This is a genomic window from Streptomyces mabaensis, from assembly GCF_053763515.1.
On record NZ_JBSOPZ010000026.1, the window covers coordinates 56,275 to 112,808 of the forward strand.

41 protein-coding genes (1 of these 41 running past the window's edge) are annotated in these 56,534 nt (G+C 70.9%); 6 read left to right on the forward strand and 35 right to left on the reverse strand.

Annotated features, from left to right (window positions below; genetic code table 11):
- From ACWV17_RS22790 to ACWV17_RS22810, 5 genes are all read right to left on the reverse strand, one after another.
- A protein-coding gene (locus tag ACWV17_RS22790; protein WP_455356428.1) for a histidine phosphatase family protein crosses the window boundary here: on the reverse strand, nucleotides 1-348 show its 5' portion. Its footprint begins 306 nt before the window's first position; only the first 348 of its 654 coding nucleotides appear in the window; its start codon is at nucleotides 346-348; its stop codon lies off the left edge, out of view.
- Nucleotides 345-779, reverse strand: coding sequence for a ribosome silencing factor (gene rsfS / locus ACWV17_RS22795; protein ID WP_455356416.1), 435 nt, complete (start codon nucleotides 777-779; stop codon nucleotides 345-347). The genes ACWV17_RS22790 and rsfS overlap by 4 nt, the downstream gene beginning before the upstream one ends.
- Before the next feature lie 112 nt (nucleotides 780-891).
- On the reverse strand, nucleotides 892-2,604 hold the full coding sequence (locus ACWV17_RS22800) for an LCP family protein (RefSeq protein ID WP_455361216.1): 1,713 nt from the start codon (nucleotides 2,602-2,604) through the stop codon (nucleotides 892-894).
- Nucleotides 2,605-2,660: 56 nt separating this feature from the next.
- A complete protein-coding gene (gene nadD / locus ACWV17_RS22805) occupies nucleotides 2,661-3,284 on the reverse strand; it encodes a nicotinate-nucleotide adenylyltransferase (RefSeq protein ID WP_455356418.1) in 624 nt (207 codons plus the stop codon).
- A gap of 38 nt (nucleotides 3,285-3,322) precedes the next feature.
- Nucleotides 3,323-3,487, reverse strand: a complete 165-nt coding sequence (locus ACWV17_RS22810) for a hypothetical protein (protein ID WP_455356419.1) — start codon at nucleotides 3,485-3,487, stop codon at nucleotides 3,323-3,325.
- 133 nt (nucleotides 3,488-3,620) lie between these two features.
- Between ACWV17_RS22810 and ACWV17_RS22815 the strand changes: the two genes are divergently transcribed.
- Nucleotides 3,621-4,757 carry a M48 family metallopeptidase gene (locus tag ACWV17_RS22815; protein ID WP_455361217.1) on the forward strand — a complete coding sequence of 379 codons (1,137 nt, stop codon included), beginning with the start codon at nucleotides 3,621-3,623 and terminating at the stop codon, nucleotides 4,755-4,757.
- Nucleotides 4,758-5,118: 361 nt separating this feature from the next.
- Here the strand turns inward: ACWV17_RS22815 and ACWV17_RS22820 are convergent, their stop codons facing one another.
- The 5 genes from ACWV17_RS22820 to proB form a co-directional block, all read right to left on the reverse strand.
- Complete coding sequence (locus ACWV17_RS22820; RefSeq protein ID WP_455361218.1) at nucleotides 5,119-6,201, reverse strand: SCO2583 family membrane protein; 1,083 nt, start codon at nucleotides 6,199-6,201, stop codon at nucleotides 5,119-5,121.
- A gap of 89 nt (nucleotides 6,202-6,290) precedes the next feature.
- A complete protein-coding gene (locus ACWV17_RS22825; protein WP_455361219.1) occupies nucleotides 6,291-6,881 on the reverse strand; it encodes an SCO2584 family spore wall biosynthesis protein in 591 nt (196 codons plus the stop codon).
- Between the two features lie 76 nt (nucleotides 6,882-6,957).
- Nucleotides 6,958-8,241, reverse strand: coding sequence for a glutamate-5-semialdehyde dehydrogenase (locus ACWV17_RS22830; protein ID WP_455356423.1), 1,284 nt, complete (start codon nucleotides 8,239-8,241; stop codon nucleotides 6,958-6,960).
- A gap of 130 nt (nucleotides 8,242-8,371) precedes the next feature.
- Entirely contained in the window at nucleotides 8,372-8,872 is a 501-nt protein-coding gene (locus ACWV17_RS22835; protein WP_455356424.1) for a hypothetical protein, read from the reverse strand.
- 157 nt (nucleotides 8,873-9,029) lie between these two features.
- Nucleotides 9,030-10,157 carry a glutamate 5-kinase gene (gene proB, locus ACWV17_RS22840; RefSeq protein WP_455356425.1) on the reverse strand — a complete coding sequence of 376 codons (1,128 nt, stop codon included), beginning with the start codon at nucleotides 10,155-10,157 and terminating at the stop codon, nucleotides 9,030-9,032.
- 325 nt (nucleotides 10,158-10,482) lie between these two features.
- On the opposite strand from proB, the gene ACWV17_RS22845 reads away from it, so the two are divergent.
- A complete protein-coding gene (locus ACWV17_RS22845; protein WP_455361220.1) occupies nucleotides 10,483-12,549 on the forward strand; it encodes a hypothetical protein in 2,067 nt (688 codons plus the stop codon).
- A gap of 60 nt (nucleotides 12,550-12,609) precedes the next feature.
- Here ACWV17_RS22845 and ACWV17_RS22850 read toward each other — a convergent pair whose 3' ends face one another.
- The 5 genes from ACWV17_RS22850 to rplU all read right to left on the reverse strand — a co-directional run bounded on the left by ACWV17_RS22850 (nucleotide 12,610) and on the right by rplU (nucleotide 18,756).
- Nucleotides 12,610-14,694 carry a hypothetical protein gene (locus ACWV17_RS22850; RefSeq protein ID WP_455361221.1) on the reverse strand — a complete coding sequence of 695 codons (2,085 nt, stop codon included), beginning with the start codon at nucleotides 14,692-14,694 and terminating at the stop codon, nucleotides 12,610-12,612.
- A 127-nt stretch (nucleotides 14,695-14,821) separates the two neighbouring features.
- Complete coding sequence (locus ACWV17_RS22855; protein ID WP_455361222.1) at nucleotides 14,822-16,321, reverse strand: SDR family NAD(P)-dependent oxidoreductase; 1,500 nt, start codon at nucleotides 16,319-16,321, stop codon at nucleotides 14,822-14,824.
- A 275-nt stretch (nucleotides 16,322-16,596) separates the two neighbouring features.
- Nucleotides 16,597-18,033, reverse strand: a complete 1,437-nt coding sequence (obgE, locus tag ACWV17_RS22860) for a GTPase ObgE (RefSeq protein WP_455357031.1) — start codon at nucleotides 18,031-18,033, stop codon at nucleotides 16,597-16,599.
- Between the two features lie 130 nt (nucleotides 18,034-18,163).
- Nucleotides 18,164-18,421: a 50S ribosomal protein L27 gene (gene rpmA, locus ACWV17_RS22865; protein ID WP_455357032.1), complete on the reverse strand. Its 258-nt coding sequence runs from the start codon at nucleotides 18,419-18,421 to the stop codon at nucleotides 18,164-18,166.
- A gap of 14 nt (nucleotides 18,422-18,435) precedes the next feature.
- Complete coding sequence (rplU, locus tag ACWV17_RS22870) at nucleotides 18,436-18,756, reverse strand: 50S ribosomal protein L21 (protein ID WP_455357033.1); 321 nt, start codon at nucleotides 18,754-18,756, stop codon at nucleotides 18,436-18,438.
- A 297-nt stretch (nucleotides 18,757-19,053) separates the two neighbouring features.
- Between rplU and ACWV17_RS22875 the strand changes: the two genes are divergently transcribed.
- A complete protein-coding gene (locus tag ACWV17_RS22875) occupies nucleotides 19,054-19,656 on the forward strand; it encodes an acyltransferase (RefSeq protein ID WP_455357034.1) in 603 nt (200 codons plus the stop codon).
- Nucleotides 19,657-19,728: 72 nt separating this feature from the next.
- Here the strand turns inward: ACWV17_RS22875 and ACWV17_RS22880 are convergent, their stop codons facing one another.
- Nucleotides 19,729-21,879: a glycosyltransferase gene (locus ACWV17_RS22880; RefSeq protein WP_455361223.1), complete on the reverse strand. Its 2,151-nt coding sequence runs from the start codon at nucleotides 21,877-21,879 to the stop codon at nucleotides 19,729-19,731.
- Nucleotides 21,876-23,171: a glycosyltransferase gene (locus ACWV17_RS22885; RefSeq protein ID WP_455361237.1), complete on the reverse strand. Its 1,296-nt coding sequence runs from the start codon at nucleotides 23,169-23,171 to the stop codon at nucleotides 21,876-21,878. The genes ACWV17_RS22880 and ACWV17_RS22885 overlap by 4 nt, the downstream gene beginning before the upstream one ends.
- Nucleotides 23,172-23,459: 288 nt before the next feature.
- Here ACWV17_RS22885 and ACWV17_RS22890 point away from each other — a divergent pair, with 288 nt between their 5' ends.
- Complete coding sequence (locus ACWV17_RS22890; protein WP_455361224.1) at nucleotides 23,460-26,033, forward strand: glycosyltransferase; 2,574 nt, start codon at nucleotides 23,460-23,462, stop codon at nucleotides 26,031-26,033.
- A gap of 107 nt (nucleotides 26,034-26,140) precedes the next feature.
- Here ACWV17_RS22890 and ACWV17_RS22895 read toward each other — a convergent pair whose 3' ends face one another.
- The 7 genes from ACWV17_RS22895 to ACWV17_RS22925 all read right to left on the reverse strand — a co-directional run bounded on the left by ACWV17_RS22895 (nucleotide 26,141) and on the right by ACWV17_RS22925 (nucleotide 38,216).
- Entirely contained in the window at nucleotides 26,141-27,424 is a 1,284-nt protein-coding gene (locus ACWV17_RS22895) for a nucleotide sugar dehydrogenase (RefSeq protein WP_455357037.1), read from the reverse strand.
- Nucleotides 27,421-29,034: a glycosyltransferase family 2 protein gene (locus ACWV17_RS22900; RefSeq protein WP_455361225.1), complete on the reverse strand. Its 1,614-nt coding sequence runs from the start codon at nucleotides 29,032-29,034 to the stop codon at nucleotides 27,421-27,423. Before ACWV17_RS22900 ends, ACWV17_RS22895 begins: the two co-directional genes overlap by 4 nt.
- Nucleotides 29,031-30,611 carry a glycosyltransferase gene (locus ACWV17_RS22905; protein WP_455361226.1) on the reverse strand — a complete coding sequence of 527 codons (1,581 nt, stop codon included), beginning with the start codon at nucleotides 30,609-30,611 and terminating at the stop codon, nucleotides 29,031-29,033. Before ACWV17_RS22905 ends, ACWV17_RS22900 begins: the two co-directional genes overlap by 4 nt.
- Complete coding sequence (locus ACWV17_RS22910; protein ID WP_455357040.1) at nucleotides 30,601-31,623, reverse strand: Gfo/Idh/MocA family oxidoreductase; 1,023 nt, start codon at nucleotides 31,621-31,623, stop codon at nucleotides 30,601-30,603. The genes ACWV17_RS22905 and ACWV17_RS22910 overlap by 11 nt, the downstream gene beginning before the upstream one ends.
- Nucleotides 31,620-32,738: a DegT/DnrJ/EryC1/StrS family aminotransferase gene (locus ACWV17_RS22915; RefSeq protein ID WP_455357041.1), complete on the reverse strand. Its 1,119-nt coding sequence runs from the start codon at nucleotides 32,736-32,738 to the stop codon at nucleotides 31,620-31,622. The genes ACWV17_RS22910 and ACWV17_RS22915 overlap by 4 nt, the downstream gene beginning before the upstream one ends.
- Nucleotides 32,739-33,050: 312 nt before the next feature.
- Nucleotides 33,051-37,208, reverse strand: coding sequence for an Rne/Rng family ribonuclease (locus tag ACWV17_RS22920; protein ID WP_455361227.1), 4,158 nt, complete (start codon nucleotides 37,206-37,208; stop codon nucleotides 33,051-33,053).
- Between the two features lie 231 nt (nucleotides 37,209-37,439).
- Nucleotides 37,440-38,216, reverse strand: coding sequence for a TIGR03936 family radical SAM-associated protein (locus ACWV17_RS22925; protein WP_455357043.1), 777 nt, complete (start codon nucleotides 38,214-38,216; stop codon nucleotides 37,440-37,442).
- Between the two features lie 445 nt (nucleotides 38,217-38,661).
- On the opposite strand from ACWV17_RS22925, the gene ACWV17_RS22930 reads away from it, so the two are divergent.
- Nucleotides 38,662-40,101 (forward strand): recombinase family protein, encoded by a 1,440-nt coding sequence (locus ACWV17_RS22930; RefSeq protein WP_455361228.1) that lies wholly within the window; start codon nucleotides 38,662-38,664, stop codon nucleotides 40,099-40,101.
- Nucleotides 40,102-40,148: 47 nt separating this feature from the next.
- Here the strand turns inward: ACWV17_RS22930 and ACWV17_RS22935 are convergent, their stop codons facing one another.
- The 11 genes from ACWV17_RS22935 to ACWV17_RS22985 form a co-directional block, all read right to left on the reverse strand.
- Nucleotides 40,149-42,080 carry a TIGR03960 family B12-binding radical SAM protein gene (locus ACWV17_RS22935; RefSeq protein ID WP_455361229.1) on the reverse strand — a complete coding sequence of 644 codons (1,932 nt, stop codon included), beginning with the start codon at nucleotides 42,078-42,080 and terminating at the stop codon, nucleotides 40,149-40,151.
- 79 nt (nucleotides 42,081-42,159) lie between these two features.
- Nucleotides 42,160-43,716: a CYTH and CHAD domain-containing protein gene (locus ACWV17_RS22940; protein WP_455361230.1), complete on the reverse strand. Its 1,557-nt coding sequence runs from the start codon at nucleotides 43,714-43,716 to the stop codon at nucleotides 42,160-42,162.
- Nucleotides 43,717-43,765: 49 nt separating this feature from the next.
- Nucleotides 43,766-44,965, reverse strand: a complete 1,200-nt coding sequence (rodA, locus tag ACWV17_RS22945) for a rod shape-determining protein RodA (protein ID WP_455357046.1) — start codon at nucleotides 44,963-44,965, stop codon at nucleotides 43,766-43,768.
- Nucleotides 44,965-47,124 (reverse strand): penicillin-binding protein 2, encoded by a 2,160-nt coding sequence (gene mrdA, locus ACWV17_RS22950; RefSeq protein ID WP_455357047.1) that lies wholly within the window; start codon nucleotides 47,122-47,124, stop codon nucleotides 44,965-44,967. The genes rodA and mrdA overlap by 1 nt, the downstream gene beginning before the upstream one ends.
- Nucleotides 47,121-47,798 (reverse strand): rod shape-determining protein MreD, encoded by a 678-nt coding sequence (gene mreD / locus ACWV17_RS22955; protein ID WP_455361231.1) that lies wholly within the window; start codon nucleotides 47,796-47,798, stop codon nucleotides 47,121-47,123. The genes mrdA and mreD overlap by 4 nt, the downstream gene beginning before the upstream one ends.
- 12 nt (nucleotides 47,799-47,810) lie before the next feature.
- The gene (mreC, locus tag ACWV17_RS22960) at nucleotides 47,811-48,752 is read right to left on the reverse strand and encodes a rod shape-determining protein MreC (RefSeq protein ID WP_455361232.1); all 942 of its coding nucleotides are present in this window, start codon (nucleotides 48,750-48,752) and stop codon (nucleotides 47,811-47,813) included.
- Between the two features lie 112 nt (nucleotides 48,753-48,864).
- Nucleotides 48,865-49,884 carry a rod shape-determining protein gene (locus ACWV17_RS22965; RefSeq protein WP_215065773.1) on the reverse strand — a complete coding sequence of 340 codons (1,020 nt, stop codon included), beginning with the start codon at nucleotides 49,882-49,884 and terminating at the stop codon, nucleotides 48,865-48,867.
- 275 nt (nucleotides 49,885-50,159) lie between these two features.
- On the reverse strand, nucleotides 50,160-50,573 hold the full coding sequence (ndk, locus tag ACWV17_RS22970) for a nucleoside-diphosphate kinase (protein WP_455357050.1): 414 nt from the start codon (nucleotides 50,571-50,573) through the stop codon (nucleotides 50,160-50,162).
- A gap of 110 nt (nucleotides 50,574-50,683) precedes the next feature.
- A complete protein-coding gene (locus ACWV17_RS22975) occupies nucleotides 50,684-51,046 on the reverse strand; it encodes a DUF4233 domain-containing protein (RefSeq protein WP_455357051.1) in 363 nt (120 codons plus the stop codon).
- 3 nt (nucleotides 51,047-51,049) lie between these two features.
- Entirely contained in the window at nucleotides 51,050-52,549 is a 1,500-nt protein-coding gene (folC, locus tag ACWV17_RS22980; RefSeq protein ID WP_455357052.1) for a bifunctional tetrahydrofolate synthase/dihydrofolate synthase, read from the reverse strand.
- Between the two features lie 143 nt (nucleotides 52,550-52,692).
- Entirely contained in the window at nucleotides 52,693-55,314 is a 2,622-nt protein-coding gene (locus tag ACWV17_RS22985; RefSeq protein ID WP_455361233.1) for a valine--tRNA ligase, read from the reverse strand.
- 136 nt (nucleotides 55,315-55,450) lie between these two features.
- On the opposite strand from ACWV17_RS22985, the gene ACWV17_RS22990 reads away from it, so the two are divergent.
- The gene (locus tag ACWV17_RS22990) at nucleotides 55,451-56,446 is read left to right on the forward strand and encodes a hypothetical protein (protein ID WP_455361234.1); all 996 of its coding nucleotides are present in this window, start codon (nucleotides 55,451-55,453) and stop codon (nucleotides 56,444-56,446) included.
- Nucleotides 56,447-56,534: the final 88 nt, after the last annotated feature.

Sequence of the window (56,534 nt, forward strand, 5' to 3'; positions counted from 1 at the left end):
CTTCCACGCCGTGTACTGCTCGCCGTACTGCCCGAGGATCTCGTCGTGGGTCAGGCCCTGCCAGGCGCCGGCGTACGTCTCGCGCAGGGCGGAGTCGTGCGCGACGCCGAGGCCGGTGACCGCCGCCAGCTCGGCCGCGGTGGCCGCCGCCCGCTTGAGGTCGGAGGCGACGATCGCGTCCGGCCTCAGCGAGGCGAGCAGCCGGGCAGCCCGGCGGGCCTGGGACAGCCCGGTGTCGGTCAGTTCGATGTCCGTGGACCCCTGGAAACGGCGCTCCAGATTCCAGGAGGTCTGGCCGTGCCGCCACAGGACAATGCGGCGGCCGGTGCCGCCCTTGGTGCCGTTCAGCTCAGCTCACCGTCCAGATCGCCCTGGTGCAGCTGGGCGTGCTCCTCGGCCTTGCCGCGGGTCTTGAGGGCGTCCTCGGGGAGCGCCAGCTCGGGGCAGTCCTTCCACAGGCGCTCGAGGGCGTAGAAGACACGCTCCTCGCTGTGCTGGACGTGCACGACGATGTCCACGTAGTCGAGCAGGATCCAGCGGGCGTCGCGGTCGCCCTCGCGGCGCACCGGCTTGGCGCCGAGCTCCTTCTGGAGCCGCTCCTCGATCTCGTCGACGATCGACTTGACCTGGCGGTCGTTGGGGGCCGAGGCGAGCAGGAATGCATCGGTGATCGACAGCACATCGCTGACGTCGTACGCGATGATGTCGTGCGCGAGCCGGTCGGCCGCCGCCTGGGCGGCGGCGGTGATGAGCTCGATGGAGCGGTCCGTGGCGGTCACAAGCCATGCTTTCGGGTCGGCGGTCAGATCACCTCAAGGGTCTCATGTACCGCCGACACCTCCCGCAGGCATGAACGGACCCTGATCACGCCGCCCGGATCACCCGCCCCGATCACCTGGCCGGATAGTCCCGGCCCAGCACGACCGTGACGTCCGCGTTCGTGGTGCCCTCGGCCTTCTTGACCGAGTCCAGCGGCAGCCCCAGCGTCTTGGCCACCTCCACGGCCTTCGCCTTCTGCGCCGCGTCACGGTAGGTGACCTGCGACGACGCCTGCGACGAGGCCTTGCCGCCGTCCACGAAGGTGTAGCCGCCATTGACCAGCACGACGCGGGCGTCACCGGCCGCTGAGTCGCTGCCGGTGGCGTCCTTGAGGCCGACGCGTACGGCGGAGCCGGGCTCGGGGCTCTTGACCGTGCCGCCGAGGACGTCCTTGACCACCCCGGCCGTCGCCTCCTCGCTCAGCGTGCCGTCGTCCTTGACCGGCAGGACGGCGGTCTTGTAGTCGCCGATCTTGGCGTGCTCGGCGAGCTTCGCCAGCGAGACGCCCAGGTCCTTCTCGGTCAGCGAGGGGTCCAGGATCTGCGCCAGCGTCTCCACCGTGATCGTCGCGGCGGCCGGGTCGTCCGGGATCTTCCGCAGGACGCCGTACATCACCTGCCCGAAGCGCTGCAGCTGCTCCGCCTCCGCCTCGCCCGGTGCGCGGTACGTGGCGTACGCGACCGCCATCGGGCCGCTCAGCGTCTGGGCCTCGCCCTTCTTGACCTCCGGTGTGCCGGCCTTCTTGTCGGCGGGCACCGCGGCGTCCGTGTCGATGTCGATGTTGCCGACCTGCTCGACGAGGTTCTCCAGGTACGGGGTGTCCAGCCGCCAGGTGCCGCCGATGCTGGTACCGAGCACGGTGTCCAGCGATTCCCGCGTACCGGCGAGGCCGTCGTCGTCGACCGACTTGCCGAGGGTGGTGGCCGTGCCGTCGTCGGAGGAGACGGCGAGCGAGTTGGGGAGCAGGACGGTGGTGCCCTGCTTGGTGGTGACGTTGTCGACGAGCAGCGCCGTGGAGGTGCCGCCCTTCTTGGTGTTGTGCAGGTGCACCACGATCACGTCCCGCTTCTGCGGCCCCGTCGCGGTGGTCTGCTTCTTGTCCTCGGACCCGCCGAGGCCGGGGAGCAGGCCCGCGTACCAGAGGTAGCCGACACCGCCCGCCACCACCAGCGCGAGGACGACGGCCAGCGCGACGACCCGGTTGCGGCCGCGGCGCTTGGCCTCTTCGCGCCGCTCGGTGCGGCTCTCGGTGAACTTCAGCCAGTCGATGACGTCTTCGGAGTCCTCGTCCGGCTCCTCGATGAACGAGAACTGCTCGGTCCGGTACTCCTCGTCCTGCGGGGAGCGGCGCGGCTCGGGCACGGAGGGGGCGGGTGCCGGCTCGGGCCGCGGCTGCGGCGGCGATTGCGGCTGCGGCTGCGGCTGCCGGACCTGCTCGGGCGCGGGGGCCTGCTGCGGGATCCACTGCTGGGCGGTGTCGACGGCCTGCTGCTGCCCGGTGGAGTAGTCGTACCCGTAGTCCTGCTGGGGGGCGTACTGCTGCCCGGCGTACGGGTCGTAGCCGCCCTGCTGGGGCTGCTGCGGCTGCTGCTGCTGGGCCTGCTGCGCGTACGGGTCGTAGCCGTACCCCTGCTGTTGTTGCTGGTTCTGCTGGTTCTGCTGGTTCTGCTGGGCGTACGGATCGTACTGCTGGTACACCGGCTGTCCGTACTCGTCGTACCCGACGAACTGCGGCTGCTGGGCGTACGGGTCCTGCGGCGCGTACGGGTCCTGTGGGTTGTTCACCGGTGCCCCTCTCCGTGCTTTCTCGTGCTCCCCGTACGGCCCGAACCGGCCCGGTCTCACTCGCCCCGGTACAGCTCGCGCTTGTCGATGTAGCGCACCACGCCGTCCGGCACCAGATACCAGACCGGATCGCCCTGCGCGACCCTCGCCCGGCAGTCCGTCGACGAGATGGCCAGCGCCGGCACCTCCACCAGGGAGACGCCGCCCTCCGGCAGCCCGTCGTCGGTCAGCAGATGCCCGGGGCGGGTCACGCCGATGAAGTGGGCGAGCGAGAACAGCTCCTCGGCGTTGCGCCAGGTAAGGATCTGGGACAGCGCGTCGGCACCGGTGATGAAGAAAAGATCGGCGTCGCTGTTGAGGGAGCGCAAGTCCCTGAGCGTATCGATCGTGTAGGTGGGCCCGGCACGGTCGATGTCGATGCGGCTCACCGAGAACTGCGGATTGGAGGCCGTGGCGATGACCGTCATGAGGTAGCGGTCCTCGGCCGGCGAGACCGCCTTGTGGGTCTTCTGCCACGGCTGGCCGGTCGGTACGAACACCACCTCGTCCAGGTGGAACAGCGCGGCCACCTCGCTGGCGGCCACCAGGTGTCCGTGGTGGATCGGGTCGAATGTCCCGCCCATCACACCGAGTCGGCGCTTGACCGGAACCGGACCGGTAGGCACTTCCTGCTCTCCCATGCGTGCAGAGCCTACTGGCCCGGTGGAGCGGCCCTGCCTCAGCGGTCGCGGTTGAAGCGGGTGGTGATCCACAGCAGGAGCAGCAGCACGAAGAGCGCGGCGCCGCCCGTGAGGTACGGGTTGAGGCTGGCGTGGTTGCCGCTGTGCTCGCCGCCCTCGGAGGCGAGGGTGACCAGGCTGTGAACGGTGCTCGTGAGGCTCATCTTCGGCAGGACCTATCGGGAGTCGGGAGTCGGAGCGGAGTCTTCGCGCACATCGTATGCGGGCCGCTCGGGCACGCTCACGCCGACTCAGTCGTTGTGGGGGGTATCCAGGCCGCAGACAGGGGGACATCCCATGACAGACAGCAGTCACGACAAGGTTCCGAGCCGCAATCGCCAGCGGTTCCCCGGCATCTCCTCACGGGCGTACGAACACCCCGCGGACCGTTCGGCCCTGGTGGCGCTGCGCAGGCTCACCGGGTTCGACACGGTCTTCAAGGCACTGAGCGGACTGCTGCCGGAGCGGAGCCTGCGACTGCTCTACCTCTCCGACTCGGTCCGGGTGGGCGACGCGCAGTTCAGCCACCTCAACACCATGCTGCGGGACGCGTGTTACATCCTGGACCTGGAGAAGGTCCCCCCGATGTACGTCACGCAGAACCCGCAGCCGAACGCCATGTGCATCGGGCTCGACGAGCCGATCATCGTGGTCACGACGGGCCTGGTGGAACTGCTCGACGAGGAGGAGATGCGCGCGGTCGTGGGCCACGAGGTGGGCCACGCGCTGTCCGGGCACTCCGTCTACCGCACGATTCTGCTGTTTCTCACCAGCCTCGCGCTCAAGGTCGCGTGGATCCCGCTGGGCAATGTCGCGATCATGGCGATCGTCACCGCGCTGCGTGAATGGTTCCGCAAGTCGGAGCTTTCGGCCGACCGGGCGGGACTGCTGGTCGGCCAGGACCTCCAGGCGTCGATGCGCGGCCTGATGAAGATGGCCGGCGGCAACCATCTGCACGAGATGAACGTGGACGCGTTCCTGGCGCAGGCGGAGGAGTACGAGGCGGGGGGCGACCTGCGCGACTCGGTACTGAAGATCCTCAACGTGCTGCCGCGGACGCACCCGTTCACCACCGTGCGGGCGGCCGAGCTGAAGAGGTGGGCGGAGAGCCGCGACTACCAGCGGATCATGGACGGCCACTACCCGCGCCGGGAGGAGGACGGGGAGACGTCCGTCTCCGACTCCTTCCGCCAGTCCGCCGCGCACTACGCGGACACGGTACGCACCAGCAAGGACCCGCTGATGAAGCTGGTGGGCGACATCGCCGGCGGCGCGGGCGACCTGGGCGGCAAGCTGCGTGACCGTTTCACCGGCACCGCCGGCCGCAACGGCACCCCCGGCAGCGCCGGCCCCGACGGCCCGGGAACGGCGGACGGCCCGGGAACGGCGGAGGGCCCGGGAGCGGCGGAGGGCCCCGGCCGGAGCGAGCGCTAGGGGGGCCGGGGGCGGCCGGAGGCTGGCCGGGGCCGGGGGCGGCCGGAGGCAGGCCGGGGCCAGGGGGCGGCCGAAGGCAGGCCGGGGCCAGGGGGCGGCCGGAGGCAGGCCGGGGCCAGGGGGCGGGAGCCGGACGGAGTCCGGGCGGACGCGGTGGGGCCGGGCCGACGCGGTGGAGCCGGGCGGACGCGGTGGAGCCGACACCGGAGCAGGGGCGGGCAGCGCTGGGGCGCGCCGACACCGGGGCGGGTCGACAGCAGGCCGGGGCCGGGTTCGGCGCTGGGGCGCCGACAGCAGGCCGGCCTGGGCGCCGAGGCAAACCCGGCGCCGCGGCGGGCCGACGCCGGCGCCCGGGGCGGGGTCAGCGTTGGTTGGCGGGTTGTGCTGTTGCTGCCAGGGCTCCGCACAGAGACGCCGTGGCGCGGGTGGTCGCGTAGGGGTCCGTGCCGGGCGGGCCCTCGGGCGTCGCCTTCTGGCCCGCCAGCAGCGGCTGGAAGCGACCGGCCGGGTCGGCCGCGCAGGCCTGCGGCCCGGCCTGTACGTACGACCGGTGCAGCTCGGCCCGGTGCGTCCGCAGGTCGTCCCGGTCGAAGCGCAGGTGCAGCTCGCGCCGGACGGTGAACAGGGACGCGCCGTCGGCCCGCCCCGGTGCGGCCGCGGCCTCCCGCACGGCGTAGACGAAGGTGTGGTCGGTGACCACTTCGATCGTGTCGGGGCCGGCCTCCGAGTAGCGCATGGTGCCCCGCACCCGCACCTCCGGATCGGCCGGCACGACCTTCGCCGGATCGAAGCGGACCAGCCAGCCGGTCGCCGCGTGCCGTCCGTCGTCGGCCGGGGTTTCGAGGCTGCGGTCGAACTGCGCCACCTGGTCCGGGTCCAGCAGCACCCGCACCGGCCGGTCCGTGCTGCCGCTGAGCACATCCGGGTCGAGCGAGGACTCGACGAGGTAGTCCTTCGCGGTCGACAGCGCGGTCACCACCTGGCTCTCCGAGAAATGCGAGGTGCGCCGTACGGCCGGCAGAGTGATGCCCGCGGCTCCGACCCGGAAATGCGCCGCCGGACTGCGCTCGAAGAGATCTGCCGGCGTGCCACCCGGCACGGGCCCCTCCGGCTCCAGGGGGATCACCGTCATGCCGAGCGGTTCGGGCCGGCCGGCGGGCAGCGGCGCGTAGGGATGCCGCAGGCCCATGTAGATCGCCGCGCCGAAGGCCAGCGCGATCACGAGGACGAGAGCCAGCGCCTGGCCGGGACCGCGCCGACCCGTCCAGGCCGGGCGGCTGCGGACAGCCGGGGAGTGGTCGGTGATGCGTTCCTGCGCGGAGTACTCCTGGAGCCGGGCAGCACGTACGAACGACTCGTCGAAGACAACGGATCGGTACTCGTCCTCACCACCCGCCGGGACGCCTTCGGGTGTCCCCTCGGGCGGGTCTCCAGGCCCTGCCATACCTTCAGGGTAGGTCGGGCGGGGCCTGCGTAAACGCGTGCGTACACGACAACTTGTGACGAGTTCCGACGCGCACGGACAGGGCCCTGTCAGGGCCTGCGCGGCTCCGCCGGGACCGCCGGTGCGGAGAACTCCGGCGAGGCCGACGGGTCGGCCGGAGCGGGCTGGTCGATACCGGTCGTCGCGGGCGGCGGGATCTGGTCCTGCCGGTTGGCGGCGGCCCCCCGGTAGACGGCCGTGAAGGCCAGCGCCACCATTCCGATGCCCATCAGCAGGGCGAGCAGCCAGGCGACCGGCCGGTGCCAGCGGGCCGAGCCGCGGTACGGGCGCAGGGAGCCGCCGTACGGACCGTAGGCGTCGTCGTCCGGGTCGGCCGGGCAGTGCTCGTCGTCGGGGTACCGGCCGTAGCCGTACTCACCGGTGACGTCCGGCCCGTAGCCGTCGTCGTAGAGGTCCTCGTCGGCGGCGAGACCGCGGGCCCTGGCCCGCGCCGCCTCGGCCTCGGCACGGGCCTGCGCGGCGGCCAGGAGCCGCTCGACGGCGGTCGGTTCGTGGACCTCGGCATTCCGTACGAAGTCCTCGTCGAACACCACGGAGGCGAAGTCCTCGTCCGCGCCCCCGCGGTCGTCGTCAGGCTCCCAGCCGTCCTGAAACGGCTTGCCCCCCACGTCGTCCGGCACGGATCCAGAGTAGACCTGGGGGGTCGCTTTGGGCAGGGAGAGCGGGAATCCGGTGCTTACCCGACGCGGCGGGCCGTCACCGTACGTGACCGTCGCCGGTGACGATGTACTTCGTCGAGGTCAGCTCGGGCAGGCCCATGGGACCGCGTGCGTGCAGCTTCTGCGTCGAGATGCCGATCTCGGCGCCGAAACCGAACTGGCCGCCGTCCGTGAAACGCGTGGACGCGTTCACCGCGACGGTGGTGGAGTCGACCAACTGGGTGAACCGGCGGGCCGCGGCCTGCGAGGTCGTGACGATCGCCTCGGTGTGCCCCGACGTCCACCGGCGGATGTGCCCGACCGCCGCGTCCAGCGAGTCGACCACGGCGGCCGCGATGTCGTACGAGAGGTACTCGGTCTCCCAGTCCTCCGCGGTGGCCGGTACGACGGTGGCCTTGGAGCCCTCGCCGTATGCCAGCACCCGGTCGTCGCCGTGCACGGTCACACCGGCCTCGGCGAGCGCGTCCAGGGCGCGCGGCAGGAAGGTCCCGGCCACGTCCTGGTGGACGAGCAGCGTCTCGGCGGCGTTGCAGACGCTGGGCCGCTGCGCCTTGGAGTTGACCAGGATGTCCACGGCCATGTCGAGGTCGGCCTGCGCGTCCACGTAGACATGGCAGTTCCCGGTGCCGGTCTCGATCACCGGGACGGTGGACTCCTCCACCACGGTACGGATCAGCGAGGCGCCGCCGCGCGGGATCAGTACGTCGACGAGTCCGCGGGCCCGCATCAGCTCACGGACCGAGTCGCGGCTCTCGCCCGGGACCAGCTGGACGGCGTCGGCCGGCAGCCCGGCCCCGGCGATCGCGTCGCGGAGCACCTTCATGAGGGCGGTGTTCGAGGCGTACGCGGAGGACGAGCCGCGCAGCAGCACCGCGTTGCCCGACTTCAGACAGAGGGCGGCGGCGTCGACGGTGACGTTGGGCCGCGCCTCGTAGATGATCCCGACCACGCCCAGCGGGACCCGCACCTGGCGCAGGTCGATGCCGTTGGGCAGGGTCGATCCGCGCACGACCTCGCCGACCGGGTCGGGCAGCGCCACCACGTCCCGGACGTCGGCGGCGATCGCCCGGATCCGCTCCGGGGTCAGCGTCAGCCGGTCGACGACCGTCTCGCTGGTCCCGGCGGCGCGGGCGCGTGCCACGTCCTCGGCGTTGGCCACGACGACCTCGTCCGTCCGCGCCTCGAGCGCGTCGGCGATCGCCAGCAGCGCGGCGTCCTTGGCGGACCGCGGCAGTGGCGCGATCTCGGCGGACGCGGCGCGGGCCCGGTGAGCGGCCTGGATGACCGGGGACTGATCGTCGGCAGGAGTGAGCGAGGTCATGCTCGCAGGGTAGTCCGCCGGAAACCCGGCTCCTTCACGCGTTCCACTTCCCGAGACGGCGCCCGAGACAGCGCCCGAGACGGCAGGACCGCGCGACGGAGCATGCGCCGGCCGGAGCCGGATCGCCCGGTCAGAACGGGTGGACCCCCACCGGCGCGGCCGGCGGCGGGCCGTAGCCCTCGGCGATGCGCTGGTGGTAGGTCTCCCGGTCGATGACCTCCAGGCCCACGATCTCCCACGGCGGCAGCTTCGCGGTGGACCGGTGCTCGCCCCACAGCCGCAGCGCCACCGCCGCGGCGTCGTGCAGGTCGCGCGCCTCCTCCCAGTAGCGGATCTCCGCGTGGTCGTTGGCGTACCTGCTGGTGAGCAGAAAGGGATGGTCGTGAGCGAGCTGTTCCAGCCCGCGCCTGACCTCCTTCAGCGGCGTCTCGGCACCCGAGACGCTGAGCGTGATGTGCCACAGTCTGGACGCGTGGAGCTCCTCCCCACGGGAATCCGCCGTCTGCCGGCCGGCGCCGATACGGCCGCCGGGCCCGACACTGGTCAGTGCACGCTCGGCCTCCCCCACCGCCCTGAAGGCGTGGGAGGTGGCCCCGTCCCGGGGTGTGACCCCTGGGCGCGCTCGTCTCACCGGCGGCCTCCTGTTGAACGTGAACGCTCATCGCTGTACTGCGCCTGCTACTCCCTCGCAACAAAGTTGACCAGCCCGCGGCCCGGCGCGTGGCGGTTTTGCCGAAGCTCCACGTCCGAGGGCGGGACTTTCGGCCGTTTCAGGGACTCCAGGGGTGTCAGGGTTGAAGAAGTACCAGATCATCGCGGTGCACGACCTCGCGCTCGTACGCAGGACCGAGTTCGCGCGCCAGCTCCCGCGTCGAGCGGCCGATCAGCTGCGGGATCTCCTTGGCGTCGAAGTTGACCAGTCCCCGGGCGACGGCCCGCCCGGCGGTGTCACGCAGTTCGACCGGGTCGCCCGCCACGAACTCGCCCTCCACACCCGCGATCCCGGCGGGCAGCAGCGAGGTCCGCCGCTCCACGACCGCGCGTACCGCCCCGTCGTCCAGCGTGAGATGCCCCTGCGGGGTGGAGGCGTGCGCGAGCCACAGCAGCCGGTCCGCGGAGCGGCGTCCGGTGCTGTGGAAGTACGTGCCGGTGGTGCGGCCCGCGAGTGCGTCCGCGGCCTGGATCGCGGAGGTCAGTACGACCGGGATGCCCGCCGCGGCGGCGATCCGGGCGGCCTCGACCTTGGTGACCATGCCGCCGGTACCGACGCCGGCCTTCCCGGCGCTGCCGATCGTGACGTGCTCGATGTCCTCCGGACCGCGCACCTCCGCGATCCTCGATGTGCCGGGGATGCTGGGGTCGCCGTCGTACAGTCCGTCGACGTCCGAGAGCAGCACCAGCAGGTCGGCCCGGACCAGATGGGCGACGAGGGCCGCGAGACGGTCGTTGTCGCCGAAGCGGATCTCGTCAGTGGCGACGGTGTCGTTCTCGTTGACGACCGGCAGGGCGCCCATGGCCAGCAGCTGGTCGAGGGTGCGGTAGGCGTTGCGGTAGTGGGCGCGGCGGCTGGTGTCGTCGGTGGTCAGCAGCACCTGGCCGACGCGTACGCCGTACCGCGCGAAGGAGGCCGTGTAGCGGGCCACCAGCAGTCCCTGGCCGACGCTGGCCGCGGCCTGCTGGCGGGCCAGATCCTTGGGCCGGCGGCGCAGGCCCAGCGGGGCGAGGCCGGCGGCGATGGCACCGCTGGAGACGAGCACGATCTCCTTCTCGCCGCCGCTGCGCGCCTTGGCCAGTACGTCGACGAGCGCGTCCACCCGGTCGGCGTCGAGTCCGCCGGAGGCCGTGGTGAGGGAGGAGGAACCGACCTTGACCACGATCCTGCGGGCGTTCGTCACGCCCTGCCTTGCCGCTGACACGTACGTCCCCAATTGTTCGCCCGGCTGTCCCGCTGTCCCCGCGGGTGTCCCCCGCTCGCGTGGCGGGGCCTCTTCCGGCAATCTACGCGAGCCGCCGGGCGCGCCGCCTGCGCATTCCGCCCCGTGGACGGCCGCGGGCAGCGGGCGGCCGACCGTGATGCGGAGTCGCCCCGGACCCGGACACCCGCCCCGTACGGAACCCCGTACGGAACTGCGTACGCGGTCCCTTTCGCGTGAATCCCGCGAGGCGGCCATTTCCGGTGCCGGGTACCTCACGTTTACCAGCGAGTCCCCTCCGCGTAACCGGCTGCTTGGAGCCCCGGCCTTGAACCCCGTACAACTCCTTGCCCCTGCCGTCCTTGCGGCATCCTTCGCCCTGCAGGTCGTGGGAGCCCTCACCCCCGACGCTCCCCTGCTGATCGCCTCGACGCTGACCGGCCTGGCCGCCGAACTCGCCCTGCACCGCTGGCAGCGCGAGCTGGTCAACCTGTTCGCCCGGATCCGCGCCGATGTCACGGTCCGTCAGGTGTTGCGGGACTTCCTTCTGGTACTGGGTCTGCTGAGCACCGGGGAGCAGCACCGGGGCGCGGCGTCGCTGCCGCTGGTGTTCGGGCTGCTGGCGTGCTACGTCCTGCACTTCGCCTGCCTGGGGATCGCGGCGCTGGTCCGGCGCAGCCGTACCCTCCCCGTCGTCACCCGCAACATCGACGCCTCCGCGCTGCGGCTGATGCCCGCTCCCCCGGCACTGCTGCTGCGCCGGCCCGGGCCGCGGATGCTGTGGTTCTGCCTGCCGTCCACGGCGGGGCTGCTGCTGGCCGCCACGGCGGGGGTGCCGCAGTTCGGGGCCGCCGGGATCGCCGTCTCGCTCGGGCTGGCGCTGACGGCGCTGGCCGAGCTGCTGGCGCATCTGCTGCCGGGCCGCCGGGCGGCGGGCGAGGCGGAGGTGCTGGCCTGGTTCGACCGGTGGCTGGCGGACTACCGGCCGACGGTCGGCATGTACTTCTCGGGCGGCCCGACGTCCGCGTACCAGGCCAACATGTGGCTCTCTCCGCTGGCCGGGCTGGGCGGCCGCCCGGTCATCGTGCTGCGCGAGCGCTTCATGGTGCAGAAGATCGCCGCGACCGACATCCCGATCGTGTGCATCCCCAGGGTGGCGCATCTGATGCGGCTGGAGCAGTCCACCCTGAAGGTGCTGATCCATCCGGCGAACTCGGGCAAGACCTCACAGGTGCTGCGCATCCCCACGATCAAGCACGCCTTCGTCAACCACGGGGAGAGCGACAAGCTCTCCAGCTGCAACCCGTACGCGAAGGCGTACGACGAGGTGTGGGTGGCCGGACCGGCGGCGCGTGAGCGGTACGCGCAGGCGGACGTCGGCATCGACGACCGGGACGTGGTCGAGATCGGCCGCCCGCAGCTGGCGCCGATCAGCCCGTCCGCCGGTCCGCCCGCCGACGGCCGGATCACCGTGCTGTACGCCCCCACCTGGGAGGGCTGGACGGACGACCCGGGCAACACGTCGGTGATCCTCGCGGGTGAGAACCTGGTCCGCGCGCTGCTCGCGGACCCGGGCGTGCGGCTGCTGTACAAGCCGCACCCGATGACCGGCTCGGTGGACAAGCGCGCGGGCGCCGCCGACGCGCGCATCCGCGAACTCGTCCGCGAGGCCAACGCGCGGCGCCCGGGGCCGCGTACGCCGTCGAAGACGGCCGCCGCCGAACTCGCGCGGCTCGCCTCGGTCCTCGACGCGCTCAGCGACGCCTCGTTCCACGACGACGCGGACGCGGCGGAGCGGATGCGGCTCCAGGGCGTCCCGGTCGCGGACAACGCGCTGGCTGTCGAACGGGCCACCGAGTCCTGGGAGTCCGCCTTCTGGGCCGCCCTGCCGGCCGGGGAGCACCAGGTGGTCGACGGGCCGCGGCCGAGCCTGTACTCCTGTTTCAACGAGGCCGATCTGCTGGTCAGCGATGTGTCGAGCGTCGTCTCCGACTACCTGGCGAGCGAGAAGCCGTACGCCGTGGTCAACACGAGCGGCCTGCCCGAGGAGGAGTTCCGGGCGACGTTCCCGACCGTGCGGGCCGCGAGGATCCTGACGCCCGACGCGGCGGGTACCGGCGCGCTGCTGGCGTCCGTACGCGATCCGGGCCTGGACGGACTGCGGTCCGCCCGCGCCGAGTTGAAGGAGCATCTGCTGGGGCCGGCGCAGCCCTCGTCGGCGGTCCGGTTCCGCCGGGCGGCCCTCGCGCTCAGCGCGAGCGCGGCGACTCACCGCGCCCGGATGGCCCAGCGGGGCGAGGCGGTGGCCGTGATCCCGGCCCAGCAGACGGACCAGCCCGCTCCGGCCCCTGCCCCGGCCGCCACCCCGGCCCCTTCCCCCTCGGTACGGTCCTGAGCCGGCGCCCGGGCCGCTGCCCGTCGGGGTGCCCGGCCGCGTCAGGGCCCCCCGGCCGCGTCAGCCGGCGGCCGGGACGTCGGGAGCGAGCTCCTTCGCCACCGCCGCGTCCGGGTCGGCCTGGCGCAGCTCCAGCCGCCGGTTGCGGGCCTCGGAGCGCTCGGCCAGCTGCCGTACCGCCGCGTTGAACCGCTCGGTGGAGGTCGGCTCGTCCGGCCCGAGCAGGTACTCCTTCAGCTCCCGCCGGGCCTCGGCCGTCGTGTCGGCCCCGGCGTCGAAGACCGCGGCCAGCAGTTCGTCGAGCTCGTCGGCGCCGTTGGACAGGATGACCGCCGCGCGTACCGCCGTGTTCTGCCGCTTGAACTCCTCGGCGCCCAGCCCCGCGGAGTCCGTCACCGCGTACGGCTTGCCGCTCGCTATGAAGTCCGACACCACGCTGGAGATGTCGGAGACCATGCCGTCCGCCTCGTTGAAACAGTCGTACAGACGCGGTTCGTTGCCGGTGATGACCCGGTGCTCCCACCAGCCGAACGTACGCCAGTACGCGGCGTTCCACGCGTCCCGCAGCGCGGCCGCCTCGGCCTCGCGCACCGGGTCCGCCAGGGCGTCGCGGGACACCTCGGCGTCGTCGCTGCCGGGCCTGGCCAGGCTGCCCATGTCGGCCAGTTCCGCCTCGATGCGGGCCAGTTCGGCCCGGGCGGCCGCCTGGTCCGCGCTGAGTTCCGCCGCCTGCGACTGCCAGCGCGGGTCGACGGCACGCTCGAGCGCGGCCTTCTCCACCATGGACTTGATCCGCAGGTGAGCGGCCTTGGCCCGGGCGCTGCGGGTGCCGGTGAACGGGTGCGGCTTGTACAGCACCCGGACCGGCGTCTCGGCGTTCAGCAGCCGCCGCACGATGTTCTCGCCCGCCAGGATCAGGGAGGTGTTGCCCGGATTGTCGTCCCAGCCCTCCCAGGTGGGGGCGTACAACACGGTCGGGACGGGGTTCCGCGGCGTGCCGGTCCACGTCTCGATGGGGGCCAGCTGAGGGCGGCCGACCTCGACGATGTCCTCGTCGCGGACCCCGATGTCGGCGAGCGCGTACCGGTCGCGGCCGGCCCTCCCGGCGGTCCACACCTCGTCGTATGCCTTGCTGAACGGGTTGATGCTCGCGATCTTGTCGCTGTCGCCGTGCCCGATGAAGACGTGCTTCATGGTCGCCATGCGCAGCAGATGTATGTTCTTGCCGACATTCGCCGGGTAGAGCGCCACCCGCACCGACGACAGGTCCATCTGCATCATGTTCACGCCGCCCGGTACACAGACCACCGGGACCGCGGTGGGGTGGAGCTTCGGCATCAGGTTCTGCTCGCGCAGGATGATCAGTGGCCGGCCCTCGACCTGTCCCATGGTGTCGAGCCACATGTTGACCTGGTACGCCGACTCCTTGGAGCCGGAGAAGTAGAGCAGCGTCGTCGGCTGGTACTCGCCCAGCCAGGTGCGCAGGGCCTTGAGGACGACCGGCGCCTTGGGGACGATCCGGCTCCGGCGCAGGTACGGGACGAGCGCGAACGTGTAGAGCACGGCGAGGCTCACGGTGACGGCCATCCCCGCGTACCCGATGGCGTCCTGGCCGGCCACGACGGCGGCCAGGACGCCGGCGATCGCCGGCACGTCGAGGTGCAGCATCTTCTCGGCGGAGCGGTTCAGCAGCGCGCGTGGCGGGGAGTCGGGGATCCGCAGCGGCGTCAGGTCCACATTGCGCGTCGAGATCGGCATGGTGCGGCGCAGCCGGATCAGGGTGGCCAGTGCGCCGTGCGGTGCCTGGATGCCGAAGAGAAGCAGGAAGCAGGCGACCGTGGCGTAGAAGAGCTGGTCCTGCGCCATGTCCATACGGGCCAGCAGAAGGATCAGCAGGAGCTGGCGCACCAGGAAGCGCATCGGCAGACCGGCGCGCACCTTGGCCAGCCGGTTGAGCAGGTAACTGCCGTGGCGGTGCAGGTACTGGTCCGCGACGTACGTCACCACGGCGGCTGCCGCGAAGAACCAGAGGCTGGGAAGCAGCGCGGCAAGCATGAGGCAGGGGAAGCCCAGCCCGAGGAGGGCCGCGGCGACCAGCTCGGAGGCGCTGCCCACGCGGGCCAGACGGATGGCGGTCGAAATCAAGAACCTGCTCCTGAGGGGTGCCGGTTTTGGTGTGCGTGCGGAAATCGTGAAGGCAAGTTCACGCAGTGGGGCCTCCAAGGTTGAATGACAACCCAAGAGGCCCCGTAAATAAGATTATCGAAAGTTATTACACATCTTCTTGCCGGTCAAGAACCGACGCGAGCGCCTGTTCAAAACCGTCGGCCTCGGAAGCGTCCCGGGTCGGGTCCTGCTGCCGTACGTCGACGACATGGCCCGTCAGATCGGAGAGCAGCACGTCGAGCGAGGTCCGCGCCACCGCCTCCGAGGAGAGCAGGGAGCCGGCGGGCTCGGCGCCGAATGCCTTGGTACGCATGGGAGTTGCGGTGCGCTCCGGGTTCACGCAGTTGACCCGGATCCCGTCCGCCGCCCACTCGTCCGACAGCGCCTGGGTGAGATTCACCATGGCTGCCTTGGTCGAGGAGTAGAGGCTGTACTCGGCGCGGCCGCGCGTATAACTGCTGGACGTGTAGAGCAGCAACTGCCCCTTGGTCTCGGCCAGGTATTTGTAGGATGCACGGGCAATCTGGACGGGGGCCAGATAATTGACCCTCAGCGCTTCCTCAATGGTCGCGTTGTCGGTCTCCGCCAGTTTTCCGATGCGTAGCACACCCGCTGTATTGATGACGTAATCGATTCGCCCGGTCTCGGCATAAGCCTTCGACAGCGCCTCGTCCACGTGCTCCGGATTCTCGACGTGGGTGCCGGTGGTGGAGCGGCCCAGGGCGAAGACCGTGGCGCCGTACTGCTCCGCCAGCTCGGCGATGTCCGCGCCTATGCCGTACGAGCCGCCGAACACGACCACCGTGCGGCCCGTCAGCACCTCCCGGTAGGCGGCCTCGTCGGCCTGGCGCGGGGCGGCGCTGGAGGCCAGCTGGAACAGTTTGTCCGCGATGAAGACGTCGACCGGCTGGGTCACCTTCATGTTGTACTCGTCGCCGGCCACGACATGGATCGGCACGTCCGGCAGGTACTTCAGCACCACCGAACAGTCGTCCGTCGCCTGGAAGTTGGGGTCGCCGGCCGCCACTTCGTACGCCCGGCGGATCGTGGACAGCTTGAAGGCCTGCGGGGTCTGGCCGCGGCGCAGCCGGGAGCGGTCCGGGACGTCGGTGATGAACTCGCCGTCCTCGCCATGGGTGCGGGTCACGATGATCGTGTCGGCGGACGGGATGGCGACATCGACGGCCTGGTAGCGCTCAAGGGCGTCGACACAGCCCTGGATCACTCGCTGTGACAGAAGCGGACGCACAGCGTCATGGAAGAGGACATTGCGGTCCTCGCCCTCCGCCAGCCCCTCGCCGAGCGCGGCGATGGCGCGCTCGGTGGTCTCGTTCCGCGTCGAGCCGCCCTCGATGACGCGGGTGACCTTGGTCAGGCCGGCCCGCGCGACGATCCTCTCCACGTCGGGCACAAAACCCGGTGCCATCAGCACGATCACGTCGTCGATCGACTCGGCCTGCTCGAAGCTCGCCAGCGTGTGCTCGATGACGGCCTTCCCGGCGATCTTGAGCAGCTGCTTCGGTATCGACAGACCCACGCGCTGACCGGTACCACCGGCGAGCACGACCGCCGTGGTGCGGGGCTGGGCTTCGTGCGGCACAGACACAGACGACCTCTACGTTGAGTTGACGGGGGGACGAGGGGATCGTCGCACTCTCCGTGAGCGCATCGCAAGGCGGGCGCCAACCGCCCCACACTCCGTCGAAACCCTCAGTTCACCCTTTGGCCAGGGGGATTGGAGAGGTGCGGGGCGGGCTCCACGGTGACCGATCCCACACGCGCCGGGCGGCGGATCTTCACCAGCTCCGCACCCGGCGCGTGCCATGCCCACACCCCCGCCCTCGCCCCCGCTCCCCGGACCTGGTCCGGTCCTGTCCGGGCCTAGAAGGGGTCGAACTCGTCGAACTCGCGCTGCGCGTCGTCGCGCTCCGCCTCCCGGTCCCGGCGGCGCTGCGCCGCGGGCCGCGGGGCCTCCAGGCGGTGGTCCTCGCCACGACGGCCGAGCATCTCCGCGCCCGCCATCATCGTCGGCTCCCAGTCGAAGACGACCGCGTTGTCCTCGGCACCGATGGCCACGCCGTCACCCGCGCGGGCACCGGCCTTCATCAGGGCCTCCTCGACACCGAGCCGGTTGAGACGGTCGGCCAGGTACCCGACGGCCTCGTCGTTGTTGAAGTCGGTCTGGCGGACCCAGCGCTCGGGCTTCTCGCCCCGCACGCGGAAGAGTCCGTCCTCCTCCTGACCAACCGTGAAGCCCGCGTCGTCCACGGCCTTCGGGCGGATGACGATGCGGGTCGCCTCCTCCTTCGGCTTGGCAGCGCGCGCCGCGGCGACGATGCCGGCCAGCGCGAAGGAGAGTTCCTTCAGGCCGGTCCGGGCGACCGCGGACACCTCGAAGACCTGATAGCCCCGTTCCTCCAGATCCGGGCGGATCATGTCGGCGAGGTCCTGGCCGTCCGGGATGTCGATCTTGTTGAGTACAACGATCCGCGGCCGGTCGTCGAGCCCGCCGTACTGCTTCAGCTCGTCCTCGATCACATCGAGGTCGGTCACCGGGTCGCGGTCGGACTCCAGGGTCGCCGTGTCCAGTACGTGCACGAGGACCGAGCAGCGCTCGACATGGCGCAGGAACTCCAGGCCCAGCCCCTTGCCCTGGCTGGCGCCGGGGATCAGACCGGGCACGTCGGCGATCGTGTAGACGGTCGAGCCGGCGGTGACCACGCCCAGGTTCGGCACCAGGGTGGTGAAGGGGTAGTCGGCGATCTTCGGCTTGGCGGCGGACAGCACCGAGATCAGCGAGGACTTGCCCGCGCTCGGGTAGCCGACCAGCGCGACGTCGGCGACGGTCTTGAGTTCCAGTACGACGTCCCGGGCCTCGCCCGGCTCGCCGAGCAGCGCGAAGCCGGGGGCCTTGCGGCGGGCCGAGGCCAGCGCCGCGTTGCCGAGGCCGCCGCGGCCGCCCTGTCCCGCCACGAAGGTGGTGCCCTGACCGACCAGGTCGGCCAGTACGTTGCCCTGCCCGTCCAGGACGACCGTGCCGTCCGGAACCGGCAGGACCAGGTCCTGGCCGTCCTTGCCGGAACGGTTGTCACCGGCACCGGGCTGGCCGTTGGTGGCCTTGCGGTGCGGGCTGTGGTGGTAGTCCAGCAGCGTGGTGACGGACTGGTCGACGACCAGGGTCACGTCACCGCCACGGCCGCCGTTGCCCCCGTCGGGACCCCCGAGCGGCTTGAACTTCTCACGGTGTACGGAGGCGCAGCCGTGGCCTCCGTTACCCGCGGCGACATGCAGTTCGACGCGGTCCACGAAGGTGGTCATGGGTGTGCCTCCAGATACATACAGAAATGTCTGACTCAGTAACAAGCCGAGGGCGGACCCGCTTCCCCGGTCACCGGGAAAGCTGGGATCCGCCCTCGGAAGGTGCTGTGTCGTTCTACGAACGCCGAGTTCAGCCGGCGATCGGAACGATGTTCACGACCTTGCGGCCACGGTGCGTACCGAACTCCACCGCACCGGGCTGCAGCGCGAACAGCGTGTCGTCGCTGCCACGGCCGACGCCCGAGCCCGGGTGGAAGTGGGTGCCGCGCTGGCGGACCAGGATCTCACCGGCGTTGACGGCCTGGCCGCCGAAGCGCTTGACGCCGAGCCGCTGAGCGTTGGAGTCGCGCCCGTTCCGGGTGGACGATGCGCCCTTCTTGTGTGCCATCTCTCCTCAGTCCCTTACTTCGCAGCCGCGGGGATGCCGGTGACCTTGATCGCCGTGTACTGCTGACGGTGACCCTGGCGACGGCGGTAGCCGGTCTTGTTCTTGTAGCGAAGGATGTCGATCTTCGCGCCCTTGTGGTGGTCCACGACCTCGGCCGTGACCTTGATCCCGGCCAGAACCCACGGGTCGCTGGTCACGGACTCGCCGTCGACAACGAGCAGGGTCGAGAGCTCGACCGTGTCGCCAACCTTGGCAGTGGAAATCTTGTCAACCTCAACGATGTCGCCGACAGCAACCTTGTGCTGGCGACCACCGCTGCGCACGATGGCGTACACGCGGAACTCACTCTCGCTCGGAACCGGAACCTCTGATGCCAGCCGCTCGCACAGGACAGAGCCTGCGACGATCCGGAGGGACGAGCGGCCTCTCCCGGCGGGCCGGGAGGGAGTTGCTCAGAGGTATGGCGCATAGGGAAACACGCCGAGGGTCAAGACTACGGGCCGCCATCCAGGGGGTCAAACCGGGGCGGTACACCGTGCGGGCTTGACCGCTGCTCACCGGCCGTCCTTCAGGGCTGCACAGGAGCGGGACGTATGCTCACCCGGCGAAGCCGCACTCCGGAAGGCAGAACAGTGAACTACAGGGTCCAGCCCACCGCCCAGGTCGCCGAGAGCGCCGAGATCGGGGCCGGAAGCAGTGTGTGGGAGCTCGCACAGATCCGTGAGGACGCCCGCCTGGGCGAGGGCTGCGTGGTCGGACGTGGCGCGTACGTCGGTACCGGCGTGCAGATCGGCGACAACGTCAAGCTGCAGAACTACGCCCTCGTCTACGAGCCCGCTGAGCTCGGCGACGGTGTCTTCGTCGGTCCCGCCGTGGTCCTCACCAACGACCACAACCCCCGCTCCGTCGACCCCGAGGGCAAGCAGAAGCGCGGCGGCGACTGGGAGGCCGTCGGTGTGAAGGTCGCCGAGGGTGCCTCGCTGGGTGCCCGCTCGGTCTGCGTGGCCCCGGTCCGTGTCGGCCGCTGGGCCATGGTCGCCGCCGGAGCCGTGGTGACCAAGGACGTGCCGGACTTCGCGCTGGTCGTCGGGGTGCCGGCCCGCCGCATCGGCTGGGTCGGCCGGTCCGGTGTGCGCCTGGCCGAGCGCGAGGGCGAGCCCGGTGTGTGGGAGTGCCCGCAGACCGGCGCCCTCTTCGACGAGCGGGACGAGGTCCTGACGGAGCGGACCGCATAAACGCAGCACGAAACAACGGACTGCGGCCCTGCCTCCGTCGGGGGGCAGGGCCGCAGTCCGTTGCTCCGGCGTCTACGCCGCCTGCTCCCGGCTGCCGAACAGCAGCCGGTCGAACTCCAGGCTCACCACGGGCCAGTCCCAGGTGGCGAGCGCGTGCTTCGCCGCGCCGTCCACCGCCGACTTCCAGCCCTCCTCCGAGCTGTTGGCCTCGATGATCCGCTCGGCGGCCTGCTGCGGTGTGGAGACCACCCACTCCGCGGGGAAGAGCGTGCGGGCACCGTGCGCCTTGTCCGCGAAGAACGGCCAGTCCCGGACCACGGGGAGCGCCCCGCTGACCGCGCCTTCGACCAGCCCGCAGTGGAAGCTCTCGCGCACCGAACTGCTGAGGATCACACCCACTTCGGTGAGCGCGCCGGGTACGTCTTCCGTACGGCCCAACTGCCGTACCGCACCGGCGAGTTCGAGCTCGGCGAGCTCCTTCTGCAGCAGGTCGTCGTAGGCGCGCGCCGCCGCGCTCGCCTTGCGGTCGAGACCGTTGCCGATGATCAGCAGTCGGTACCGCTCGTCCTTGTCGCGCAGGACGCGCAGCGTCTCCAGGGCCCAGCGGGGGTCCTTGGCCACCGCACTGACACCCACCAGACCGAGGGTGAACCGGGCGTCCGCGGCCTTGTCCCGCTGGAAGCGCTCCAGGTCCATGGCATTGGCGATGACGTGCAGCGCGGGTGCGCCCGTCTCGTGCAGCCGCGGAATGGTGTCGGCGACCAGATCGCGCAGGTGGTTCCCGACGAAGACCAGGTCGTCCACGCGGGAGAAGTCGACCAGGTGCGGCCAGAAGGTGAACGCCTCGTAGCTGTGCAGGCGAACGATGATCCGTGCCGTGCCGGGATCGACGAGCGTGAAGAGGGCGGCCGCGTTGGTGCACCAGTCGATGAACACGGTGTCCGCCCACTCCAGATGCGGACGCAGCGCCTCCTCGGCCTTCTTGCTCAGATCGCGCTGACCACCGAGGAGGTGCTCCATCATCCGCTGGCCGCCGCGGGCCAGCGGGCCGAGGACCTGGTCCTCCTTGAGATCGAGGAAGCGGACCTCGACGCCCGGGTGGTTCTCGTAGCGTGCCTGGATGGGCTCCAGGAAGTTGGCGTTCGCGTACGTCGTCACGAGCAGCCGCAGCGGCCGGTCCGCCGGCGGCGTGGCTGCCGGGACCGACCGCCCGCGCGGCGCGGACACGGCCCGGAACGCCGCACTGCTCCGGAGCGTCGCCAGATAGCCGGCGGGGTCGGAGACGAGCGGCGACGAGAGGGCGTCGAAGTGCAGGGCCCGGTGGAAGGTGAGGGTCAGCGCCGAGGACAGGAGGGCCGCCGCGCCCTTGGCGTCGCGGCTCTTGTACCGCTGGTCGGCGAGCGTGAGGGCAGCCGTGACCGCCTGTTCCCTGCCCTTGGGGTCGTCGTGCCCGCGGGCCAGCTCGGCGCGTGCGGCCTCCGCCAGCAGTTCGGCCTGGAGCGCCCGGTTGGTCGTGCGCTGGGCCGCCGAGGCCAGTACCAGGCCCGCGCCGGCCCTGCGGCCGCCCTTGGCCATGCTGGTACTGATCCGACGGGCCATCTTCACTCGGAGCCGGTCGGGCACCCGGGGCGCGCTCACGGCGACCCGCCAGGCCTTCGCACCGACCGCTGTCCTCATGACGGCGGGCGACGAGGCCCGCCGGAGCGCGGTGCCCGCGCCGCGCCTGGCGGCTCGGGCGGTGGAGCGGGCGGCGGCCACGGGCGAGGGCACGGTGCGTGCAGCGCCCTGGAGGGCGTAGTGCAGCGGGCGGTTCCGCCGGTCCGTGACCGCCTTGAGGGCAGGGGCGATACCGAAGCAGGCGTCGGCCCTGCGGTTGCGCTGCGCGAGCCGCCAGGCCGCGTACACGGCAGGAGCGTCGAGGGCGACCAGCACATGGGCCCTGCGGGCGATCCGGCGCGCCACGCGGTCCCGCTCGACGTGCGCCCAGACGCGGCGCGGCGCCGAGAGCGTGGCGACGCGCTTCTCGAACCGCGGGCCGTGCACGGCCGCGCCCTCGGGAAGCGACCGGAAGCCGGCCAGATCGAACCCGGCCGTGTCCAGTTCGTCGGAGCCGAAGAGGCCGACGAGCTGGACGGTGGCTCCCGCGGCCCGGAACTTCTCCAGGGAAGCCTTGAGGACCGCGGGCTGCGGAACCGTGCCCGCGATCAGGAGTACGTGGGTCATGCCGGGAGGTCCTCCAGCTCGTTGGTGCCCGACGAGTAGGACGCCTGTCCGGACTCGACCAGTTCCCGCAGCCTGCGGACCGCCGGGCCCAGCTGCGCCGCCCTGGCGTACTGCTCCGCGTGTGCCTTGGCGGCCGCCCGCTGCTCGGCGGTCGCCTCCATCGCGATCCGGGCGCCGCTGATGTAGGCGTCGGCGAGCTTCTCCTCGTCGAATCCGCAGGCACCGGTCCACAGCGGGTGGCCGGTCATCACGGTCGTGGCGTCGTGCTCGACCTCGTGCGCCGACATCACCGGCAGTCCGGTGGCCATGTACTCGTAGACCTTGCCAGAGGTCATGTACTTGCCGCCCATGATCATCAGTATCAGGACGTCCCAGCTCGCGAAGATGTCGGGCACTTCCGCCTTGGGGGCAGGTCCGCCGAACGACACGCCGTCCCCGGCGCGCTGGCGGAGCAGCTCCATATGGGCGTTGGCCTCACGGGCGGCGCCGGAACCGATCTGGCCGCGGACCTCCAGGCGCGAGCGCGCCACGAGCGGATCCCGTTCACGGGCGATCCGCCAGCCGTCGAGCACGGCCTTGAGGATCCTGGGCGGCGAGGTGACCACGCCCAGGTGGCCGAAGGTCAGCCCCTGCCCGGGATCGGGCCTGCGGGTCTGCGCGGGCACGCTGTCCTCGTCGTAGCCGTTGCGTACGACATGGAAGCGGGAGGCGAGATCGGGGTGCCGCTCCCGGTAGAAGTCGGCGATCGGGTCGTTGACGAGCCACAGGGACAGGGCCTGGCTCAGCACCTTGCGCTCCCACTCGCCCGACACCGAGTCCTTGGTGAAGGCCTCGCCGCCGCCGATGACGTCCACCGACCAGCCGTCACGGAAGTCGATCGCATACGGCACCTGGTGCGTCTCCCAGAGCTTCAGCGCCGCAGCCATGTTCACGTACGGGACGCAGGTGGCGAGCACCAGGTCGGCGGGCTTGCTGCGGTGCAGGCGGATCACGGCCTGCTCCAGGTCGGTGCGCCAGCCGCCGTAGATCGGCTCGGGGAAGGACTTCATCCCCTTCTTGCGGTACTCGGCCGCCCACTGGATCGGACGCAGCGCCCGGTCCTCGGAGAACTTGCGGAGATCCGTCTCGAGGTCCTCGCGCACGAGCGGGAGCTTCTCGATCCGTACCCGAGGGTCGACGCGCTCGGACAGGGTGTGGTCGAGGCCGAAGTCCCGCTCCCAGGACTCGTCCTCGATCGTGACGACCGTGACGTCCCAGCCCTGGGCGACGAACTGGTTCGCGGTCTCGCGCATCCGGTAGGCACAGCTCTTGGCGGCGGGCGGGAAACCGATCGCCAAATAGATCACGTGCTTACGGGCGGTTCCGTCGCCATCACGCGATGCACACGGAGGGGCCTCGGACGATTTCGCAGGAGGGTTTGGAGACACCTCAAAACGCTAGCATGGCAGGATTGCGCGCCAGCCCCGGCCGAGCTCTGGCGCCGCTACCCCGCAGGCCACCTGCGGGAGGCGCACAGTGCGCGTCGGCAGTGCCGCCCATTTGCCCCGCGCCCAGCGGGGCGAAGCAACCCGGGAGATCCGATGCCGCAGTCTGCTACGCGTCCTCGTCTGGCCATCCTGGCGGACCAGGAAGTCACCGCCGCGTCCCGTGCCGGGCGTACGGCGATCGCCGCGGCCAGGGACGGCTGGGACGTGACCGTCCTCTCCCCGGGCTCGGCCGAGGTCCCCAAGGAGGCACGCCAGTCCGCACTCGGCCCGGTCTCCCTGGTCCGCATACCTGTCGGCTCGGCCCTGCGCGAAGACGCGGCCCGGCGCCGGCGCGGCCACCGGATGCGGCGGTTCTTCACCCAGGCCGGGCTGCGGGACGCCACCGCTCAGGCCGGCGCTCTCGCGCTCCACCGGGCATGGGTACGGGAGGCCGGGGCGCGGGCCGGCGATATGGGGCTGCCGGCCCGCTGGACCTTCAAGGTCTGGATCCGGCTCCGCCGGGCGGCACACCGCCTCCGGATGCGGCTCTGCCGCTGGGAAGCCCGGCGCGACCGGTCGCCGGTGATACCCCTGGGCGACTGGCGCGCCGACTTGCCGGAGCTGCTCGACCAGGACCTGGCCGTCGGGCCGGTGCTGGAGGACCTGAAGCCCGACCTGATCCATGTGCTCGACGTGTCGATGCTGGCGACGGCCTCGCGCAGCAGTTCACGGCTGCGGACCCGGGGCCTGAAGGCCCCATGGATCTACGACGCCTCCGTCCGCACGGAGCAGGCGGCCATCCCCGCGCAGCGGCAGGCCGCGGCATACGGCGACCTGGAGCAGCGGTTCGCCCCGGAGGCGGACGCGGTCACCGCGGCCACCTCCCGGATCGCCCGACTGCTGGCCTCGGAGCACCGCCTGCGCCGGGCGCCGCTCGTGGTCCAGGACGCGCCCGCGGGGACGGACGCCCCCATGAGCGGGCATCCGCTTCCCGAGATCCGGAACATCTGCGGCCTGTACGGCGCCGGCCCGCTGTGGGTGTACGCCGGGCCGGCGGACGCCGGCGCACGCCTGAACGCCGCCGTCTCCGCCCTCGCCGAGCTCCCCGGACACCATTTCGCGCTGGCGTGCTCCGCGGACGCGCCCGCACTCGAACCGGTCCTGCAGAAGGCCGAGGAGGCCGGCGTACGCGACCGGGTCCACACCCCGCACGCCGATCCGGCCCGCCGCCCGTCCTATCTGTCCTCGGCGGACGCCGCCGTCGCGGTGTGCACCTGCGGGACGAACGAGGAACCGGCCCTCGTGATGCTGATCGCCGAGTACGTGCAGGCAGGTCTCCCGGTGGTCGTCCTGTGCGGGCGCGAGGCTCCCGACTGCGGAGACCGGCTCGGACCGGCGGTGACCGTGGTCGATGCCGGTTCCCCATCCGCCTTCGCCAAGGCCGTCGTGGACGCCGTGGACCCGGCGAGCAGGCCGACCGCCCCGCTGCGGGACGAACACGCGTGGGAGCACAGGTCCGCCCCCCTGGCCGCGCTCTACCGCGAACTCTCCGGTACCCAGCCCCTCACCCCGCGCACCGATCTCACCTGGACCGGTGAGACGCAGGACGCCCGCAAGCCGTCCCGGCCCGTACCCACCTGGACGCCGTTGGGCGGAACGCCGATCCGACTCGGCCTGGCGCCCGCGAACTACGCGGGGCAGCTGGCCTCGTTCGCGCACGCGGTCTGCCGGTCCAGGCCCGACGTTTCCGCGCAGGTGGTGATGGCGGCTTCAGCGGGGTCCTTCGGCTACCCCGCGGACGTCCAGCTCGACGCGGCCAAGCTGGGCCGGCTCACCATCCAGCTCGCCCAGGTCGAACGGGTCTTCCGCAACTACACGCATCTGATCGCCGACGCGTTCCTGCCGGTTCTGGGCCGTCTCAACGGCAGCCACCTGGAAGGCGATCTGCCCGCCCTGCTGCGTACGAGCATCAAGGTCGCCCTGCTCGGACACGGCAGCGAGGTACGGCATCCCCTGCGTCACATGGAACGCTTCGAGCACTCCCTGTTCCGCGATGCCCCGGAAGGAATGGTGGAGCGGCTCACGGGCGTAACCGAGCGCAACCGGAGGGTGGCGGAGGAGTTCGGTCTGCCGACGTTCGTGACCACTCCCGACCTGCTCGACGATCTTCCGATGGCCACCTGGGCGCCGCTCGTCGTGGATGTGGACGCGTTCGCGTGCGACCGTCCTGTCATGGAACGCCGCCGGCCTGTCGTCCTGCATGCGCCCTCGAAGCGCTGGACGAAGGGCACGGACCGCGTCCTGCCGGTCCTCACCGATCTTCACGACCGGGGCGTCATCGAATTCCGGCTGGCCGAGCAGGTCGACTGGTCGGGGATGCGGGACCTCGTGCAGGACGCCGACATCATCATCGACCAGTTCGCGATCGGCACGTACGGCACCTTCGCCTGCGAGGGCATGGCGGCCGGGAAACCGGTGGTGGCCTGGCTGACGGACACGGCCGCCGACATAGCCGGAGTCCGTCCGCCCATCGTCAACGCCACCCCCGATTCGCTCCGCAGCGCTCTCGAATCACTGCTCGACGACCGCCACGAGGCCGCGCTGATCGGCGAGCGCTCCGCCCGGTTCGCCCGGGAGTGCCACGACGGCACCCGGACGGCGGCCGTGCTCGCCGACTTCCTGTCCTGAGCCGACGCCGTATCCCGGAGGGGAAGGCGGTATCCCGGAGGGGAAGAACGACGCGAGAAGGCGGTGTCCCCTGCTGGGACACCGCCTTCTCGCCTGCTTCTGAGTGATCAGCCGCCGATGACGACGCGGCGGACGCCCTCCCAGCGGGCCGGGTCGGTGGTGCGGCGGCCGTCGACCAGGACGCGGACGTCCGGCAGGTCGGAGGCGGCCAGCTCGCGGTACTCCGCGTGGTCGGCCTGCAGGATCGCGGCGGTGACGGCCTGGCCCTCGTGCGGCACGAGACCGTGCGCAATGAGCTCCTCGGCCGTGTACATCGGGTCGGAGACGAACGGCACCGCGCCGCGCGCCTTGAGCGCCTCGACGGTCGGGAAGACGCCGGAGAAGGCCGTCTCCTTCACGCCACCGCGGTAGGCCGCGCCGAGCACCAGCACACCGACGCCGTCCAGGTCGCCGTAGGCGGCGGCCAGCAGGTCCACGGCGTACGCGGGCATCGCGGCGTTGGCCTCGCGGGCCGAGCGCACGACGGTCGCCTCCGGGTCGTTCCACAGGTACATCCGCGGGTAGATCGGGATGCAGTGGCCGCCGACGGCGATACCGGGCTGGTGGATGTGGCTGTACGGCTGGCTGTTGCAGGCCTCGATGACCTTCTTGACGTCGATGTCGTTCTTGTCGGCGAACCGGGCGAACTGGTTGGCCAGACCGATGTTGACGTCGCGGTACGTGGTCTCGGCCAGCTTCGCCAGCTCGGAGGCCTCCGCGGTGCCCAGGTCCCACACGCCGTTCGGCTGTGCGAGGTCGGCGCGCTCGTCGAAGTCGAGCACCTGCTCGTAGAACTCGACGCCGTGCCGGGCCGAGGTCTCGTCGATACCGCCGACGAGCTTCGGGTAGCGGCGCAGGTCCGCGAAGACGCGGCCGGTCAGCACCCGCTCGGGGCTGAAGACCAGGTGGAAGTCCTGGCCGGCGGTCAGGCCGGAGCCCTCCTCCAGCATCGGCGCCCAGCGGGTACGGGTGGTGCCGACGGGCAGCGTGGTCTCGTAGCTCACCAGGGTGCCCGGCTTGAGACCCGCGGCGATCGCCTTGGTCGCGGCGTCCATCCAGCCGAAGTCCGGAACGCCGTCGGCGTCGACGAAGAGCGGCACGACCACCACGACGGCGTCGGACTGGGCGACCGCGGCGGTCGTGTCCGTCGTCGCGGAGAGCAGCCCGGCGCCGACGGTCTCCTTGAGCAGGCGGTCGAGGTCGTACTCGCCGGGGAAGGGCTCGGTGCCGGCGTTGACCAGCTCGACGACCTTCTCGTTGACGTCGGCCCCGATCACGCGGTGGCCCTTGGCGGCGAACTGCACGGCGAGCGGAAGACCGATCTTGCCGAGAGCGACTACACAGATATTCATCGGGTTATTTTCCTCTTCAACCGGGACAGCAGGCGCCGGATTCGTACACGGGTGGCGGGCTTGGGCTCCCACAGCGGAGCCGTCGTGATCGTCAGCCACCCGCGGGGGTTCGCGTTGGCGTGGATGCGGTACGGGTGGTCGCGGCGCCAGCGGCGGGCGAGCGGCAGCGGCAGGCCCCGGGTCCTGACCGGGATCTCGTACGTCGAGCCGGCCACGTCGAGGTAGATGCGCACCCCGAGCTTCGCCTTGCGGCGCCCGACCGGTACCCGGGCGTGCAGGACCATGCCGTCGGCGTCGCGCTCGACGGTGAACTCGCCCACCACGGGCGGGAGTTCAAGGCCGCCGGGCAGCACCCGGCCGCCCGGCGTCGCCCCGGGGAGCTCGCCGGGAACCAGCCGCACGGCGGGGGTGCCGGTGTCGCCGGTGGCCCGGATCCGTACCGCGAGGGCGACGGACATCTCCCCGTCCTCCTGCTCCCAGCGCACCGAGAGCAGCCGGACCGCGTCCGCGACGGCCTTGGGCTCCGGACGCAGCAGCTCGAACGTCCGGTCCGGCAGCCCGGCCCCGTCCCGGAAGCCCGGGTAGCGGGCGAAGGCCCGCCCGCCCTCGATCAGCAGGGGCGGCGCGCCGTCCTCGGCCTCCGAGGCGATCGCGCGGACGAGCTCGTCCACCGCCCCGTGCTGGGCCAGACTGATCCGGACCCGCCGCTTGACGTCGAGGGCGTCACGCAGGGCGGCCGTGAAGTACGCGTCGGCCAGCTCGCGGACACCGTCGCAGACCTCGCGCTGGAGCCGCGGTTCCAGCGGGAGGAAGTCGTCCTGGACGAGCTTGGCGATCTCCCAGGTGAAGTGCCGCTCGAAGACGGCGTCCTGCTGGGGACCGGCCTCGACGAGCCCGGCCGCGAACCTCATGATCTCCGCGGTGCAGCGCAGCCGGACCAGGTGGTTCGACCGGTACGTGATGTTGCTCGCGTCGCCGCGCTTGACCGCGTAGTAGTACTTGTAGTCGGCCAGCACCGAGATCTTCTTCGCCCGGACGCAGGCTTCGAGGGTGAACGGCTGGTCGCTGCCGACCGGCAGGTCCTCGGGGAAGCGCAGCTTGTGCTGCTCCACCAGGTCCCGGCGGAAGAGCTTGATGTTGGCCAGGGTGAACGGCAGCGCCGAGTCGTACAGGCTGATGTCCGGGTCGGACTTCTGGAACAGCGCCTGGTGCGCGTAGCGCCCGTTCGTGCCGACCATCCGGCCGATCACGACGTCGGACCCGTGCGTGTCGGCACAGGCCACCATCCGCTCCAGCGCCTCTTTGCCGAGGTAGTCGTCGGAGCCGATGAAGAAGACGAACCGTCCGGTGGCGACCTCCAGAGCCCGGTTGCTCGGAGCGGCCGGACCGCCGGAGTTGGCCTGGTGGATCACCTTGAAGGTGTCCGGGTACCGCTTGGCGAAGCGGTCGAGTTCCCGGCCGCTGCCGTCCGTGGATCCGTCGTCGACCGCCACGACCTCAAGGCGCTTCAGCCCGATGCTCTGCCCGACGAGGGACTTCAGACAGTCCGTCAGGTAGGGCATCGTGTTGTAGACCGCGACGACGACGGTGACGTCGGGAGTCCTGGTCATCCACCCGCTCCCTGCTGCGTGGTGGACGCGGGCAGCAGCCGCGAGTAGACCCCGTCGAGGATCTCGGCCTGGGCCTCCCAGGTCCACTGCTCGAGAAGCCCCTCGGTCTCGTACGCAGCGGTGTACCGCTTGGGCTCGGCCAGCACCGCCTTGACGGCGCGCACGTAGTCCACGACGTTCTCGGCCTGGAAGATCTCGCCCTGGCCGGTGGCCTTGGCGACCTCGGCCATCGTCTTCACATCACTGACCACGAGCGGCAGCCTTGCGTGGGAGTACTCGAAGAACTTCGTGATCAGTGCGATCTCATGGTTCGGCCAGTGGTGGATCGGGATGATGCCGACGTCGGCACCCGACAGGAACGGAACCACCTGCCAGTGCGGCACGTACGGCAGCGCGTGAACCCGGTCCTGCACGCCGAGCGCTTCGGCGCGCGCCAGCAGCCCCCGGACATACGGAGCCTCGGGGTTCATCACGACGAAGGCCACGTGGGCATCCGGCAGGTCGGGCAGGCCTTCGACCATGATCCCGAGTCCGCGCTGCGCCGCCGCGAGGCCGCTGTACACCAGCAGCGGTACATCCGGGCCGATACCGCACAGCTCACGGATGTCCGGCACCGGCTCGTCCGTTTCGAGCGAAGTCGCGCTGGCATCCGGTGCGTTGAGGACCACGGCCGGCCGTTCGGCAAGCCCGTGGGACGTGCGGAGCAGGTCGGCGAGCCCCTCCGAGACGGTCACCACGGCGTCCGCGTGCTTGGCGTGCTCCCGCTCGTACGCCACCATCGCCGGCAGCTTGCGCTGGTTCGCCCAGGACCGTACGCCCGGCAGGAACTCATGCGCGTCCCAGACGAGCTTCACCGGACGTCCCGCGGCACGCGCCCGGAGCGTGGCCCGGGAGCCGACGCCGAGCATCCGGAAGTCGTTCGCGTGGATGATGTCCGGCTCGAGCGCGTCGATGACGGGGCCGAAGGCCAGCTCGAAGTCCCAGACGCCCGGGTCGAGTCGGCGCCAGGCGCGCTCGCCCATGGCCGTCAGCCAGAAGCGGGTGGTGGCCCGGTCCAGCGGCGCCGACCTCGTACGCCTGATCTTCCGGAGCTTCCTCGTCTCACGGGTGCGCAGCGACACCCATCGGGACGTCAGCTTGGACGCGGCCCGGGGAACGGTGAGCCACGCATTGCCGGTCTTGGCGCTGAGCGACGAAGCGCCGTTCGAGGAAGCCTTCAGCGCGGCGCGCCTGACCCTCAGGTCGGCGCGCCACGCCTTGACCTGCTGCACCCGGAAGGCGGCCACCCGGTCGGACGAGTACGCGAGCGGCCGGCGCAGCGGGGCGCCGCGAAGGTCCCTGGGCTGGACGGACATCTTCGACCGCACGTGGATGAGCTGGACCTCGGCTTCGCCGAGCATCCAGTTGTCCACACCGTTGCCGGACGCTTTGCCCAAAAGGATGACATCCCACCCGGCAGCAGCGGCTGAACTCGCCTGCTTCTGTACCCGGGAATCACCATGCACGCTGTTGTCGACCAGCATGACGATTCGACCCCGGGTACCCCGCCGGGCCCCCTGGATGTATTCAGACACCATGTGTCGTCGGATCCTCAGTCTTGAGAGGCACCGTGGTGCCCTTGTCTGCCGACTCCAATACGGCTGCGGCCACCTCGACCGTACGAAGGCCCTGCCGCAGGGTTGAAATGTTACTCGGCTTGCCCTGCACCGCGTCGCGGAAGTTCTCGTGCTCGACCAGCAGCGGCTCGCGCTTCGGGATCGCGTACCGGATCATGTCGCCCTCGGCGACGCCGCGGAAGGCCTGCAGGGCCTCCCACTCGGTCTCCTGGGCGGCGTTCGAGTAGAACGTGAGGTCGGCGGTGAGAGTGTCGGCGATGAAGCAGCCGCGCTCGCCGGTGACCGAAGTGAATCGCTCCTTCAGCGGACTCAGCCAGTTGACGAGGTGGTTGACCATCGTGCCGTCGGCGAGCTGGCCGACGGCGGCGACCATGTCCTCGTGCGGACGTCCGCTCTTGGACACCGTGTGGGCGGCGATGGAGACGTACTCCTGGCCGGTCACCCACGCGGTGAGGTCGATGTCGTGGGTGGCGAGGTCCTTGACCACGCCGACATCGGCGATGCGGTGCGGGAAGGGGCCCTGGCGGCGGGTGACCACCTGGAAGACCTCGCCCAGCTCGCCGGCCTCGAGCCGCTTGCGCAGGCTCTGCAGGGCCGGGTTGAAGCGCTCGATGTGACCGACGCCGGCCACCAGGCCGCGGCTCTCGAAGGCCTCGACCAGACGGTTCGCGCCCTCGACGGTGTCCGCCACCGGCTTCTCGATCAGCGCGCATACACCGGCCTCGGCCAGCTTGAGGCCGACTTCCTCGTGCAGCGCGGTCGGGCAGGCCACGACGACGTAGTCGACACCGAGCGCGAGCAGCTCCTCGACGGTGGACAGGACGGGCGCGCCGTTGGCGGCGCCGAACTTGTCCCCCATCGGGTCGACGACGCCGACCAGCTGTACGCCTTCGAGGCTCGCGAGTACACGGGCGTGGTGGCGCCCCATCGAGCCGAGGCCGATCAGACCGGCACGCAGTCCAGCGGAAGTCACAGGTTCTCTCCAAGGGCGTTCACGGCGGCGGCGATGCGTTCCAGGTCACCCTCGGTGAGCGAGGGGTGAATCGGAAGCGAGACGACTTCGGCGGCCGCACGCTCGGTCTCCGGCAGGTCCCAGTTGCGGCCCGCCTTCTGGTCCGGCTCCCAGTACGGCTTCAGCCGGTGGATCGGGGTCGGGTAGTACACAGCGTTGCCGATCCCCGCCTCGGTCAGCTGCTGCATCGCGGCATCCCGGTCACCCTGCACCCGGACGGTGTACTGGTGGTAAATGTGGCGTGCACCCTCGGCAACGGGCGGGATGACCACGTTCGACGCGGAGATGGCCTGGTCGAGGTACGCGGCGTTGGCGCGGCGCTGCTCGGTCCAGCCGCCCAGCTTCGACAGCTGTACGCGGCCGACGGCGGCGGCGACGTCCGTCATCCGCATGTTGGCGCCGACGATCTCGTTGGCGTACCGCTGCTCCATGCCCTGGTTGCGCAGCAGGCGCAGGGTGCGCGCGGTCTCCGCGTCGGCGGTGGAGATCATGCCGCCCTCGAGCGAGTGCATGTTCTTCGTCGGGTAGAAGCTGAAGGTGCCGCCCGAGCCGAACGCGCCCACGGGGGTGCCGTTCAGGGCCGCGGCGTGCGCCTGGCAGGCGTCCTCGACGACGGCGAGCTTGTGCTTCTCGGCGATGGGCATGAGCTTGTCCATCGCGGCCGGGTGGCCGTACAGGTGGACCGGCATGATCGCGGCGGTGCGCGGGGTGATGGCGGCCTCGACGGCGGCCGGGTCCAGTCCGAAGCTGCCGGGCTCGATGTCGGCGAAGACGACATCGGCGCCGACCAGGCGGACCGCGTTCGCCGAGGCGGCGAAGGAGAAGGACGGGACGATGACCTCGTCGCCGGGGCCGATGCCCAGCGCCAGCAGCAGCAGGTGCAGCGCTGAGGTACCCGAGTTCACCGCCACGCAGTGGCGTCCGTCGACCAGCTCGGAGAAGCCCTCCTCGAAGGCGGCCACCTCCGGACCCTGCACGACGCGACCGGTGCGCAGCACGCGTACCGCGGCCTCGATCTCCTCTTCACCGATCACCGGACGCGCAGCAGGGATCGGCTGCTCGTTGACGCTCGACATGGACGTCCTCCTTCAGCACCGCAAGAGCTCTATGTGTGGCAGAGGTCTGGGGTGCGGACGTCTCTCGAGGCCGCGCTGTTCCCCTCCGGCACAAAGCCGACGCCCTACCGAGGAATTTCAGGACCGGTTAGTCCCGGACCGGGACCGGTTAGCCGACCGCAGTCTCCGGTGGGAGGCACGGGTCGGCAACGACCGGCGTCACATTATCAGGAATTTCATGGGGTAAATCGCCGGTGGCAAACGCGTAAAGGCAACGATTCTGCCACGGAAAAGCGGCCCGCCCCCAGCAATCAGGGGCGGGCCGCTCCTTGCTCAGTCCTGTGCCGAAGCCGACACGGACGGCTGCACGGGCTGCTCCGCGGCGACCGTCTTCTTTGTCACCTTCTTGGCAGTCGTTTTCTTCGCAGCGGTCTTCTTCGCCGCCGTCTTCTTCGTCACAGCCTTCTTCGCGGTGGCCTTCTTGGCCGCCTTACGTGCCGTCTTCTTCGCCGCGGCGGCTTCCGCCTCCGGCTCCGCTTCGGGCTGCGCCTCCGGCTCGGGCTGTGCCTCGGTCCGCGCCTCGGCCTGCGGCTCGGACGCGACCACGACGACCGCCGCCTCGGCGGCACCGGCCGGCGCGCCTGCGGGCGCGCTGACCTTACGGGTCACCCGGCGCCGCGCGCGCGGCGCGGCCGGCTCCGGCTGCTCCGGCGCCTCGGGCTCCTGCGGTGCCTCGGCCACGATCGGGACGGCGACCGGGGCCGGTGCCTCGATGACGATCTCGGCGGCGGCCTCGGCGGCCGCCTCCTCCACCGGCTTCGGCGAACCCGCCGGCGCCGTGACCTTACGGGTCGCCCGGCGACGGGCACGCGCGGGCGGCGCGGCCTCCTCGACGGCGGCCTCCACGGGCGCGGCCACGGCGGGCTCGGCCGGGGCGGCCTCGACGACCGGCTCCGGTGCGACGACCGGCTCCGGCTCGGAGACCTGCACGGCCTCCGCCACCGGCTCCGACACGGGCTGCGACGGCACGGCCTCGGCCGTCTTCGGCGCACCGGCCGGCGCGGTCGCCTTGCGGGTCGCCCGGCGGCGCGAACGCCGCCCGCCGGCGGCGGCCTCGGCCTCCGCCACGCTGCTGAACAGTTCCTCGTCGGCGGCGAAGGCGGGCTCGGGCAGCGCCACCGGGGCGGCCGCCTCGGCGGCGACCTCGGCCTCGGACTCGGCGCCCGCCTCTGCCTCGGTGTCCGCCGTCACGAGCTCGTGCTCGTGCTCCTGCACACCACCGCGGCCGCGCTTCTTGGCACGCTTGCCGCCGCCCCCGCCACCGGCGGCGGTCGGCTGCTCCATGTGGACGATCACGCCACGGCCGTTGCAGTGCACGCAGGTCTCGGAGAACGACTCCAGCAGGCCCTGACCGACCCGCTTACGGGTCATCTGGACCAGGCCCAGCGAAGTGACCTCGGCCACCTGGTGCTTCGTACGGTCACGGCCCAGGCACTCCAGCATGCGCCGCAGCACCAGGTCCCGGTTGGACTCCAGCACCATGTCGATGAAGTCGACGACGACGATGCCGCCCAGGTCGCGCAGCCGCAGCTGACGCACGATCTCCTCGGCCGCCTCCAGGTTGTTCCTGGTGACGGTCTCCTCGAGGTTGCCGCCCTGGCCGGTGAACTTGCCGGTGTTGACGTCGATCACGATCATGGCTTCGGTCTTGTCGATCACCAGCGAACCGCCGCTCGGCAGCCAGACCTTGCGGTCCAGCGCCTTCATCAGCTGCTCGTCGATCCGGTACGTGGCGAAGACGTCGACCTCGGAGGTCCACCGCGACAGCCGGTCCGTCAGGTCCGGGGCGACGTGGTTGACGTAACCGTGGATCGTCTCCCACGCCTCGTCACCGCTGACGATGACCTTCGTGAAGTCCTCGTTGAAGATGTCGCGCACGACCCGGACGGTCATGTCCGGCTCGCCGTACAGCAGCGTCGGCGCGTTCGAGGCGCCGCCGCTCTTCGCCTTCTTCTGGATGTCCTCCCACTGCGACTGCAGACGCTCGACGTCGCGGCGCAGCTCGTCCTCGCTCGCGCCCTCCGCGGCGGTACGGACGATGACGCCCGCGTCCTCGGGGACGATCTTCTTGAGGATGGTCTTCAGACGCGCGCGCTCGGTGTCGGGCAGCTTGCGACTGATCCCGGTCATCGAGCCCTCGGGCACGTAGACCAGGTAGCGGCCGGGCAGCGAGACCTGGCTGGTGAGGCGGGCGCCCTTGTGACCGATCGGGTCCTTCGTCACCTGGACGAGGACCGACTGGCCGGACTTGAGCGCGGACTCGATGCGGCGGGGGCCGTTGGCCATGCCCAGCGCCTCGAAGTTGACCTCACCGGCGTACAGGACGGCGTTGCGGCCCTTGCCGATGTCGATGAACGCGGCCTCCATGGACGGCAGTACGTTCTGCACCTTGCCCAGGTAGACGTTGCCGACGTAGCTGGTGGCCTGCTCCTTGTTGACGTAGTGCTCGACCAGCACGTTGTCCTCGAGGACGCCGATCTGGGTGCGCTCGCCGCTCTGGCGGACCACCATGACGCGCTCGACGGCCTCGCGGCGCGCCAGGAACTCCGCCTCGGTGATGATCGGCACCCGGCGACGGCCCTGCTCGCGGCCCTCGCGGCGGCGCTGCTTCTTCGCCTCCAGACGGGTCGAGCCCTTGATGGACTGCACCTCGTCGGACGGCTCCTCGCTCTTACGGGACGGACGCGGCTCGCGGACCTTGACGACCGTACGCTCCGGGTCGTCGGCACCGGTCTCGGCCTCGCCGCCCGAGTCACCACTGCGACGGCGACGACGGCGGCGACGACGGCTGGAGCTGGACCCGGCGCCGGACGCGCCCTCCTCGTCCTCCTCCGGCTCCTCCTCGTCCTGGTCAGCAGCCTCGGCGTCCTGACCCTCCTCGCCCTCGCCGGACTCGTCGAGCTCGGCGGACTCGCCACGGCGACGGCGACGGCCGCCACGGCGACGGCGGCGCGCGGGGCGTTCGCCGGACTCGTCCGTCTCCTCGCCCTCGGCGTGCTCGTCCTCGACGGCCTCTTCGGCTTCGGCCTCGGCCTCCGCCTCGGCGGCCGCTACGGGCGCGGGCTCGACGGCGGGCTCGGTCTCGGCCGCAGCACCGCGACGGCGGCGACGGCGCGAGCCGGCCTGCGGCGCGGGGGCCGCGGCCTCCTCCTCCGCCGGCTCCGCCCGCTCGGCCGCCTCGGCGGCAGCGGCGGCGGCCGCGGTCTCGGGGGTCTGGAACACCGGCTCGGCGAAGACCGGCGCCTGGAACACGGCGACGGCCGGGCGGGTCGCCCGACGGCGGCCACGACCGGACGCGCTCTCCTCGGCCTCGGCCTCGGCCGGGGCGGCGGGCTGCGGAGCGGCGGTCACCGGCTGGCGCGTCGCACGGCGGCGGCCCCGGCCCTGGGGCGCGTCCACGGCGTCGGCCACGGTGACGGCCTCGCCCTCGGGCTCTTCGCCACGGCGGCGCCGGCGGCCGCGCGTCGCCTCGTCGGCGGCGATCTCGGCGGCGGCGTCGGCGGGCAGCTGCTCGCCGTCCTCGGCCACGATCTCGTCCTCGTCCTCGGCGTCCTCAACGGCGGGCACCTCGGCCTGCGCGGTCGCCTTACGGGTGGCGCGCCGACGCGTACGCGCCGGCGGCGCGGTCTCGGCCTCGGGCGCTTCGCTCGCGGCGGGAGCCTCAGCCGCTTCCGCGGCCGTCGGCTCACCGGCGGGGGCGGTCGCCTTACGGGTCGCCCGGCGGCGCGTACGCGCCGGAGCGGCGGGCTCGGTCACGGCCTCGGACTCGGTGTCGGGCACGGTGGACTCGCTCTCGGCGGCCGCCGGCGCACCGGCGGGCGCGGTCGCCTTACGGGTGGCCCGCCGACGGGCACGCGCGGGCGGCGCGGCCTCAGCCTCGACGGCGGCAGCCTGGTCGGCCGCGGTGGTCTCTTCGGCGGCAGTGGCCTGCCCCTCGGCGGGGACCCCGGCAGCCTCGGCGGACGCCTCCGCCGACTGCGGCGCACCGGCGGGCGCCGTCGCCTTACGCGTGGCGCGCCGACGGGCACGCTCCGGCGCCGCGGCCTCAGCCTCGACGGCGGCAGCCTGGTCGGCCGCGGTGGTCTCTTCGGCGGCAGCGGGGACCTGGTCCCCGGCGAGGGCTCCGGCAGCGGGCGGCTCGACGGCGACGTCAGTCGCTCCGGCACCGGCGGGCGCCGTCGCCTTACGGGTGGCCCGGCGGCGGGCACGCGCCGGCGGCGCGGCCTCGGTCTCCGCCCCGGCTTCGTGCGAGGCGGCGCCATCGGCCGCCTCCGGTACCGCGGCTGCGCCGGGTCCGTTGTCCGCGGCGACCGGCGGGCCCGCGGGGCGGGACGCCGCGCGGCGTCGGCGGCGCGGGGGCAGAGTGTCGCTGGGACTGTCGTCTACGGCGCTGTGGTGCGCCGGCTCGTTGGATTCGTTCGGCTCGAGCATGCGGGCGGTTCTCCCGTCGCGCTCCCGGGCGCCACGCCTGTTTCCGGTCCGTCACGGTCCGCGTGATGTGCGCGGAACCGCCGTCCGGGGCGCGGGCGCCGCACGGGAGCTGTGTCTAGCTCGCCGGTTCCGTAGGCGACATGCGTACGGCCTGGCGAAAGTCTTCAGGTCAGTGCGCTGCCCGACCCAGGTGGCTCCCGAGTACAAGGGCTGCGCCAAACGACGACCGCTTTACGCGGAACCTTCCGGCGCCTTCGCGGCGGCGAGTCCGGCGGCCGTGGGTGGGGCGGCCATGACTGCCTCGCGGTCGGGCGCGAGCGGGTCGGTCACCGTGCCGGACTCCTCGTCGAAGAGCCCCTGCGCCAGCCTGGTCACCGCAGCGGGGACCGGCGGCGCCAGGTCGGCCACAGCTCGGAGACCGGACAGGACGTCGTCGGGTCGCACGGCAGGTGTCAGGTGCCGTACTACCAGCCGCAGTATCGCACAGGCGTCGCCCACGGTCCTATCAGCCTGGGAAGGAAGCGCCTGCAGACCCGCCACGGCGCCTCGCGCGTCGAAGCTGCGCATGCCGTTCTTGGTACGGCGCTGGACCTCGACGGCCTCGGCGGCCAGGAAGGTCTCCACGGCCCGCTCCGCGTCCGCGAGCGCGACGCCGTCCAGACGCAGCTCCCAGACGGAGGCGGTCAGCCGGTCGGCGAGGCCCGAGGTGCGGGCCTCGACCGCGTCGGTGATGTCGAGCCCGTCCGGCAGCGACTCGTCGAGCAGCTCGCGCAGCTTGTCGGGGTCGCGGGACTCGGTGAGGGCGATCTCCAGATACTCGGCCTCGCTGCCCGTGCCGGTGGGTGCGGCATTGGCGTACGACACCTTCGGGTGCGGGGTGAAGCCGGCCGAGTACGCCATCGGCACCTCGGCTCGGCGCAGCGCCCGCTCGAAAGCGCGCTGGAAGTCACGATGGCTGGTGAACCGGAGGCGGCCGCGCTTGGTGTAGCGCAACCGGATGCGCTGCACTGCCGGAGCGGGCGGCGGGCCTTCGGGCTGTCGCTTGCCCAGTGGTTCTTCTCCTCGGTGCGGGGCGGCGCTCTCGCGCGCCGCCCTCGGGATCAGGGTGGTGCCGCCTCGGCGTCACCCCGTCCGGCTCACGCCCGCTGTGCGGGGAGATCTCGGGAGCGGGCGCCGCGCCGGCGGCAGTCGCTTGTACTACCCAGAGTACGCGTCGGCGCCCCCGTCGGTTCCCCGCCCACCCCACGCCCACCCGAGGCCCGCGAACACGGCGGAGGCCCCCACCGCGGACGGTGAGGGCCTCCGAAGGGTGCGCGGGTTACTTGACGACCGTCAGCGGCAGCAGCTTCTTGCCCGTCGGGCCGATCTGGATCTGCGTGTCCATCTGCGGACATAAACCCCCGCACCCAAAACCAGGGCCGAGACCTGTCGTTGTCCGGGCGTGAGGACATCAATGAACCGGAAGCAGGGCACTTTCACAGCCGGCGTCCACTGGAGGGGCCCCGACCTGGCGTTGCTCGATGAACTTCAGCGGGCCGAGAGCGCACTTCCTGAGGACGCCCCGCGCGCCCTGATCTCGGTACGGCTCTCGGCTCTCACCACGGACACCACGTCGCCCGTGCGGCAGGAACTCGAACTGCGGAGCCTGGCCATGGAACGCGGGTTGCGCGTGGTGGGTGTCGCCAGGGACCTCAATGTCTCCGCCACCCGGGTCCCGCCGTGGCAGCGCAAGGAACTGGGGCGTTGGCTGAACGACCGGGTACCGGACTTCGATGTGATCCTCTTCTGGAGGATGGACCGCTTCGTCCGACGGGTGACCGACCTCAGCGCCATGATCGATTGGTGCTCGGCCCATGGGAAGAACATGGTCTCGAAGCACGACGTCATCGACCTGTCCACCCCGCTCGGCAAGGCCACGGCAGAGCTCATCGGCGCTCTGGCGGAGATCGAGACGGGCAGCACGAGCGCCCGGGTGACGAGCCTCTGGGACTACGCCAAAACGCAGTCGGACTGGCTCGTGGGGAAACCACCCTACGGATATGCGACCTATGGCAGCCGGCTGGTCATCGAGCCGCAGGCGCAGCGCGTGCTCCGGTGGTGTCACGGCGCGGCGGTACGGGGAGTCACGGCACGTCGCATGACCACCGTCCTCATCCGCGGTGGGGTCCCCACCGGCGGTGGTGGGCAGTGGACGGTCAGCACTCTCCTGAGGAGGTTGCGGAATCCCGCACTGATGGGGCTGCGCGTCGTCGAGGACAAGGAGGGCGGCGTCCGCCGGTCCAAGATCGTCCGGGACAAGGACGGCGTCCCTGTCCGCGTGGCAGACCCGATCTTCACGGAGGCGGAGTGGCAGGACCTCCAGACCGCCCTCGACCGGCGCAGCACGTCGCAGCCACGTCGCAACCCCGGCGGGGCGACCTCGTTCCTCGGTGTCCTGGTCTGTGCGGACTGCGGCACCAACATGACCGTCCAGCGGACCGCGGTCCAGGGCCGCACCTACGCCTACCTGCGCTGCAGGAACTGTCCGAGCGGAGGATTGGGCGCCCCTGATCCGGATGCCGTGTATCGGGCGCTCAGCGCCCAGGTCATGTCCGCATTGGGTGCACGGCCGGTACGCGTACGGGAATACGCGCGCGGCGGAGCGGGCCCTCGACAGGCCGAGCCGCATTGGGTCGTCGCAGCGAGCGGTGAGACCTTCGGCGACCGCTGGGAACGCGAGGGCCGAGAGGTTATGACCGACGATTTGCGGCGGGCTGGAGTCACCTGCCAGGTCAGTCGCGCCAAGATCCCCGGAAGCAGAGCGCCCGAGGTCGGACTGGAGCTCAGCATTCCACCCGATGCCGGGGAGCGCCTGATCATCAAGCGGGACGCCTTCCCAGACCTGGTCCGTTGACGCCGACGGCCCCGTCCTTCGCGGACGGGGCCGAGGAGCACGCGCTGCTACTTGTTGACGACCGACAGCGGCAGCAGCTTCTTGCCGGTCGGGCCGATCTGGATGTCCAGGCCGAGCTGAGGGCAGACACCGCAGTCGAAGCACGGGGTCCAGCGGCAGTCCTCGACCTCGGTCTCGTCGAGCGCGTCCTGCCAGTCCTCCCAGAGCCAGTCCTTGTCGAGACCGGAGTCCAGGTGGTCCCAGGGCAGGACCTCCTCATACGTACGCTCGCGCGTGGTGTACCAGGCGACGTCCACGCCGAACGCGGGCAGCGTCTTGTCGGCCGCCTCCATCCACCGGTCGTACGAGAAGTGCTCACGCCAGCCGTCGAAACGGCCGCCCGACTCGTAGACGGCGCGGATGACCGCGCCAATCCTCCGGTCGCCGCGCGAGAGCAGGCCCTCGACGATGCCCGGCTTGCCGTCGTGGTAGCGGAAGCCGATGGAGCGGCCGTACTTCTTGTCGCCGCGGATCTTGTCGCGCAGCTTCTCCAGGCGGGCGTCCGTCTCCTCGGCGGAGAGCTGCGGGGCCCACTGGAACGGGGTGTGCGGCTTGGGTACGAAGCCGCCGATCGACACCGTGCAGCGGATGTCGTTCTGGCCGGAGACCTTGCGGCCCTCCGCGATGACCTTGACCGCCATGTCGCCGATCTGGAGCACGTCCTCGTCGGTCTCGGTCGGCAGGCCGCACATGAAGTACAGCTTCACCTGGCGCCAGCCGTTGCCGTACGCCGTGGAGACCGTACGGATCAGGTCCTCCTCCGAGACCATCTTGTTGATGACCTTGCGCATGCGCTCGGAGCCGCCCTCGGGGGCGAAGGTCAGTCCGGACCGACGGCCGTTGCGCGTCAGCTCGTTGGCCAGGTCGACGTTGAACGCGTCCACGCGGGTGGAGGGCAGCGAGAGGCCGATCTTGTCTTCCTCGTACCGGTCCGCGAGGCCCTTGGCGATGTCGCCGATCTCGCTGTGGTCGGCGGAGGACAGCGAGAGCAGGCCGACCTCCTCGAAGCCGGTCGCCTTGAGACCGCGATCGACCATGTCGCCGATGCCGGTGATGCTTCGCTCCCGCACGGGGCGCGTGATCATGCCGGCCTGGCAGAAACGGCAGCCGCGGGTGCAGCCGCGGAAGATCTCGACGGACATCCGCTCGTGGACGGTCTCCGCGAGCGGGACCAGCGGCTGCTTCGGGTACGGCCACTCGTCGAGGTCCATGACGGTGTGCTTCGACACGCGCCACGGCACACCGGACCTGTTCGGTACGACGCGGGCGATACGGCCGTCGGGCAGGTACTCGACGTCGTAGAACCGCGGGACGTAGACATTGCCGGTCTTCGCGAGGCGGAACAGGACCTCGTCCCGCCCACCCGGACGGCCCTCGGCCTTCCACGCGCGGATGATCTCGGTCATGTCGAGGACGGCCTGCTCGCCGTCGCCGATGACCGCGCAGTCGATGAAGTCCGCGATCGGCTCGGGGTTGAAGGCGGCGTGGCCGCCGGCGAGCACGATCGGGTCGTCGAGCGTGCGGTCCGCCGAATCGAGCGGGATGCCCGCCAGGTCCAGGGCGGTGAGCATGTTGGTGTAGCCGAGCTCGGTGGAGAAGCTCAGCCCGAAGACGTCGAACGCCTTCACCGGCCGGTGGCTGTCCACGGTGAACTGCGGGACCTTGTGCTCCCGCATCAGCTCTTCGAGGTCCGGCCACACGCTGTAGGTGCGCTCGGCGAGCACGCCCTCGCGCTCGTTGAGCACCTCGTAGAGGATCATGACGCCCTGGTTGGGCAGCCCGACCTCGTACGCGTCCGGGTACATGAGCGCCCAGCGAACGTCGCAGCTGTCCCACGGTTTGACGGTGGAGTTGAGCTCACCGCCGACGTACTGGATGGGCTTCTGCACATGCGGGAGCAGAGCTTCGAGCTGTGGGAAGACCGACTCGGCAGCAGACATCTCGCGAACCTTCGTGAGCTGGCGGGGGGCGACTCACAAGCGTAACCCGATTGGGGGCCGCCCCCGGACGACGTGATGGTTACGCCGTCAGGCCGTCGCGCAGTCCGGGCCGGGACGCCTTCCTCCACACCTCCGGCAGCTCGCGCTCGCGCCGCACCGCCTGCGCCTCCTCGTGTCCGTAGAGCAGTCCCCAGGTGAAGTCGCTCTCCCCCGCCGCGTGCGCCTGGATGGCGAGGGTCCGCAGGGACTCGCGGGCCACGACGCTGTCCTGGTGGTCGCCGAGCAGGTTCTGTACGGACTTCATCCGCTTGGCGAACCGCTTGGCCGGCTTGCCCAGCGCCGGGTGCGCCAGCTCGGCGGCGTAGCGCGCCCGCTTGGCCGCCTTGCGGGCCTCGTGCATCGCGACGTCCCGCTCCCCGCCCGGGTCGAGGTCGAGCGCGCGCTCGACCCGGCCGGCCAGCCGGTCATAGTCCTTGAGCACCGCTTTGGGGATCACCTTGTGCGGCGGCCGCGAGGCGGCGGACCGCAGCGGCGGGTCGGCCAGCAGGGCGTCCAGCGACTCCAGCAGGGCCAGGTACCGCTTGCTCTCCAGCACGTCGAGGGTGCCGCGGCGGGAGCCCGAGCGGCGCGCCACGCCCCAGATCTGCAGCCGTGCGGTGACGGGGCCGAGCAGCAGGGTTTCGGGCACCTCGGCGATCCGGGACTCCAGTCGCTCGGTCAGCACCTCCAGGTCCCGGTCGACGCCGAGTTCCGTGCCGAGCCACCTGAGCTCCTCGCCGATGGGATCGGTGACGGTCCGGTCGATGACCTTGCGGTACGTCTTGAAGGCGCTGCGCATCCGGCGGGAGGCGACCCGCATCTGGTGCACGGAGTCGGGCAGGTCCCGTCGCACCGCGGGGTCGTGGGCGACGAGCGAGGCGACCTGCTCCCGGAGGTAGCCGAGGACGTAACGCCCGGCGGTGTCCTTGCCGTTGGTGCCGGCGGACGGCTTCGCGGAGAACGTCCTGCCGCCCGGCTCCGTCTCCGCCAGGGCGCGGGCGAGCTTGGAGGGGGCGTCCGAGACCCGTGCACCGGCCTTGCGGAGCTTTTTCTCCACCGCGTCGAGGAACACCGGGTCACCGTCGTCCGCCAGCTCGACCTCGATCTCGGTCCATTCGGCCGTACCGCCGCCCGGGACGAGGCGTTCCGCGCGGACGGTGTCCGTGCTCAGCTCGGCGAGCAGCGTGCCGTCCCGGTCGACCAGATGGAGGACGTCGCGAGAGGACAGCAGGCGTACGAGCGGGACCAGCTCGGCGTCACGGACCCGGGAGCGTACGAGACCGGAGAGAGCGGCCGGCACCGGCTCGCCCGCGGTCCCGGCGCCGAGCGGGGCACGGATCTCGTCGCGCACGCCCGGGGCCACCGGCAGTTTGAGGTGCCAGCCCTCGTCGGCTCCGCCGGTTCTGCGGCGCAGCGTGATGGAGTCGGCGGCGAGCCGCTGGTCCGGGGTGTCGTAGTAGGTGGCGTCGAGTTCCACGACGCCCTGGTCGAGGACGGCCGCGACCCCGGCCACCAGGGTCAGGTCGGGCAGCCGGGTGTGGCCGTCGGCCGCAGTGAACTCGAATTTCCGCTCGATCTCGCGCTTCGTGTCCGCCATAGACCGAATTTAGTCGCGAATGACTTTCCTTGGCAGGTCTACGCGGACATCACGCGGACATCGGGCGTTGTACGCGGATGGACTGCAGCAGTCCGATCGCCACCCAGACCGCGAACATCGAGGATCCGCCGTACGAGACGAACGGCAGCGGGAGGCCCGCCACCGGCATGATGCCGAGCGTCATGCCGACGTTCTCGAAGGACTGGAAGGCGAACCAGGCGATGATCCCGGCGGCCACGACCGTGCCGTACAGCTCGGTCGTCTCACGGGCGATCCGGCACGCGCGCCACAGCACGACTCCCAGCAGGAGCAAGATCAGTCCCGCGCCCAGGAAGCCCAGCTCCTCGCCCGCGACGGTGAACACGAAGTCGGTCTGCTGTTCCGGCACGAACTGGCCGGTGGTCTGCGATCCCTTGAACAGACCGGTGCCGGTGAGGCCGCCCGACCCGATCGCGATGCGCGCCTGGTTGGTGTTGTAGCCGACGCCCGCCGGGTCGAGCTCGGGGTTGGCGAAGGCGGCGAAGCGGTTGATCTGGTACTCGTCGAGAACCCCGAGCTGCCAGACCAGGACGGCGCCCATCGCGCCCGTGCCGAGCAGGCCGAGTACCCAGCGGTTGGAGGCGCCCGAGGCGAGCAGGACACCGAGGACGATCACGACCATCACCATGACCGAGCCGAGGTCCGGCATCAGCATGACGATGGCCATCGGCAGCACCGCGATGCCCAGGGCCTTCATGACCGTGCGGTGGTCGGGATGGGGCTGGTCGCCGGCGTCGACCCGGGCCGCCAGCAGCATGGCCATGCCCAGGATGATCGTGATCTTGACGAACTCGGACGGCTGCAGCGAGAAGCCGCCGCCGATCACGATCCATGCGTGCGCGCCGTTGATGGTCGCCCCGAGCGGGGTGAGGACGAGCAGCACCAGCACGACCGAGAGCCCGTACAGGACCGGGACCGCGCCGCGCAGCGTGCGGTGCCCGAGCCAGATCGTGCCGATCATCAGCACCAGGCCGATGCCGGTGTTCAGGGCGTGCCGGAAGAAGAAGTAGTACGGGTCGCCCTGGTTGAGCTGGGTGCGGTTACGGGTGGCGGACCACACCAGCAGCGTGCCGATCAGGGACAGCGCCAGCGACGCGAGCAGCAGCGGCCAGTCGAGCCGGCGCAGGACCGAGTCACGGGCGGTGAGCCGGGACCAGATACCGCGGTCGGGGGTGTACCGCGAGACGGAGAAGCCGTGGGTGTCGGCCATCAGTCGCGCCTCCCGACCGCGATCTGCTGCTTGTTCTCGTCCTCGGGCTTCGCCGGCACGTACGGCTTGATCGTCGGAGCGTCGATCGAGCCGTCCTTCCCGATCTTCGGGAGGTCCTGCTGGGGCTGGGGCAGCAGTGCCTTCCGGAGGTCCTGGTTGCCTTCCTTGTCCAGGCCGTACAGCTCGTCGTAGATGTTGCGCACGAACGGACCGGACGCCCCGGAACCCGTACCACCCTGGGAGATCGTCATCACGATCGTGTAGTCGCGGGTGTAGGTGGCGAACCAGGAGGTCGTCTGCTTGCCGTAGACCTCGGCCGTACCCGTCTTGGCGTGCATCGGGATCTTGTCCTGCGGCCAGCCGCCGAATCGCCAGGCGGCCGTACCGCGGGTCGCGACGCCCGCGAGGGCATCGTTTATCAGCGTGCGCGTCTTGGCGTCCATCGGGAGCCGGCCGTGCGACTTGGGCTTGATCTCCTGGACCGACTTGCCGTCCGGGCTGACGACGGCCTTGCCGACGGTCGGGGTGACGAGCGTGCCGCCGTTGGAGATGGCGGCGTAGATGGTGGCCATCTGGATCGGGGTGACGAGCGTGTCGCCCTGCCCGATCGAGTAGTTGACGGAGTCACCGGCGCGCATCTTCATGCCTTCGAGGCAGTTCTCGTAGGCGAGCAGCTCGACGTACGTGCCGCCCTTCTTGCCCTGCTTGCACCAGCCGTCCTTGTTGGCCGCCCAGAAGTCCTTCTTCCACTGGCGGTCGGGGACCCGGCCGGTGACCTCGTTGGGCAGGTCGATGCCGGTCTCCTTGCCCAGGCCGAACTGGTGGGCGGTCTTGTAGAACCAGTCCGCCGGGTCCTTCTTGGGCTTGTTGCCGCCGTCCTTCCGCCACTGCTGGTGGGCCAGGGCGTAGTAGACGGTGTCGCAGGAGACTTCGAGGGCCTTGCCGAGGCTGATGCTGCCGTGGCCCTGGGACTCGAAGTTCTTGAAGACCTGTCCGCCGATGGAGTACGAGCTGGGGCACGGGTAGCGGCCGTTGAAGTCGTAGCCGGCGTTGACCGCGGCCGTGGTCGGGATGACCTTGAAGATCGAGCCGGGGGCCGCCTGGCCCTGGATCGCCCGGTTCAGCAGCGGGTAGTTGGAGCTCTTGCTGGTGAGTCTGGCGTAGTCCTTGCCGGAGATTCCGCCGACCCAGGCGTTCGGGTCGTACGTCGGGTTGGAGGCCATCGCCACCACCCGGCCGGTCTTGGACTCCATGACGACGACGGCACCCGCGTCGGCCTTGTAGTTCTGGTTGGTGTTGCGGTCGTGCTGCTTGCGGGCTTCCTTCATGGCCGCGTCGAGCTGGTACTCGGCGACCGCCTGCACCCGCGCGTCGATGCTGGTGACGACGTGGGCGCCGGGCACGGCCTCGTCGTTGTCGGCCTCGCCGATGACGCGGCCCAGGTTGTCGACCTCGTACCGGGTGACGCCCGCCTTGCCGCGCAGCTCACTGTCGTACGTCCGCTCCAGGCCGGAGCGGCCGATCTGGTCCGAGCGCAGCAGCGGCGAGCGGGTGTCCTCGGCCTTCTTGATCTCCTCGTCGGTGACCGGGGAGAGGTAGCCGAGCACCTGGGCGGTGTTGGCCTTGCCGGGCGCGGGGTAGCGGCGCACGGCGGTGGGCTCGGCGGTGATGCCGGGGAAGTCCTCCGCGCGTTCGCGGATCTGGAGCGCCTGCTGTGTGGTGGCCTCGTCGGTGACCGGGATCGGCTGGTACGGCGAGCCGTTCCAGCAGGGCTGCGGGGTCTCGGAGTCGCACAGCCGGACCTTGTCGGCGACGTCCTTGGGCTTCATGTCCAGGACTTCGGCGAGGCGCGCGAGCACGGCCTTGCCGTCGTCCTTCATCTTCATCAGCTCGGTGCGGCTGGCGGAGACGACGAGGCGGGTCTCGTTGTCGGCGAGCGGGACGCCGCGGGCGTCGAGGATCGAGCCGCGGACGGCCGGCTGGACCACCTTCTGGACGTGGTTGTTCTTCGCCTCGTCGGTGTACTCCTCACCGTTGCGGATCTGGAGGTACCACAGGCGTCCGCCGAGGGTGAGGAGCAGGGAGAAGACGAGGACCTGGATGGCGACGAGCCGGATCTGGACCCGGGGGGTTCGGCCCGTCTCGGGAATGTTGCTCACAGCCTCTTGACCCCCTTGATACGTCCTGCCTTTGCCGCCCTGTTCTTCGCCGCCCTGACCCGCAGGCCGCCGCGCTGGTTGCCGATGCGCAGCCCGGTGCCTGAGGAGAGCCAGCCGGAGGCGACGTCGGTGCCGGCGCCGCCGTTCTTCTGGGTCTCGGCGAGCGGATCGTTCTCGGCGCGTCTCGCCAGGGCGATGATCAGCGGCACGGTGAAGGGGGCGAGCACCAGGTCGTACACGACCGCGGTGAACAGCAGCCCGGTCAGGCCGACATGACGGGCCGCGGTGTCGCCGACCAGGGCGCCCACACCCGCGTACAGCAGCGTCGAGCCGATCGCGGCGGCCACGACCACGGCCATCGGCCCGGTGGCGGAGCGCAGCTGGCGGCCGGTGTCCGGCTTGGCGAGGCCGGCCAGATAGCCGGTCACGCACAGGACGAGCGCGTAGCGGCCGGCGGCGTGGTCGGCCGGCGGGGCGAGGTCGGAGAGGAGCCCCGCGCCGAAGCCGATGAGGGCGCCGCTGACGTGCCCGTAGACGAGCGCGAGGGCCAGGACGGTGAGCAGAACCAGGTCGGGGACCGCGCCGGGGAGTTGGAGCCGGGCCAGCACGGTCACCTGGACGACCAGAGCGACGACCACCAGGGTGATCGAGAGCAGAATCCGGTTGAAGCGCATGAGGTTCAGCTCCTACTGCTCGGTGCCGTCGGCCTGGGCGTCCGCCGAAGGAGTGACCGTGACAGTGACCGTCGGCGTGGGCTTCGGCGGGGCGGGCTTGGGCGGCAGGACCATGTCGCGGGGATCATCGCGCGGCGGCTGGACGACGACGCCGACGATGTCCAGCCTGCTGAAGCCGACGTACGGGCGGACCATGACGGTACGGGTCAGGTCGCCGCCGGAGGGGTCGACGCGGATGATCTCGCCGATCGGGACTCCCGGTACGAACGGCCTGGCGCCGCGCGAGCCGAACGTCACCAGACGGTCGCCCTTCTTGACCTTGGCCTTTCCGTTGAGCAGCTGGACGCGCAGCGCGCGGTCGCCCTGGCCGGTGGCGAAGCCGAGTTCGCCGGTGTTCTCCAGGCGGGTGCCGACGGTGAAGTCGGGGTCGTTGGCCAGCAGGACGGTGGCGGTGTCCGGGCCGACGGTGGTGACCCGGCCGACGAGTCCGTCGCCGTTGAGGACGGTCATGTCGCGGCTGATGCCGTCCTTGCTGCCGGCGTCGATGGTGACGGTCCAGGAGAAGCCCTGGGCCGCTCCTATCGCGATGACCTCGGCGCCCTTGATTCCGTACTGCCCCGCGCCGGCCTTCTTGAGCATGTCGTCGAGCTCGCGGATACGGCTGCGGTTGCGGTCGTCGCTGCCGAGTCTGGCCTTCAGCGCGGCGTTCTCCCGCTCCAGCACGGTGATCCGGTTGTGCCGCTCACCGGAGTCGCGCACCGCCCCTATGGCGTTGCCGATCGGGTCGACCGCGGTGGCGACCCCGTTCTCCACCGGGCCGAAGACCGTGGCGGCGGCCTGCCGGGCACCGTCGACCGGTGACTCCTCTCCGCCGCGGATGTCCACCGTGATCAGTGCGAACGCGATGGCGATCAGCAGCACCAGGAGCAGCCGGCTCTCTCGTGTGTCCCTCACGTGCGGCGGCCGTGCCTTCCTCGTCGAAAACTACTGTGCGGTATGTCAACGATCCGCCGTACGGGAGGTCAGGCCCCCGTACGGCGGATTCAGGGTGCGCCGTCGTGAACCGTCACCTGCGGGGCTGGGCGTCCAGCACCTGCTGGAGCGCCTCGAACTCCTCCACGCACTTGCCGGACCCGAGCGCCACCGAGTCCAGCGGATCCTCCGCGATGTGGATCGGCATCCCGGTCTCGCGGCGCAGCCGCTCGTCGAGGCCGCGCAGCAGGGCGCCGCCGCCGGTGAGGACGATGCCGCGGTCCATGACGTCGCCGGAGAGCTCGGGCGGGCACTTGTCGAGCGTGGTCTTGACCGCGTCGACGATCGCGTTGACCGGCTCCTCGATGGCCTTGCGGACCTCGGCGGCGGAGATGACCACGGTCTTGGGCAGACCGGAGACCAGGTCACGGCCGCGGATCTCGGTGTGCTCGTCCTTGTCCAGGTCGTACGCCGAGCCGATGGTGATCTTGATCTGTTCGGCGGTGCGTTCGCCCAGGAGGAGGGAGTACTCCTTCTTGATGTGCTGGATGATCGCGTTGTCCAGCTCGTCGCCGGCCACCCGGATCGACTGAGCGGTAACGATTCCTCCGAGCGAGATGACGGCCACCTCGGTGGTGCCGCCGCCGATGTCCACCACCATGTTGCCGGTGGCCTCGTGGACCGGCAGGCCGGCGCCGATCGCCGCGGCCATCGGCTCCTCGATGATGTGCACCTGGCGGGCGCCGGCCTGGGTGGATGCCTCGATGACGGCGCGGCGCTCGACCCCGGTGATACCGGAGGGGACGCAGACGACGACACGCGGGCGCGCCAGGTAGCGACGCTTGTGGATCTTCAGGATGAAGTAGCGGAGCATCCGCTCGGTGATCTCGAAGTCGGCGATGACGCCGTCCTTGAGCGGTCGGACCGCCACGATGTTGCCGGGCGTCCGGCCGATCATCTTCTTCGCCTCGGAGCCGACCGCGAGGATTCCGCCGGTGTTCGTGTTGATGGCGACGACGGACGGCTCGTTGAGGACGATCCCCCGGCCCCTGACGTACACCAGCGTGTTGGCGGTCCCGAGGTCGACAGCCATGTCACGGCCGATGAACGACATGTTGTTCCCCATGGAGATACGTCTGGCCTTCCCGGTGAAGCTGCTGGCTTGTAGGTCGGCGAGGTGGGTGTGTGTGGGTGAAGGTCCATCGTAGTGCCGCAGGTGCGACACCGCGCGAGGGGACTCCGTCAAAGTCGGCGGAACACGTACCCGCCCCACTCATGGTGACGTTGTGTCGGGTCGATGCGTTCCCGGGATCGCCGTACGTATACCGAAGGGCGACCGAAATTACTTCGGTCGCCCCAGGTCGAGAGCGCTATATGGCTGATGCCCCGTCAGGAGAAAGAGGGAAAGAACAGCTTCAGCTCACGCTCCGCGGACTCCTCGGAATCCGAGGCGTGAATGAGGTTCTCCCGGACGATGGTGCCGAAATCCCCCCGGATGGAGCCGGGCGCGGCGGCGATCGGGTCGGTCGGTCCGGCCAGCGCACGGACGCCCTCGATGACGCGCTCACCCTCGACCACCAGGGCGACGACCGGCCCGGAGGACATGAAGGCGACCAGCGGCTCGTAGAAGGGCTTGCCCTTGTGCTCGCCGTAGTGCGCCTCCAGGGTGTCCTGGTCCAGCGTGCGCAGCTCCAGCGCGGGGATGGTCCAGTTCGCCTTGCGCTCGATCCGGCCGATGATCTCGCCGATCAGACCACGGCGTACGGCGTCGGGCTTGAGCAGGACGAGGGTGCGCTGGCTCACGGTGCGAGCTCCTTTTGTACGTACGTCGGTGAGCGGGTGCTCCGAGGCTGAGGCTACAGGGCCGAACGGGGCAATCGTCACGCAGCGTCAGTCGTCACGCAGCGTCAGGCTCACGCAGGGCCGGGTCCGGCGGAGGGCTGCGCCTCGGCCTGGGCTGCCCACCGCGCCTTCGCCTCGTCGATCCGCCGCCCGTAGTGCACCGAGGCCCACCACAGCGCCGCGAAGGCCGCGCCGAGGAGGAACATCTCGGTGACGACGAGGCCGCTCAGGATCAGCCCGATCTGGAGCGCCCAGCCCGTCTGCACCGCGCCGGGGCGGCTCAGCATCCCGCAGAGCAGGACGGACAGCAGCATCCCGATGCCGCACACCGTCCAGACCGTGGCCGCGGACAGATCGCCCTTCATGGCGACCAGCCCGGCGAAACCGATCACGAAGAACTCGGCGATGAGCGTGCTCGCACACAGTGTCCGCATGGGTCAGCCCCTCCTCAGCAGCAGCCGGGCCTCGCCGACCGTGATCACGGAACCGGTGACCAGTACGCCGGCCCCCGCGTACTCGGCCTCCTCCTCGGCGAGGGTGATCGCCGCCTCCAGGGCGTCGTCGAGCCGCGGCTCGACCTGCACCCGGTCCGGGCCGAAGACCTCCACGGCGATCGCCGCGAGCGCGTCCGCGTCCATCGACCGGTGGCTGGAGTTCTGGGTGACGACGACCTCGGCGAAGATCGGCTCGAAGCCCTCGAAGAGGCCCTTCACGTCCTTGTCGCCGCTCGCGCCGACCACCCCGACCAGACGGCTGAAGCCGAAGGCCTCGGTGACCGCGTCCGCCGTGGCGCGGGCACCCGCCGGGTTGTGCGCGGCGTCCAGGAGCACCGTCGGACTGCGCCGTACGACTTCCAGGCGGCCCGGCGAGACCACCGAGGCGAAGGCCTTGCGGACCGTGTCGATGTCCAGCGGGTGGGCCTGCTCCGCGCCGATGCCGAAGAACGCCTCGACGGCGGCGAGGGCCACCGCGGCGTTCTGCGCCATGTGCGCACCGTGCAGCGGGAGGAAGATGTCCTGGTACTCGCCGCCGAGGCCGCGCAGCGTCAACTGCTGCCCGCCCACCGCGACCTCCCGGGCGACCACGCCGAACTCCATGCCCGCGCGGGCCACCGTGGCGTCCACCTCGACGGCCTTCTTGAGCAGTACCTGCGCCGCGTCCACCGGCTGCTGCGCGAGGATCACGGTGGCGCCCTGCTTGATGATGCCGCCCTTCTCCGCGGCGATCTCGCCGGGAGTGGAGCCGAGGCGGTCGGTGTGGTCCAGGTCGATCGGGGTGACCACGGCGACCGAGGCGTCGATGACGTTGGTCGCGTCCCAAGTGCCGCCCATGCCGACCTCGACGACGGCCACGTCCACCGGGGCGTCCGCGAAGGCCGCGTACGCCATGCCGGTGAGCACCTCGAAGAACGACAGCCGGAACTGCTCGCCGACGTCGACCATCTCGACGTACGGGTAGATGTCGCGGTACGCCTCGACGAACCGCTCGGCGTCGATCGGCACCCCGTCCAGGCTGATCCGCTCGGTGATCGACTGGACGTGCGGGCTGGTGTACCGCCCGGTGCGCAGCTCGAAGGCGCCGAGCAGCGCCTCGATCATGCGGGCGGTGCTGGTCTTGCCGTTGGTGCCGGTGATGTGGATCGAGGGGTACGCGTGCTGCGGTTCGCCCAGGACGTCCATCAGCGCCGCGATGCGCGACACCGAGGGATCCAGCTTGGTCTCGCCCCAGCGGCCCGCGAGCTCCTCCTCCACCTCCCGCAGCGCCTTGTCCACCTCGGGGTCCTGCGGACGGCCGGGTACGGGGTCGCCCTGCGGCGGTCCGGCCTGGGTGCGCAGCGTGCGGCTGCCGGCCTCGATCACCGCCAGGTCGGGGTCGCGGTCGGTCTCGGCTTCGACGATGTCGTCGAAGCGGTCGGTGGGGTCGGGCTGCTCGCTCACAGGGCCAGTCTACGGAGAACCACGGACAGCACCGCCGACCGCCCTGCCGAAGCCCCCAACCCGGGGGCCGGACAGGCCCTAGGCCCCCGGACCGGTACACGCGGTACACGGTTCGGGGGCCCTCGCGCTCGTACAGCGGCCGGCTACGCCTGCGGGAGGTTCTCCAGCTGGGCCTGGATGCGGGCGATGTCCGCCTCGGCCTTCGTCAGCCGGCCGCGGATCTTGTCCACGACGTTGTCCGGCGCCTTGGCCAGGAAGGCCTCGTTGCCGAGCTTGCCCTCCGCCTGCGCCTTCTCCTTCTCGGCCGCGGCCAGATCCTTGGCCAGCCGCTTGCGCTCGGCCGCGACGTCGATCGTGCCGGACAGGTCCAGGGCCACGGTCGCGCCGGCGACCGGCAGGGTCGCGGTGGCGCTGAAGCCCTCCCCCTCCGGCTGCAGACGCAGCAGCTGACGGATGGCCGCCTCGTGCGCCGCGAGCTCCGTACCGGACAGGTCCAGCCGGGCCGGGACCTTCTGGCCGGGCTGCAGTCCCTGGTCGGCGCGGAACCGGCGGACCTCGGTGATCACCTGCTGGAGGTTGCCGATCTCGCGCTCGGCGGCGATGTCACGGAAGCCGCTGTCCTGGGGCCAGTCGGCGATGACGACGGAATCGCGGCCGGTGAGCGTGGTCCACAGCGTCTCGGTGACGAAGGGGACGACCGGGTGGAGCAGCCGGAGCGTCACATCGAGGACCTCGCCCAGCACCCGGCCGGAGACCCGCGCCTGCTCGCCGCCCTCGAAGAACGTCGTCTTGGACAGCTCGACGTACCAGTCGAAGACCTCGTCCCACGCGAAGTGGTAGAGCGCGTCGGCGAGCTTGGAGAACTGGTAGTCGTCGTAGTACGCGTCGACTTCCGCGATCGTCGCGTTCAGCCGGGAAAGGATCCACCGGTCGGTCGCCGACAGCTGCTCGACGGGCGGCAGTTCACCCTCGACGGTCGCGCCGTTCATCAGCGCGAAGCGGGTCGCGTTCCAGATCTTGTTGGCGAAGTTGCGGGAGGCCTGGACCCAGTCCTCGCCGATCGGGACGTCGGTGCCGGGGTTGGCACCCTTGGCCAGGGTGAAGCGGACGGCGTCGGAGCCGTACGCGTCCATCCAGTCCAGCGGGTCGACGGCGGTGCCCGACGACTTCGACATCTTCTTGCCGAACTGGTCGCGGACCAGACCCGTGAGCGCGATCGTGTGGAACGGCGGCTCGCCGTCCATCGCGTACAGACCGAACATCATCATCCGGGCGACCCAGAAGAAGATGATGTCGTGGCCGGTGACCAGGACATCCGTGGCGTAGAACTTCTCCAGATCCGGGGTCTGTTCCGGCCAGCCGAGCGTCGAGAACGGCCACAGGGCCGAGGAGAACCAGGTGTCCAGGACGTCCGGGTCCTGCGTCCAGCCCTCACCGGTCGGCGCCTCGTCGTCCGGTCCGACACAGACGACCTGGCCCTCAGGCCCGTACCAGACGGGAATCCGGTGGCCCCACCACAGCTGGCGCGAGATGCACCAGTCGTGCATGTTGTCGACCCAGTCGAAGTACCGCTTGGACATGTCCTGCGGGTGGATCTGGACCTTGCCGTCGCGGACCGCGTCACCAGAGGCCTTCGCGAGCGGCTCGACCTTGACCCACCACTGCATGGACAGCCGGGGCTCCAGCGTCGTCTTGCAGCGCGAGCAGTGCCCGACGGAGTGCGCGTACGGACGCTTCTCGGCGACGATACGGCCCTCGGCGCGCAGCGCGCCGACGATCGTGGAGCGCGCCTCGAAGCGGTCCAGCCCCTGGAAGGGGCCGTGGACGGTGATCACACCGCGCTCGTCCATGACGGTCAGCGACTCGAGGTTGTGCCGCTGGCCGATGGCGAAGTCGTTCGGGTCGTGCGCGGGCGTCACCTTGACCGCACCGGTCCCGAACTCCGGGTCCACGTGCGTGTCGGCGACGACCGGGATCGTGCGGTTCGTCAGCGGCAGCTTGATCTGCCTGCCGATGAGGTGCGCGTACCGCTCGTCGTCCGGGTGGACGGCGACGGCCGTGTCACCGAGCATCGTCTCGGCCCGCGTCGTCGCGACGACGAGGGCGTCCTCGCCCTCGCCGTACTTGATCGAGACGAGCTCGCCGTCGTCGTCCTGGTACTCCACCTCGATGTCCGAGATGGCCGTCAGACAGCGCGGGCACCAGTTGATGATGCGCTCGGCACGGTAGATCAGCTCGTCGTCGTACAGCTTCTTGAAAATGGTCTGGACGGCCTTCGACAGGCCCTCGTCCATGGTGAAGCGCTCGCGCGACCAGTCGACTCCGTCGCCGAGGCGGCGCATCTGGCCGAGGATCTTGCCGCCGTACTCTTCCTTCCACTGCCAGACGCGCTCGGTGAACGCGTCCCGGCCCAGGTCGTGGCGGGAGACGCCCTCCTTGGCGAGCTCGCGCTCGACGACGTTCTGGGTGGCGATGCCCGCGTGGTCCATGCCGGGCAGCCACAGCGACTCGTACCCCTGCATCCGCTTGCGGCGGGTGAGGGCGTCCATGAGCGTGTGCTGGAAGGCGTGCCCGAGGTGCAGGCTGCCCGTGACGTTCGGCGGCGGGATGACGATGGTGTACGCGGGCTTCTCGCTCTTGGGATCCGCCGCGAAGTAACCGCGCTCTACCCAGCGCTCGTACAGCTTCCCCTCTACCTCGGCCGGCGCGTACTGGGTCGGCAGTTCGGGAGTGGATGCTGGCGTCTGCTGAGTGTTCTCGGTCACGAGCCACAGTTTAGAGGTGTCACAGTGCCGTACTGAAACGGGAATGTTCCGTAACGCTGTCGCCCCCGGTGCCCCGCGATCCGTCCGCTTCCGCCAGGATGTTCGGAACGCATAAGTATCTGGAGGGGAACCAGGAATGAGCTACAACCAGCCGGGCCCGTACGGTGGGCAGCAGCCTCAGCAGCCCGGACCGTACGGTCAGCCGGGTCCTTACGGTCAGCCGCAGGGCCAGCCGGGCCCGTACGGCCAGCAGCCGCAGGCCCCCCAGCCCGGCTACGGCTACCCCCAGCAGGCCCCGCAGGGCGTCCCGCCGCAGCAGCCGGGGTACGGCTACCCGCAGCAGCAGGGCGGCGGCTACAGCCAGCCCCAGCAGCCGGGCGCGTACGGCCAGCAGCCCCAGCCCCCGTACGGCCAGGTCCCGCCGCCCCCGGCGGCCCCGAAGAAGAAGACGGGCCTGATCATCGGCGCGGCGGTGGTGGCACTCGCGGTGATCGGCGCGGGGGTGTACTTCCTGGCCGGCGGCGGTGGCGGCAACAGCGACGTGGCCGACAGCACCAAGGGCTACAAGATCGTGCCCCCGGCGACGGTCGGCGAGTACAAGAAGAGCGCCAAGGGCGACAAGTCCGAGCCCCTGACCGACGAGGAGAAGAAGGAAGCCGCCGCACTCGGGGTGACCAACCCGCAGCAGATCCAGGCCGAATACGCTGCCGGCGCCGACCCGAGCAACCCGCTCTCGGGCAAGGTCATGAACTTCATCGGTGTGTGGGGAGAGATCTCCGACCCGGCGAAGGTGCTCGACACTTCCTTCGAGGAGATCAAGACCGACACCGAGAAGGAGGACGCGGGCGTCAAGGTCGAGCTCATCGGCAGCCCCACCGAGTACAAGCCAGAAGGCTTCTCGGGTGCCCTGATGAAGTGTCAGGACCTCAAGTTCATCAACACGGACGCCGATGCGAAGCCCGGCGAGCCCAAGGAGTTCAAGATCCCGACCTGCATCTGGGCCGACTACAGCACCTACGGCGTGGTGAACGCCATCGACATCTCCACGATGGCGACGGGCGGCAGCATGCCTCAGAAGGACGTCGCCGACCTGGCGGGCAAGCTGTACACCGCGGCCCGCGCCAAGGCGTAAGGCAGCAACACGAAGGGGGGGGGGGGGGGGGGGGGGGGGGGGGGGGGGGGGGGGGGGGGGGGGGGGGGGGGGGGGGGGGGGGGGGGGG

Coding starts and splice junctions, on each gene's coding strand:
- ACWV17_RS22810 (WP_455356419.1), bottom strand. CDS start 3,487: ATGAGCCTCACGAGCACCGTTCACAGCCTGGTCACCCTCGCCTCCGAG.
- rpmA (WP_455357032.1), bottom strand. CDS start 18,421: ATGGCACACAAGAAGGGCGCATCGTCCACCCGGAACGGGCGCGACTCC.
- ACWV17_RS22935 (WP_455361229.1), bottom strand. CDS start 42,080: ATGTCTGCTGCCGAGTCGGTCTTCCCACAGCTCGAAGCTCTGCTCCCG.
- ACWV17_RS22975 (WP_455357051.1), bottom strand. CDS start 51,046: ATGCGGACACTGTGTGCGAGCACGCTCATCGCCGAGTTCTTCGTGATC.
- rodA (WP_455357046.1), bottom strand. CDS start 44,965: ATGGCCGACACCCACGGCTTCTCCGTCTCGCGGTACACCCCCGACCGC.
- ACWV17_RS22940 (WP_455361230.1), bottom strand. CDS start 43,716: ATGGCGGACACGAAGCGCGAGATCGAGCGGAAATTCGAGTTCACTGCG.
- ACWV17_RS22965 (WP_215065773.1), bottom strand. CDS start 49,884: ATGTCGTTCATCGGCCGTGACATGGCTGTCGACCTCGGGACCGCCAAC.
- ACWV17_RS22830 (WP_455356423.1), bottom strand. CDS start 8,241: ATGACCTCGCTCACTCCTGCCGACGATCAGTCCCCGGTCATCCAGGCC.
- ACWV17_RS22930 (WP_455361228.1), top strand. CDS start 38,662: ATGAACCGGAAGCAGGGCACTTTCACAGCCGGCGTCCACTGGAGGGGC.
- ACWV17_RS22885 (WP_455361237.1), bottom strand. CDS start 23,171: ATGCGCGAGACCGCGAACCAGTTCGTCGCCCAGGGCTGGGACGTCACG.
- ACWV17_RS22820 (WP_455361218.1), bottom strand. CDS start 6,201: ATGGCAGGGCCTGGAGACCCGCCCGAGGGGACACCCGAAGGCGTCCCG.
- ACWV17_RS22900 (WP_455361225.1), bottom strand. CDS start 29,034: ATGACCAGGACTCCCGACGTCACCGTCGTCGTCGCGGTCTACAACACG.
- obgE (WP_455357031.1), bottom strand. CDS start 18,033: ATGACCACCTTCGTGGACCGCGTCGAACTGCATGTCGCCGCGGGTAAC.
- mreD (WP_455361231.1), bottom strand. CDS start 47,798: ATGCGCTTCAACCGGATTCTGCTCTCGATCACCCTGGTGGTCGTCGCT.
- ACWV17_RS22915 (WP_455357041.1), bottom strand. CDS start 32,738: ATGTCGAGCGTCAACGAGCAGCCGATCCCTGCTGCGCGTCCGGTGATC.
- ACWV17_RS22895 (WP_455357037.1), bottom strand. CDS start 27,424: ATGAATATCTGTGTAGTCGCTCTCGGCAAGATCGGTCTTCCGCTCGCC.
- ACWV17_RS22880 (WP_455361223.1), bottom strand. CDS start 21,879: ATGACCCACGTACTCCTGATCGCGGGCACGGTTCCGCAGCCCGCGGTC.
- nadD (WP_455356418.1), bottom strand. CDS start 3,284: ATGGGAGAGCAGGAAGTGCCTACCGGTCCGGTTCCGGTCAAGCGCCGA.
- ACWV17_RS22890 (WP_455361224.1), top strand. CDS start 23,460: ATGCCGCAGTCTGCTACGCGTCCTCGTCTGGCCATCCTGGCGGACCAG.
- ACWV17_RS22920 (WP_455361227.1), bottom strand. CDS start 37,208: ATGCTCGAGCCGAACGAATCCAACGAGCCGGCGCACCACAGCGCCGTA.
- ACWV17_RS22815 (WP_455361217.1), top strand. CDS start 3,621: ATGACAGACAGCAGTCACGACAAGGTTCCGAGCCGCAATCGCCAGCGG.
- ACWV17_RS22990 (WP_455361234.1), top strand. CDS start 55,451: ATGAGCTACAACCAGCCGGGCCCGTACGGTGGGCAGCAGCCTCAGCAG.
- ACWV17_RS22905 (WP_455361226.1), bottom strand. CDS start 30,611: ATGGTGTCTGAATACATCCAGGGGGCCCGGCGGGGTACCCGGGGTCGA.